We start from the raw sequence: 43880 nt of genomic DNA, 5'->3' as shown, positions 1-43880 counted from the left end.
TTATGCAGAGACTAAAACAAGGGGAAGTTTAAACGGGCTTTCTACGAAAGAAAGCCCTTGCTAAGCCAGAAACGGCAAAGCAAGGGCCAAATTGTATAGTGTCTCAAATGGAGGTTTCTTTAATGTAAGATTCCGTCTGTGTTATTTTGACATGAGTGGTACTCTGCTTGACTATAAAGATTACTACAAGACTGATATCGACATAGCTCCTTCAATGACCAAGCAAGTGGATATACCCGCTTTTGAGGCACGTAGAAATTACAGCTATTATAAATCCAACAGTCTATATGAAGACCGTCGCTTTAATATTTCGTTTAAGCTGCTGGGATACAATGAAAGTTACATTGACCAAAAAACCGAAAAGGGGCTAAACGATTCAATCTATGAAGATGTTGAGCAGATGCCTTCATTCCCCGGTGGTCAGTGGGCACTGATGCAGTATCTGGCCAACAACATCAAGTACCCTGTTGTAGCACAGGAGAATGGTATTGAGGGTCATGTGGTCGTATCCTTCGTCGTAGAGCGTGACGGTAGCATCACAGATGTGCAGGTTGTCCGTTCCGTTGACCCATCACTTGACCGTGAGGCACTGCGTGTGGTAAGAAGCATGCCTAAGTGGATTCCCGGTAAGCAGAAAGGTCAGGCCGTACGTGTGAAATACAACATGCCTGTATCATTCCGACTCTAGACATAGTGTGTTGCGTAGAGGATTACAAGTTTAAATATGTGCCACTGTTGTCAGCAAAGTGTAAATATTTTAAGCATTGCTGACAATGATGGCATGATTTGTCACCAATTGTTTATAGGCACGGATATTGCATTGATGGTTAGTGAAGTTCGGCCGTCGGACGAGGGCAACGAAAGGAACCTGAGGACGATGGATGAACCGAGGATAAATAAAGAATTAATTGATAATTAGGAGGTTTTGACTATGTTGTATCCAGTTTTAAGAGACATGAACAATTGGCTTGACAATGATTTCGACGATATGTTGAACACAAGTTGGATGCCGCGCATGAACGTCACAGCACCTGCTATCAATGTCAAGGAAAATGACAAGGAATACGAAGTAGAGCTTGCTGCTCCAGGCACCACGAAGGATGACTTCAAGGTGAACGTCGACAAGGATGGCAACCTGACCATCAAGATGGAGCACAAGGACGAAAAGAAAGATGAGAACAAGAAGGAGCATTATCTGCGCCGTGAGTTCTCATACAGCAATTACGAGCAGGCTCTGACGCTGCCTGATGATGTCGAGAAGGACAAGATTGAGGCAAAGGTTAATAACGGTGTGCTTCATATCACCCTTCCTCGCACTCAGAAGGCTGAGAAGGAGACAAAACGCATTGAGGTCGCATAACCCCGGCGTTGCTGCTCAGTGGTATTACAGGGACTGTTCTCTTCATAGGGAGCAGTCCCTTTTTTGTTTTACAACATAATCTCCTATATGCCGGTATTCTCCGGCGGGGCGACTTCTTGAATAAGGGAGTCGCCTTTTTCGTGTCTTTCCGAAGTTCCTCTACGTTCATCATTTCCTCAATTCTTCTTTTAAAAAATCTTTACACCATTCTAATACATACCATTTCGCCTTCCCAAACGGTCCGTTTCAGCGTGCGAAACAGACCGTTTTGCGTCCTAAAACGGACCGTTTTAGAACGCGAAATGGCATGTATTAGTAACCCATTGAAAATCAATGTTGTACAGAGGTGGTGCAATAGACGGAATAATATGAATTATTTTAACAACTTGTTATCGCTGTTCCTCTCCGCTACCCCGCAGCAGCTATGGTGGGGATAAACCCCGTCCTACCAACAGCGGACAAGATACAAAACAAATGCCCCGCAGCAGAGATGGTGGGGATAAACCCCACCCCTACACTGGGTAAATGTACAATCGATGCATGGATATGTACGTTAAACAAACGAGTCGCATGATTTCCCCGAGCTGCAGTGGGTAAATGCGATCAATGTATGGATATGTACGCTAAACAAACGAGTCGCATGATTCCCCCGAGTGGCAGTGGGTATACGTCACCCTATATAACCTAAATATCCTTGCAAGTGCTTGATTATCAATGGTGCTATTTTGTCTCAACAAAAAGTGACGAAGTCGGGTCATTGCAATTCGTATCTCCTGCAATTTGAAAATGTTGATTTTGCTGCGTGGCAAATGATCTTTCGCTACGTAGAAAAATATCATTCGCTACGTAGCAAACGATCTTTTTCTATAGCATTACAACATTGGAAACATAGCTTCGAGCCCACAATAATATAGCTTCGAGCCCACAATAATATAGCTTCGAGCCCGCAATAACATAGCTTCGAGCCCACAATAACATAGCTTTGTCGCACAAGAACATATTTTAGTCCCCACAGCATAATACAGGCCAAAATGATTTCGACGAATAGTTACAGTGATATTCAGGCATGGTAATTGATATTAACAAAAAGATAACGAAGTCAGAAGGTATATATATAAACTGGGGGTCCAATGCCGGAAACGCAAGTCAAACGTTTGCACGATCTTTCTGTAAAAATAATAAATAATTTGTTTGCAGTTTTAACCCAAGTTTGACGCTCTAATGTTTTTTTTCAGAATTTTTTCCAGTGTTTATAGGGGTTTGCGTGGTCAAACTGCTCAAAATCGCAATGTAGAACACAGCAATGTCGTAGGGATTGCTTATCTTTGCGGCATGAATTTTACGTCCCAAATACGTTACAACCCACAGACGTGTAAAGACGAGAAGTATTACCGTCTGAAGGAGTCCTATCGCGATGCCAGCGGTAGGGTATGTACTTTGATATTGCTCAATGTCGGGTTTATACATGACCTATCCCCAGAGCAGATAAGAGATGTTGCGCGTGGACTGACGTATCTGTACAATTACCAGAAGGATGTCCAACTTTGGGATGAGAAACTGCAAGGTTACTCGGAAGTGGTTCGTGACAGAGTGCATGCGTACTGGGCCAGACTTGTCGAGGAGGAAAAACTTGATATTGTGGGCAACGCCTACGAGAGAAGCAAGTCCAAGGCCAGGAAACGGATAGATGTTGACACTATGAGGCATACAGACGCAAGGGAAGTCGGCTGCGAATGGCTATGCCTGCAAACGATTCGTAAACTTGGTCTGGATACATTTCTCCGTTCTTTGGGATGGTCTGAGGACAAGGTGAAGGTCACTTTGGCCCATCTTATTACGAGGGCGGCCTATACTCCGTCCGAATTAAAGTCAATATCCATTATAAAAGAGAACTCTGCAGTGTGCGAACTCCTTGACCTTCCTATGGCCAAAATAACTCCAAGGAGGATATATCGAGTTGCCGATGACCTTTATTCCATAAAGGATAAGCTTGAGAAGTATCTTTGCCACAAGACCGATGACCTCTTCAAACCGACCAACCGCATTATGCTCTTCGATCTCACCAACTTTTATTTTGAGGGACGCAAGACCGGCAGCAAGAAGGCTGCCTTTGGCCGTTCAAAGGAGAAACGCAGCGACTGCAAGCTGCTTGTCCTCGCGCTATGCATCAATACTGACGGCTTCATACGTTACAGTGCGGTACTGGAAGGCAATACCGCCGATCCAAAGTCACTTCCCAACATGGTGGACGAGCTTATTGCTGAGAATCCGGCCAAATGTCCCGATAACGAGGGAGTGCTTGTAGTCATTGACGCAGGTATCTCAACTGAAGATAACCTCAAGACTATAAGGGACAAAGGATACAACTATCTTTGTGTATCCCGCAAAGCTCTTACCGAATACACCACCCCCGAGAATGCTCCCAAAGTCACAGTTTGCGATTGCTTGAAGCGCGAGATAACGCTTCAACGCGTAACAACGGCCAAGAATGACGACTGTTACCTCAAAATAGACTCTCCTGCAAAAGCGTTGAAGGAAGAATCCATGAACCGCAAATTCCGTGAGCGTTTTGAGGAAGGGTTGAAAAAAATCAGAAAGAGTACCCAATCAAAACACGGGATAAAAAACTACGGCAAGGTACAAAACAGGATCGGTGCCCTGCAAGGAAAATATCCCTCTATAAGCCGATATTACAATATAAAAGTTGAGGATGACGGACACGACAAAGTCGCTTCTATGACATGGGAGGTCAACATCCCGGACAAGGTGGAATACGGAACATACTTCCTCAGAACCAATGTGAAGAAATTAGATGAGGAAACGACCTGGAACTACTATAATCTTATACGTGAAATAGAATGCTCCAACCGGCAGCTCAAAACCGACCTCAGCCTCAGGCCCATATACCACCAGACTGACAATAGGGCAGACGCACACCTTTTCTTAGGGCTGCTGGCTTACTGGATAGTAAACACCGTGCGCCATCAGATGAAGGTTGCCCGGCGAAAGCAAGGCAAGGATGAGCATGGGCGGGAGCGTTCGACACCGTACTGGTCGGAGATCATGCGGATCATGAAGACTCAAAAAGCAGTTACTACCACAGCAGTAAATGCGCTTGGAGAGGCTGTCGAGACCAGACTGTGCAGTGTGCCTACAGATAGTGCAGCTGAAATCTACGAGTTGTTGAAAATCAGTAAAGTGCCATTTAAAAAAATAAAAATCTGTAGAACACAGTAGGACTTTTTAAAAACACTAAATTGCTGATACAGAACAACTAAGCAAAATACGATGTCAAAGTTGGGTTAATAATATTGTTTACCTTTGTGCACATAAACAGCCTATCGATATGTGCTTGCTACCTGAAGCCTATAAACATAATAGTATTTTAGCTGACATACTCTTTAAAAATAATATATTAGTATCTTGCATATGATATACAAACGTTTACGACCACGTATCGTCATCTTATTCTTGCTGCTGAGTGTCGTGCAAATGGCAATGGCAGAGATTAATGATGTCGCGTCAGTGCAGGTGGAACCGGCTGACCAGACTAATGCAGATGAAAAGACAGCTGAAGCTGTCAGCAATGTCGGATGGCCTGCCCACTACGGTGGTGTCATGCTGCAAGGCTTCTATTGGGGCTCCTTCGATGAGTCCTCATGGGAGAAGCTTGGCAGTGCGGATACCGTAGCACAGTATTCCAAGTACTTCGACCTGATTTGGGTTCCGCAGAGTGGCGGCATGCCGTACCAGGGCAGCCGTACCATGGGCTATATGCCTTACTATTACTTCGACCACAACTCCTGCTTCGGCTCCTAGGACAAACTGAAGGCGATGATTGCCGCCTACAAGGCTAAGGGTACCGGAATAATAGAGGATGTGGTCATCAACCACCGTTCATCCATCAATCAGACCGATTTGCTCTCGTTCCCGACCGAGACTTACAAGGGAAAAGACTACCACTTTACATCATCCGACGTGCTCAATGACGATGATGGTGGAGCTACCAGGGCTTATCTCGACTATCTGAACTCATTGACTGATACCAAGCTGTCGCTTTCGGCATACGGCGAGGAGACATGTTCGTCAGTAGACCGGCAAACCTGTGAGTCGTTTGATGGTGCACGCGACCTGGACCATCGCAGCTCCAACGTTCAGAAAACTATAAAGGCCTATGAGAACTTCCTCCTTGATGGCACGGACGGACTGGGCTATTCCGGCTTCCGTTATGATATGGCAAGGGGATTCCTTCCAACACACCTTGTAGACTACAACAAGTCGGCAAAGCCGCGCTTCTCGGTCGGTGAGGTCTTCGACGGCAATTTCAATGAAGTGAAATGGTGGCTCAACCACTGGACCGACACCACGACGGTGGACGGGAAGCAGAAAATCACCCGATACAATGCCGCCTTCGACTTCCCAATGCATTTCTCTGTGATGACACAAGGCTTCAAGAACAGCGACTTCAGCCAGCGGACGGGAGCCTTCACGCTCGACGCCTCCGGTAAGAGAACCAACACCCCGCTTATCTCCGACCGCGCGCTCTCACGATATGCCGTAACCTTTGTCGACAACCATGATACTTATTATCCGCGTTATGACCTGTCGATGAAAAATGCCGACAATATGGTAACCTCGAATATCCTGGCTGCCAACGCATATATCCTTGGCATGCCCGGTACCCCGTGCATATACTTCAAGCACTGGCTGGACCCTGCCATGCGCCCGGTACTGGAAAAACTCATTATGGCGCGCAAGGCGGTTGGAATTGATAATATGAGCCGGATAACACAGAATGGCTATGACCCGGATGACGGCGACGGCTATTTCGCGGAGGTGTCGGGAAATGGCAGCTCAAAGGTCTTTATGACCTTCGGACAAATCGACGACAAGGCTCTCAACGAAACTCTTTCCGATGAGACAAAATGGAAGAAGGTTGCCGAAGGTGAAAACTTCAATTTCTATATCAGTGCCGATGCTGCCGACACATATAATAAATATGTGAATGGCACAGAGGCTCCTGCACGCTGGACCGACAATAGCCAGGACGAGACGGTTACCGAAGCTGACAATGTCGCCAACAGCACTACATCGACCATTCAGCTCAACGGAAGGCGAGTGTGCATCTATACTACCAGTCCGAAGCTGTATGCCTACATCTGTCAGGGCAACGGCTGGACGCAGCTCACTGGTTCCTTCCCCGGTGTGAACATGATGCAGAACTCCGACGAGAACCATGTAACGACCCAGACAATAACGGGCCAGGACGGCAAGTCGCGGCAGTATCATATCATTGAGGTTTATTCTACCGACTATCTGAACATCGTGCTCTCCACCGGCGACCTGAACGCACAGGGCCAGGGCATCAACCAGACTAATGATATTACAGGACTTACTGACAATGACGTCTACCTGACCTTCACCCCGGGCGATGAGAGCGTCAGCAACGGAAAGATTGCAACGTATGCGAACATCACCGAGGAGGTTACGGGCAATGTGAAGAACGACTCTGTCTATGCGGGATATGATATCGGTACACATTCCGTATATTTCGAAAACACCATTGGATGGTACAATCCGAAAATCACAGTGTGGAATGAGGGTACCAATGGCGCAAAGACATATTTCACATCCGGAGGCGCAGACAACAGCCAGGCTCTGACCACTGTCGTTATGGGCAATAAACCATACTATGTGTGGAACTACACCGGCGATGAGACGTCCAAGCCCACATCCGTCATGTTCAGCAGTGGATCGCCGGCACCACAGAGCGTTAGCATCCCCTTTGAGGACAACAGCGTCTACGAGCTGTCGGTTACGAGCAAGGATGCGTCCGGGCAGTATGACCTGGAGCGCACCACCTCTGCAGATAAATGGGGACGGGCAGCCGACAACTCCGTACCGGCAAAGGCGTTTGCTGCCACGGCAAAGGCAAGGACCGTCATGCGGCGAGCTGAAGGGGCAGAGACGAAGAGGACATTGACGGTGTACTTCCTCAACAGCGTCAATATAGATAATGTGCACGCCTATGCATGGTACAACCATGAATACATTGACGACGACAATAATAAGACAAAGGTCTCGTGGCCTAACTTCGGAGGCGCATGGCCGGGTGCTGTCATGTATCTTCGCCCCGAGAAGCAGGGCGAATATAATATCTATTCCTGCACATTCACGGAGGATGTCAATGGACTGCTGCCCGACAAGATTATCTTCAACTCCGGCGGTACGGGCTATGGCGACGACAAGAAGCACGGCTTTCAGAGTGAGAATATCGCCAGTCCGACAGATGGATATATCTATGAGCTTACGACCACAGATGGTTATGTCAATGGCGACGGCAATATGGTTTATAAGCAGAAGGATGAGGCCGTAAAGTACAACAAGCCTTACAGCATATACTTCAAGAACAATGGAATGACAGACCCAGGCATCTGGTGGTGCGGTAACAATACGAATGCCGCTTCAGACCTGAAGGGTTCTTCCACGACAGATGTTGGCTACGACAACCGTCCGTCAATGACGAAGATGACCATCAAGGGCTATGAGCTTTACGGCTATTCCTTCCCGTCGACCATGACCAGTGCTCCATCGAATATTAAGATTGAGGACAAGCAGGGCAAGGGTACGACCATTGACGGTGCGGATTTCCACGACGAGTATGTCTACACCGACAAGGCTACCTTCGTGCCGCTGTCGGAATATAAGGAGACCTCGGCGGAAAAGACCTATACGGTCTATTTCCGCAACAAGCAGAACTGGAGTAAGGTAAACATCTATACGGATAATCCAAAACTGGCAGGAGATTGGCCGGGTACTGAGATTACAACCGTTGACAAGAACCACGACGGCATACCGCTCTATAAGTGGACGTACACTACTGACGACCCTGCCTTCACATTGCCGACAAAGCTTATATTCAACAACGGCACCGGAGGCACTCCCTCCACCCTGAGCACTGACCTGGACTTTGTGGACAATCAGGTCTACGTGCTCACGGCAAAGACAGAACCGGGCAAATACGAACTCGATGAAGTCAACTCCAAGCCATACAGCGACTACAAAGAGAATATCAAGTTCACCATCTACTTCCACAACTCCGTGGGATGGAACGAGCCGCATCTGTGGGCATGGAACAACTCCGGCAATTTCACCGGCGGCGAATGGAACAATAAACCGGCCATGACGAAGACCAAACTCAATGGAAAGGATGTCTGGGCGTGGACTTACGACCCTGACAATCTGCCTGCCGGCTACACACCTGTCAACGGACTGCCGACAATGGTCATCTTCGCCGCTGCCGACCAGCCACAGAGCGACCAGCTCGATTACAAGGAAGGGGGCGTATACAAGCTTTCCGTAACCGACAAGACCAATGGCGACAATACCGGCAGCAAGCATAAGCTTGCCGAAGGCAGTGGACAGGAGGACAAGGAGATGCAGTTCCTCAACCGTCTCTATACACGCTATGTCCGTGAGGGCGTGATCTCTACGCTCTGCCTGCCGTTCGACCTTACTTCTGCTGAGCTCTCTGCCATGAAGCTCAGGGTCTACGACCTCGCTTCTGCCGATGCTGTCGTCGACAAGAACAGTACGGCGACCGACGGACTGCTGTCTTTCCATAGGGTACGAAACGTCGAGGCTTTCCACCCCTACATATTTATAAATAATAGCAGTACTTCGGGACGCATCTTCAACAGTAAGATTATATCCCGCAAGGAATGGCAGTGGCCAAGTCCGGAGAAGACCCTCGACGCCTTGCAGAAGACCGTCGGCGACTGGACATTGCAGGGTAATCTCGTACCCGATGTGGTGAAGACCGATTCCACCGGAGACGGGAAGACTACTTATTTCGGCTATGCCGAGAGCACGCAGTCGTTCATACAGATGAAGAAGGGCAAGGCATTCGTACCGGCTTCCGTCTGCTACTTCACCCTGCCTACGGAAAAGGTGAAGAAAGCAGGCTACCGCTTCGAGGGCGGAAAAGTGTCTGATACAGACAATGCCCAGACCACTGGTGCCAAGCACTTTGTCGTTACTCTCGATGATGACAGCTCCACAGCCGATGTCTACGTCTACGGCGACGGAACGTCAGTGGCAACCGACATCAACGGGATAACCGCTGGTCCGGCTCCCGTTGAGGACGCGCCAATGTTCAACCTTGCCGGACAGAGAGTCAACAAGGACTACAGAGGCGTTGTCATTCAGAATGGCCATAAGTTCATTTTAAAATAAATAAGATAACTAACCATGCATAAAAACATTATAATTACTGTTATTGCCGCTTTTACCCTGCTGGCTGCTGCACCTGCCAGTGCTGATGGGACACACCTGTCGGTGAAGGGCAGTGATGGTGGAAGAATACTCAACTGCTTCGGGTGGCGTTACAATACGATCAAGGCTAAGCTCAGTGAGATAAAGGCTGCCAATTTCTCTGCCGTGCAGGTAACGACGGTTCAGCCGTTGCCAGCATCAGAGGACTTTGACGGAAAGTTCCACTTCTCCGACCAGCTTGCAACGCCCATCTCCGACTGGTATCGTATCTATGCTCCTTTGGCTCTGAGGATGATCAACAATTCGGATGACTCGAAGAATACACCGCTCGGCACTAGGGCAGATTTCGACGCACTGGTCAGCGAGGCACATCAGCAGGGACTTGCGGTCGTCGTCGGCGTTGAGGCTAACCAGCTCTTCAAGGGCAGTGCCGCCAAAGCCGCTGTGTCGGTGACATCATACGACAAAAACTACACATTCAATTTCAAGGACCCTACCAGAAAGAGCATTACCGCACACGCCATCAACGAGGCTGTGGAGGATATCGTCTATGTGAATGGAGCATCCGACACCAAAGGCACTAAAAATATTGCGAAAGCCGTAGCCTTCGTCAAGGATCTCTATGCCGCCGGTGCTGACGGCATCTGCTGGTACCATGCCAAATATATTCCCCTGCTCTATGGACAGGGATATTTCAGTATCCAGGACGCTAAAAGCGAGCAGAACAGCGGATATACGATGCTGCCTAACTCCAACTATGTGACGATGTACGCTAACGGTTATTTTTATGTTTCCGACAGTCATCTGGAGGGCTCCAACTTCTGGCCTGAGGTTACGAAGGCGATGAATTATTTGGACGACGGGACTACGAAGCGGGATATCCCGATGTTCTCCTATGCCAACCTGAACCTCGACCCAAACTGCAAGGGCGAACTGATGCGCAACAACTCCAACACGGGATTCACCATCGACCACGACCCTTCTTACTTTGCCAATGGCATCAAGGACGATGGCTATTGGAACCGGCCGATGCGAGAGTACACCAAGTACATGCGAGTGGTCGACGCGTGGTATGCCAAGTCGGCGGTCATGCAGGACGGCGTGAGCTATGCCGACGGCTATTGGACGGACCGGCAGGCGAACTTCAAATATGAAATGGGATTCCAGAGCTCTGAGATTACCGGTGTCTATGCTGCCGAGCCTACAGATATGGTGTACATTGCCGAGGACGAGAATACGTTCATGAACAATCCCGAGGTGATGTTTGAGCCTATGTCGAAGGCCAATGCTTATCATGAGAACCGGCCTACAGACCAGATAGCGGGTGCTGTCGTCGACCGCGCGTATGCTGACATGGCTGCGCACAATGCCGCAACAACCGTCTACTTCGCACGTCCTTACAGCCAGAGCGGCAGCTTCAAACTCGGCGAGGACCTTGCCGACCTCACATCCTCGCCATACGCTTATTTCGAGGATGGCAACAACTGGGCTGCCGGAGACCCGAAGAAGGTCGGCGTCGTGCTCGATGGAACCAAGACCTCTGGGGATGTCATCAACCTCGTGGGCAAGCACAACGGCCATAACGTCTTTCTGTGGAGCAGCAAGCAAGAGGGTATCAATGCTCCTAAGAAGATAAAGTTCACAGTGGGAGACTTCAGCACCGGGGAATACGACTATGAGGTGGGTGCCACCTATGACGCTGCAGCAAGGGTCGTGGCGATGAGCAATCTGCCGGATGCCTCCTCGAGCGATGCAACGACAGCTGACTCTCTTACCGTTTATATCCGTGACGACATCGGTAGCTCTGAACGCGATTTCTATGTCTATGCCACAAAGGACGGAGCAGGTGCCTTCGACAATGAGAACTGGCCGGGCTATAAGGCGGACAAGACGGTGACGGATGCCAGCGGCGCCAAGTGGCACTATGCCCGCGTGCCGAAAAATATATGGGAGCGAGTGTTGTATAACGACAATATCATTATCTCTGCCTACAGCAAGGGCACTACATCGTTTGATGACAGCCCTAACAAGATTGGTCAGACGGCAACGATAGGCACTATAGTGTCCGACCAGTGGTTTGTCATCACTGATGACAAGCAGGGCGACGGCGCCATTCAGTACCGCGACGTGAAGCATGTATCAGTGCCAGATGTCGCCAACGAGCCGATACGCTTCAAGGGTGCTGCCATTGCGGCAGTGAACAAGTACCATAACCTTCTTACGGGCGAGAAAGAATACAAGGATGCGGCTTACAATCCTGACGGAACGCGTATCGACGTGGCTTCTCTCTGCCGTCAGCATGGTGCGGTACTGGTTATCCGCGATCCTTATGGGCATCCGGGCTCGCACAATGTGGACAACGTCAACCACAATCTGGCTAAAGGAGAATATACAGACCAGGTGTCGGGCAATAAATTTACAGTTACCCGCGACAAGATTAGCGGTGAGCTGGACCCATCGGGAATAGCAGTCCTCTACAACAAGAATGATGTGGAAGGTGCTGCCTACGCTGTGTCGCCTGTCTCGGGACAAGCCAACCAGGACATACAGGTGAAGATTACCAATAGGGCATCCGACAAGTACACGGTTCAGTATCAGATTTCCAACAACAAGGATTTCAAAAATAGCAATTATCTCAGTTACCATGACGATGGTACCTACTTTGTAGACAAGACATTGAACTGGCAGACTATGAATGATGCTAACGCTACTGTTGATGTCTCAACCAGCGATTTCAGTGGTGTTGAATACTATTACAAACCTTATTCCATGACGCTCTATCTCAGGGTGCGCTATCGTCCCATAACATCGACAAGCGATAAAGATTGGGTTTATACATCTTCACCATATTCATATTTCTTATATACAGGCAACTCTAATGGAACATTATATAACAATCAGCTCTATTTCAACCTTCCAGAAGGCGTGGAACCCGACAGTCTGAGCATCTATGCGTGGAGCGATGAGGCAGGAACAAAATTCCCACTTGTGAAAAGCGGCGGAGATCGGTTGCAGAAATATTATAGCAGCACGGAGGAACAGCAGAAACACTGGTACTCGCCGGTGTTGAATGTCTATAACTATAAGACATATACCGTTGACTACGGATGGTGGATAGATACAGGTAATGTAATCAAAGACGATCAGCTCATCGTTATGCTCGGTACCGACGATGTAAACAATATAATGGCGGGGTACTATGACCCTGAGGCTGAAAGTCATAATGATGCTATGGCTATCAACCATAACAGGTATGTCTGCCGGTACACCATAGGATTGCCGAACCTTCATTTCGACCATGTCAAGTTCCGGCTGTCCTACAACCATCCGCAAGGCTACACCCAACAGCTTGAGACAGTTGAGCTGTCAGCAGGCGAGGACGAGTTCTACAGTATCAGTCAGGATGATGAGGGGCGTCTGTCCATAGGACATGATATAGAGATGGTAGGCGATGCCATCTACGACAACAGTACATGGGGGTACTATATGGATAAGGATGGGAATTATTATGAAGAGAATCCTAACCAGAACTGGAAGAGCGGCTTCTGGGAGGGTACCAACGATTCCGACCCCATACGCCTGTCCTACGAGCCCAACGAGAGTAATGAGCTGTCCGTCAACGGTGCCAAGGCAGAGGTGTTCACGTGGACGGGGCAGATGATCAACGGCAAGTCGCTGCGCTTCGGCGAACGGCCTGATTTCGTTACGTCGTTTGTTCCTGACGAGGCTAAAAACGAAACGGCTCCGGCTTTCAAACGCTATTTCATTGCCGTGCCTACTGCCTATAAGTACAAGGTACGTGCGGCACAATATGTGCCGACCACGAATGCAAATCAGGTGGAAGACAACTGGTTTATGTATCGCGGATTATGGTACGATAAAGACGGTATCCCTAAAGATGGAGAAACCACAACGGGGACGTACAAGGATCTTGTGTGGACATGGCCCAGCGGCTACTACAAGGTGAAGTTCTACCAGATTTTCAATGGCGAAGACAGCGTCTACTACATGACCGTCTCGCAGCCGTCGCTGACCTATGAGAATGGTGGTACCAGCTACCAGTATGTGCCCAACAATCTCTCTTCGCGCAACGAGACCGTCAGCTTTACAGGACTGAAGACCCAGGACAACGATGCTGCCTCCGGTCAGACAAAAGACCCTTACTTCTATATCGACCTGCCGCATGTGGGACGTGCAGGATACAAAGGCTCTGACATCTCCATCAGCAATAATGTCGACGGTGAGCCGTCGAAATTTGTAGTGCCGGCTTTCACCCTTGAGGGAAACGAGACAAAAAGCACGAGCTCATCGGAAACGGAGTACCCATCGTTGTATCCTGAGACCGGCGCTTACCGCATCGTCTACAGCCTCGGACATGGCAATACGCCGATAACCTTCAAGGCTAAGGATAACAAGAGTGCTGAAGAACTGAAGACCATTGTACCGCTGAACACCGATGACGCTGCAAAGGATTCTGCGCCTTCTGCAAAGTTCATGCTCGGATTCAATGTCATGAGCTATACTCAGGAGGAGCTGTTCAATTTCAGAACTCTCGACAATGGAGGCGATGGTAGCGGAGGCACTGTGCCTGCTGGCTACTGGATGACCTATTCCGACGGATTGCCCAGGATACGGCCGTCAGGAGTTACCGCTTATTATGCCAGCGGTTATGTCCGTGGCAACGACGACCCCACGCAGCCTATCAAGGCTTTGTATTTTACGAAACTCGCCGGTGATACGCTGCCGGCAAATACGGGACTGATGCTCTGTATAGACACTACAGCGATGCCGAAGGTCAATCTCGGTGGCGAGGTGCTGGGTAAGCCGGGACGCATCTATGTCTATTTTGAGCCAGCCAAGGTCGACCAGGATTATGTATGGCACCAGGCAGGCACCAACTTCCTGATGCCGTGGATTGCGGCTGACGAGGAAGCCGGAAGCTCCTCGGAAAATGCGTGGAAGCAGTACCCGGATGTGAAACGCCCTGACAGCAAGTACTTGAATTATCAGTTCAGCAAGGGCTACTGGCATCACAGGGTAACGGAAAATGGGAATGTTATCGATGAGAATCTTTACGGTGTGGGATTCTATCCTTCGTCGTATCGGTATCCCACAAGCAATTATGAGGTGCGCAAGGCGTTTGTCAGCATTCCGCGCAAGGGGAGTGCCAGCGATGATCCTGGTGATGACGACCAGACGTTTGGTGCCAAGAAAAACGTAGCGCCTAGCACAGACGCTAACTCTGATGTTGTGGCAACAGCTCCTGTCGACCTTATATGGGGCGACGATGGTGGAGCACTGTCGCAGTCGACAGGCATTGCAACAGCCCCTGACGCATGTGGCAGCTCCGACAACAGAGTCTATAACCTTCAGGGACAGCGTGTAGTCAATCCAAGACGTGGTGTGTATATTCGTGGCGGAAAGAAAATCTTGATAAAATAGTCATGAAGAAGAAACAATATGTGAAGCCCCAAACGGAGAAAATAATTTCGTTTGAGTTCCCGTGCTTGTTGACAGAAAGCTGGGAGGGACATGGATTTGAGCCTGCAGCCAAAAAGAATTACTGGGACTCTGACGATGAGGAAGACGATAGCCGGAATGGTTTCACTCGTGTCGGTGGTTCCTCAAATAAGCTGTGGGATGATTGATGAGACTTTTGAATTGTACTATAATCCCAGACAGAACTGTCGTGTCAGGCTGAAACCATACAGGTTCTGTCTGGGTAACACCTGATTAACATTAATGCCCGCCGGCGCTGTCATACAGCTGCCGGCGGGCATTTTCAGGTTGGAACGATATATGTCTGTCCTTTTTCTGACTTCGTCAATGCGTCACCCTATATCACCCAAATATCCTTGCAATCGCCTGATTATCAATGGTGATATTTTGTCTCAAGAAAAAAGTGGCGAAGTCGGGCCGGGCTTGTGTATTTGTCCCAAGAAAAAGGTGGCGAAGTCGTGCCAGTGTAGGGGAGGGCTTCCTGACTTTAGCGCAAAAAATATTTACATTTTTAACTACTTGATAATGAAGTGGTTATAAAATTACCCTTGAATTTAGGGTGACGCAAACTCGATTTTGATTACCTTTGCGTCATGTTTATACGCAAAAAGAAGAATAGGTCAGGCACCATTAGTGTGATTGTAGTGGACAAGAGCCGCGGCAAGTTCCGTGAAGTAAAGAAGTTTGGTGTGGCATCTACTGATGAGGAAGCTGACGCGCTGGTTAAGGACGCACAGTTGTGGCTCCGTCGTTATGGAGGTATGCAGTACTTGGACTTTGACGGGACGGACAACTTGTTGGCGGATGTCCAGTCGGTTTAATATTGTCTCAAAAAGTTTCTCTAAGGCGAATCGAAAACTATCCGTATGAATAATTTGCACATATAAAAAACAATCCTTATATTTGCAACTGAAAATCCTAAATTTGCAACGACATGACAAAGGAAGGCCCATACGGTATTGATATCGACACGATGGTTCGTAGCGACTTGAAGAATGTGGTCGATACAGCGGAGTTGAAAGGACTTAATAAGGGTATCGAACAAGGTGCTATCAGTGAAAGACGAAAGAATGCCAAGGCGATGAAAGACTTAGGCATGTCTTTGGAAACGATTGCTAAGGTGACGGGAATGTCGGTGGAGGATATCGCTGAGCTTTAGGCATTTAACGGCCAACCGACCTTAACCGTCCAAAGTGGATGCACGTCTTACGAAACAATCTGCTAATGAAGTAACAGCAAGAATAAATGGAAACATTCAGAGACCTCAGGGAGTTGATACGCTGGCTCGGTCGTGGCCAGACTCTGCTTGCCGACATGTTCAGCAAGCGGAAAACAGTTGCCATTCGCTATGACGATGCCGTGGAGACTCTCGACGGCAATGAGTCGACTTTGCAATTCCTTATCCGTCATGGGGTTATCGTCCAGAATGCCGACTCGTTAGAGCTCGACGATGCTTATCAGAAATTCTTCGAGAACGTCCTCGACATCAACGAGGATATCAACGTAGCATCGGTGGAGCAGTATGTCAAGACGCTGAGGCTGAACATCGACTCGTGGCTCGCCACCGACTCCGACAAGCGCAAGGCACAATTCATGCGCGAGATAAGGCACACCTTCCGCAATATCGATCTGGTAACCCGCAAGAATGTCATCGACCTCAAGCGCAATATCGACACCACCTATAAGCAGGAACCCGACTTCAAGGTTAAGAAGCTGCGGCTCAATGACTTCGATGAGAAACGCAAGCACATAGTGGACCTCATCCGTGAGACCGACAAGATTATCGACCAGCAGACGATATTCTTCAAGACGGCAATGGACGTTGACCTGATGATGACCGTCAACGAGGTGCGGATGGGGCTGCGCGAGACCACACACGGCTTAATAGCCATCGGCGGACAGATTATCGACTACCTGAACCGCATTGACTACCAGAGTCGTATCGTCCGCAAAATTCGTCAGTTGAAATACATGCGCGACCAGCAGATGCTTACCGACAGTACGGATATCCTGAAGAGGTTGGGAAATGTCAACGATGTGTGGATGGAGCCGCAGAACCGCTACCGCACGTTCGTCTCGCTCGACTTCCTGCGCAATGAGGACAGCGCTATCGACATCCTGCAGCACGTACGCCGCCGGTTGTCGAAGAAAACGATTATCCACTCGCGGCTCGCGGGCAGGATTGACGACAACTATCTGCATACCGCAACCGATGAACGCCACATTTTCAACCATCAGGAGCTCATCAACAGCTTTCTGGCACAGAGCGTTGACCTCTTCACGTTCGTGTGGAACTATCCGTTCCAGACTGAGACCACGGAGGAGGAACGGCTCGTCCTCTTCCTGCAGTTGGCATCGCAGTACGACCGCGACGAACGCTTTGAGCATCAGGAAGATACAATCGTGGTCGGTAGCCATACCATCCAATATCCTATCATCTATCCAAAATAATTTTAGACTAACTACTCTTACCTCTACAACAAAATGAAATATACCAGTGAAATATTCCAACGGCTGTCGAACGGAAAGTTCATATCGTCCAACTCCATCGACCCTATGACGCGCTCCCTCTTCCTTGATTTGGAGGAGAATCAGCAGGATTACGCCGACTATTACGCACATATAGACTTCCAGCTTTGTGCCGGCGACGGCTATTTCTACTTCGCGCGCAAGGAACCGAAAGTTACCGTCGAGAACAAACTTATAGGACTCTTGCCGTGGATTGACAACCTCGACTTTCTGAAGGCTTACGATCCGGGCTTCGATGTGGGCACACAGTTCAATCTGGCGCAGATGGAGGTGCAGCTCGGTGCAAACCTTGAGCTGAAGGACAAACTGCAAAATATCTATACCGAAAAGGTCACCAACCACGACAAGCTGGAGGCTCTCGTGACGTCCATGGTAACGATGGGTTTCGCCGAACAAGTCAACGAGATAGACGGCCTCTATCAAGTCACTTCGGCTTTCCACTATATCGAAAACATTATTGACTGCATAAACATCAGTGAGGAGGTGGGCGATGAGATACCTGAATAAAATAGTCTTTATCAATAGTGCCAACATACGCTATGCCGAGATCTGTCTCGACGGCAACGTACACTTCATCGGCACACAGGGCGTAGGAAAGTCAACCATCCTCCGCGCGATACTGTTCTTCTACAATGCCAACAAGCAGAAACTCGGCATACGCACAATGGCCGGGCAGAAGCCGTTCGACGAATTCTATCTCGGACACCCCGACTCCTACATCATCTATGAGGTCACACGCGAGAACGGCCGTTTCTTCATTATGGCCTTCCTCTCGCAGGGCCGCGCCGCGTTCCGCTTCGTCGACTGCCCGTACGACAAGCGGTTCTTCATCGACGATGCCGGCAATGTCGGTTACGAGTGGGGAAAGATAAGCCAGACAATTGGCGTGCGCACCTTCAAGAGCAATATCGTCCGCACGAGGGAGGAGTATCTGAACGTTCTCTACGGCAATCGTCAGGCGGTGAGCCGCGAACTGCGCAGATTCTCGATAATGGAGAGTGCTAAATACCAGAACGTGCCGCGCACAATACAGAATATATTCCTTAACCAAAGCCTTGAGAGTCAGGTCATTAAGGATATTATCATCGACTCCATGGACTTCACCGACACTGGCGCTATTGACCTTAACAGGATTCGCGACGAGGTGAAGGATTTCCGCATGCAGTACGACGACATCAGCAAGTGGTTTCGTAAGGAGAAAGACGGCTCCGTGATGGTGAGGCGTGAGGCCGACCGCGTACTCTCTGCCTACGCCGACTACGAGGCTTGCCGCAAGATGATTGCTGAGTTGACCGGACAGACGGTTTTTGCTCTGGAGCACAACCGTAAAGAACTGCCTGAGGTCGACAGTAAGATATCGGAGACGCAGTTGCTGCTTGCTAAGAAGCGGCGCGATGCTGCGGACGAAAGCAACAAATACAACAAGCAGCGCGACGAGCTGAACCAGCAAATGGGAGTGCTGAAGAAGGTGCTCGACGACACCGCCGCCAAGAGGAAACACTATGAGGATATCGGCATCGACGGGATAATAGAGAAGATCAGCCATGAGGGCGAGCTGAACATTCGCCGGCAGAGTCTGAGCGAGCAGATGGCACGGCTGACCGACAAAAACAAAGACGTGAAGGCCAAATACGACGCACTGCGACAGAATGAGGTAAACTCTCGCAAACAGCGCGAGCTGGATGTGCAACGGCGGCAATCGGAACTGAAAGTAGGGGAAACCTCGGAGATGGGTGCGCTGACCGACAAATACAAGGACGATTATCAGCGGTTCAGCGAGGAATTCCAGAAACGTCTGAGTGAATTGCAGGAACGGCGCACCGCCATCATGCAGGAAGTGGCTGACTTACAGGTTAATGCGGAAAGAATAAAGAACGCCAATCCTTATTCCAGTCAGATGGACGAGGAGAAGACCCGTATCGAAAAGCTGCGGACGGAAAGCTCTCAGCGGCAGAAGGACTCAGCCCGACTGCAACGTGAGATTGACATCATAACTCATGAGACGGAATTGCAGCGCAAGGATTTAGAGGCTAAGGCTGATGCTGATGTTAAGGACATCGAACATAGGATATCGTCTGTAAATGAGCAGGTTGCAAATCTACAGCAGTTGCTCGACCGACAGAAAGGATCTCTCATCGAATGGCTTGGCGAGAATAAAAGTGGGTGGGAGAGAAACATCGGAAAAATCGCTGACGAGGAAGCAGTACTCTATAACACCAGCCTGCACCCGGAGATCGTTCCGGAGGGCAAGGACAGCGTTTTCGGAGTGAAAATTGCCGTCGACAACATTGAACGGAACGTGCGCACGCCTTCCGACATTCAGAAGGAGAAGTCGGTATTGGACGCAAAGATTATCGCGTTGCGAAACGATATCGTCAAACGCAAGGAGCAACTCACGTCGGATGTTGAGTTGATGGAGAAGAAACCAAGCAACAAACTTAGACAGTTGCGAGTCGAAAAAAGCAATATCGAGGCCGAGTTGCAGAGCATTCCAATGCGTATAAAGTCGGCCGAAAACCATCTTGTACAATACAATGAGACACTGCAAAACTACCGCCGCCAGAAGTTGGACGAGAATACCCGTCAGCTCGCTGATGCCAACGAACGGCTGCATAAGTCGGAGAACGACATAAAGCGGACTGAAAACGAAAGGCAGAAAGGACTCGACGCATTGCGTAAGTCGTTCAACCACAGCCGCAAGGAGGTGCAGACACGGTATGATGCCATGCTGAAGGCTCTCGAGGACGAACTCAAGGGAATAGTCTCTGAAGCGGAGAAACGGCTGAAAGAGCTCGACGCTCTGATGGACCGTGAGTTGCACGGACTCGGTGTTGATACCAACCAATTGGTAAGTCTGCGTTCTCAGCTTAATGATATTGATTCACAATTGCAGTTCATCGACCGTAACCGTAAGGAATATATTCTGTGGCAGGAGGACAAGGCGAAGTTCCTTGACCATGAGCAGGAGAACAAGGACAAGCGTAAGGCACTGAAAATCAAGCTCGACGACCTCGACGACAAGTTTGCCGTCAGACGCCGGAAACTCGACGATGCCATCAAAATGGTTGACGAGGAATGCCGCAGTCTTATCGCAAACAAAAAAGCCATGGAGCTGTCGATACATGAGACGGAAGGCTTTATGGCATCGGAGTCGTGGCCCGCAGAGTTTGCCGACGCACCTGTGGAAACGGTTAAGCCGCTCGCCGATATCCTCTCGGAGCTGAAGAACAGGGTGATGGAGCAGAATAAGTACTGTGATTCGTTCCAGGGGGCAGTGAAAAAGTTCAAGGCCAACTTCTCACCGCAGAACGCGTTCCACTTCAGAACGGACTTCGAGACCGACCGCGACTACACCGAATTCGCCACAAATCTATATGAGTTCATCAGCAACGACAAAATCGAGACCTACCGCCAGCGGGTCAGCGAGCAGTATGCCAGTATCCTGCGTACCATCGGCCACAGCATCGGTGAGCTCATGTCAAACAAGAGTCAGGTGCAGGCTACCGTCAACGAGATTAACCGCGACTTCCGGGAGAATAACTTCGTGGGAGTGGTGAAGGACATCGAACTTCGCATCTCCGACAGTAGCGACCGCCTTGTGCAGCATCTCTTGTCGATAAAGAGTTTCAACGACGATCATGCCAATAATATTGGCGAGATGGACTTGTTTACCGACGAAACGCAGCGCATACAGAACAACCAGCGTGCCGTACAGCTCATCACGGTCCTCATGGATCAGCTTGAGGCCGACCAGAAGCGCGATGCCGTCACCCTCGCCGACATCTTCAAACTGGAGTTCCGCGTGCGGGAGAACGACAACGACACCAACTGGGTGGAGCGACTGTCGAATGTGGGAAGCGATGGTACCGACGTGCTTGTGAAGGCGATGGTTAACATCATGCTCATCAACGTGTTCAAGAAGAAGGTGAGCAAGCGGTTCGGCGATTTCCGTATCCACTGTATGATGGACGAGATTGGCAAGTTGCACCCCGACAACGTTGCGGGCATACTCGATTTCGCCAATAAGCGCAATATCTACCTTGTCAACAGCAGCCCAACGACTTACAACGCTACGGCATACAAGTACACCTACTCGCTGAGCAAGGACGCAAGCAATGTGACCGTCGTCAAAAAGCTTATGACCATCCAATGAAGATTACCAAAGGGTTGATACAAACTCCCCCACGCCTTGCCGGTGGGGAGACAGTACCATCAAGCTATCTGGAATCCTTTATAGGAATTGACGGATGCGCGCCGATGGACTGCTGAGTGTCGTTGCGCTTGGCAGTTGGAGCATCAAGCTTGAGCATTACCTTCATACCCTACGCGACAAACCGGGGGCGTTGAAGAACGCCGAGGCGCTCCGCCATGTTTCACCATCGTTTGTGTACTTGTTAAAGTCTGTGGGCGTTGAAGAACTCCGAGGCACTCCGCTAAGCACCTGATGGCATACGTAAGGTGTTCAGCGGAGCTTTCTCCGGTAATGCCTTGGTCGACAGACTTACCCATAACGCATACCTTGTCAACATGAACGGCGTGTCATACCGACTCAAGGAAACGAAGGATTTTAATCAAAAAATACAGAAAAAAGATGGGTAGTAAAATGAATTTTATACCTTTGCAAACGTGACCTGCAAGGGGGCTCTTTTAAATTAGCAAAGGGGTCACATCTCGACTCGTGCACGCACCTATCACTCATCCGATGATACTGTCATGAGAATAGATGATACGAAGATGGCTGTTATAAATCTTTTTGGATGAACAAAATCACGTCTGCAAGTGTAATTTATTAGACTTTTTCTTGCTTGTTTTCTTTATTCTTACTATCTTTGCAACAAAAGTTTAATATAGCATACTATGGATTTGGTGCAGACGATGAAATCACGACGCAAGACATTGGGAATATCCCAACAGGATTTAGCGGAAATAGCAGAGGTGAGCCTCGCTACGGTGAAAGATATTGAGCGTGGACACGGTAATCCTTCACTTAGGACTGTGCAGAAGATTCTTGATGTTCTTGGCATGGAGATTAACTATCAGGTTAGAAAGGTAGTACCATAAATGAAAAATGAACGATGAGGAAACTGGACGTATACTTTAATCAGAGAAACGGTTAAAGGCCACGCGCTCACTTTGGATGTCATCAAGAGTAGATTAAACATTAAAGCAGATTGAGTAACAAGCAAATTGAAGTGAAGATGAACAAGGATGAACTCGACAACAAGATTGTCATATATCAGACCGAAGACGGCAAAACCCAACTTGACGTGAAGTTGGAGAATGAAACGGTGTGGCTGACACAGGCACAGCTGGTACAGTTATTTGATTCCAGCAAAGCCAATGTTAGTGAGCATATCAAGCACATTTATGAGGATGGTGAATTGGCTGCCGATTCAACTGTTCGGAAATTCCGAACAGTTCAAACGGAGGGCAAGAGACAGGTCGGCCGTAATGTAGCCTATTATAACCTTGACCTCATTATCTCGCTTGGTTATCGTGTAAACACGAAGAGAGGTATTCAATTCCGTCAATGGGCCACAAGCGTATTGAGGGATTATCTCATCAAAGGCTACGCTATCAACCAGCGTATCCGTGAGGAGAACTACCAACAGATGGTACAATTGGTACGCTCGATGGCGAGGACGGTGAAGTTGCAAGACCTCAGCAAGGAGGTGCGAAACGCCCTGCTTGATGTTGTTGTGGACTACACTTTCGCTCTTGACCGTCTTGACGACTATGATTACCAGCGGCTGAGCATACCAGAAAGCTCCACAGAGGAGAAGTTTCACGCTACATACGAAGGTGCAATGAAAGTCCTTGCGGAACTGCGAGAGAAATTTGGCGGAAGCGGACTCTTCGCAAACGAGAAGGACGACAGTTTCAAGAGTAGCATAGGCCAGATATATCAGACCTTTGGAGGTCAGGATCTTTACCCGACTGTAGAGGAGAAAGCAGCCATGCTCCTGTATCTTGTCACCAAAAACCACAGTTTCAGTGATGGCAACAAGCGTATTGCCGCTACTCTCTTTCTTTGGTTTATGAACGAGAATGGCATTCTCTATGACGATATGCACAATAAGCGCATTGACGATGCAACCCTTGTTGCCCTTACTCTGCTCATTGCTGAAAGCCGTCCTGAGGAAAAGGATACTATGATAAAAGTTGTCGTGAACCTTATCGGACATGCCAAATAACTTGTTAAGACATCTGTCTGTAGTCTTCCCGTCAATACTGATGGATAACGACTTGAATCATAAGTTACTTTTATTCCGCCGTGACGCAATAGAACGAAAATGAAATCGTTATAATAATACGCTCAAAGGTGGCCAGTGGCCACCTTTAAGCCCCTTAAAGACGATCCGGATATCACCATCGGGTCGTTAAGCCAAAAGGCAGGCATAGCCACTTCAGCTGTCAAAAAGCAACTTCGCCAGATGACGGACAAAGGCTATATAGAGCGGCGTGGTGAAGGTGGCGCCTGGTATGTGTTTGCCTCACCCTCGGTGTAAAACATTATAGCCATCTTTGGAATGTAGGTTTTACTCATTACCATAAATTGTATTAGTGAAACAAAAAAGTCGGTTCTTTGCAGGGTCGGCTTCAACGATATTGTCTACAAAAATAAGCATTTACTTTTGATTTGACACTATTGCACATAGATAACTTCTTGTCTATTAGAATATTTTAGAATTTCTATGTGGTCTGTAAGTGGTCTGAGGAAAATTTATCGATTTGAGAGAGCTTTGAGACACGCAACAAAGCAAAACATCTTTTTTCTCATTGACTTCAAAAAACCTTTCTCATTATTTTGCATTTTCAATATTTCTTCATAAATTTGCCAATGTTAACCACGTCCGAAACCTTATCGGCTGATGCAGGGTGTGACCATCCGCCGAACGCAGAGTACGTCCCTTGTGGCCGTCCGCCAATGCAGAAGTCCGCAGAGGGTGGGAAGAACTGCCCATGAGGAGCGGTTTGACTGTGGGGAACATATATATGATTAAGGCGTTTACTTGACGCTTTGTTCTTGACACTTCGAAATCTGGTAAATTTCACTTACTGTCAAAGAGCATGGCAATGGTAGATGTTCATGGGTGTGTAATCACCAGCCGGAGGTATACCTTATTATATTATGTTATATATAAGGTATGCCAAAGGTGCGATATACATACAGGCGTGGGCTTCTGCGTTGCTCGTTCTGACAGTAATGGGCAATACCAGAGCCTCGAAGTGTGGAACGAGTGACAAGGGTTCCACGCTTTTTTCATGTGCCTAAAAGATAACCTATGGACACGTTGTCTAATGTGTACATCCGAGAAGGCGGCAATCTCCTTTCCGGTGCGCGGCTTACCCCTCGCACGTTCCCCAGTCAGTTCAAGAATGGGGTGTCGGTGGAGAACGCTCCACAGGAACCAAGTGACACACGACAACAGGAGCAGATAAAGCAATGGTTCGTTCTGCGTGTGGCTTACCATCACGAACAGGAAGCAAAGGACTGGCTGGAAGAGTTGGACATTGACACTTACCTTGCCATGCATGATGCTGAGAAGGAGATGAACGGCAAGAAAAAGCGGGTGCGTGAACCGCTTATCCCCAATCTGCTCTTTGCCCATGCCACCAAGAAAGAGATAGACCCTGTGCTCGCTGCACCTGGCAACGCCTACCTCAGCTACTACTACGACCACTTCCGCATAAATGCTGACGGCAAGAACCCACCGCTCATCGTCCCCGATAAGCAGATGGATAACTTCATCCGCCTGACGAGCATCGCCAACGACCACATTCTCTTCGTCGACCGTTCCCAGTGCCATTTCAAGAATGGCGACCATGTTGTCGTCACCGATGGCGACTTCCGAGGCATTGAGGGCCGTATCGCCCGTGTCTCCCGCCAGCAACGTGTCGTCGTCGAACTAGACGGAATAGGCTGCATCACCACCGCGTATATACCCAAAGCGTTTTTAAGAGTGAAAGAAGGTGGTTTGCTATCTGAATTTGATAGATAGATATAATTGCTGTATAGATATAACATCATATTTGTTAACGATTTTAACTAAAAGGTTACTGAACTATTGTAATATATATACCAATGGAATATTCTCTCATAGCCAATACTGGAATACATGTAATGACATTCCAGATAGAAGTTAATACGCAGGATCCATATAAAATGTGGTTCCATGAATGGTATGATAAGCAAAATGGGGAGTGGCGTTTGGATGCTGTGTATAAATTAGACTCTGAAGATGTATACTACAATAAGAAAGATATTTTCGAAGGTGGCTATTTTAATGTGGCTTCAGAGGAAATTTCAACAGCTATATTGAAGGAAGATGGTATTTTCCCCATCAAGGTAGATGATGAAATGTCAGATGGTATAGACGGAGAAGTTTACAAAATCAACTTTCAAGATAAGCAATGTTGTTTGTCTGACTTTGAGAATCAATGGCTTCCTGTGCCTTATTTTTTCAAAAAGACAAGCAAAAGATTGTCATTCGGTCCATTGAATTGGAGCAGAATGAAATTGCTGCCTGCAGGTGAATATAATGGCATCAAGAAATATAATGTAGTATTGGCCTTCGATACAAGGGCAGGTTACGAGGCAAATGAATATAACGAATATCCAGTGTTTCCCGACAAGTATCGCAAAGACATGAGGTTCGAAGTATGCGATAATGATTTCCAACTTATGGACTACTGCTCCTCAAATGAAGAGTGGGGATACATTAATGCCCATCTCATGAAATTATCCCACCCTGAAGTTCAAAGAATATCTCAGATAAAAGGGAAAAATGTTCAGAAAACAGCATATTCAGCAACTTACATATACTTAATTGACTATATTGTAAGGAACTCTCTGTTTCCTTCTGTAACATTATTTAAGGACGACGGCGTTGAGTATCGTAAAGTTGATATGGTTGTTGACGTCGGTAATTCAAAAACTACGGCAATCTTAATAGAGGATGGAGTGTCTTTGAAGAATGTCCAGCCTCTTGAACTTACTGATTATACAAGCCTCATTAATACAGATGGAGAGAAATCAAAAGTTTGCAAGTATAGTGATCCCTTCGATATGCGTGTTACTTTTAGAAAAGTAAAATTTGGAAGATTTGGAATTAATAATAGTCCGCAATTTGTTTATCCAAGTTTCGTTAGACTCGGAAACGAAGCAAACTCTTTAATCCGTAAATCATCATCTCTTGATGATGACACGGAGAAGTTATGTACATATTCAAGCCCTAAACGATTCCTTTGGGACAATATGCCTAGCAAAGAAGAATGGAGATTCCTGGTGATGAAGGATGAACCAGCTGATGATTGCATTCTCAATATTCCTGGTTTAAGTAATTTCTTGAGAAGTGATGGTACTATAGATGAAACTGGAAACGGTGGCAGTTCATATCACTACTCAAGACGTTCGTTAATGACTTTTGCTTTCTTGGAAATGTTGCTGCAAGCATGGGGGCAAGTAAATGAACATGATTATCGGTATTCTCATGGCAATAAATCTATGCCAAGACGAATAAGTAGGCTCATCGTTACTTGTCCTACGGCTATGTCGCATTTAGAAAGGGAAGCTATGGTAAAGTGCGCAAATGATGCGATTCGTCTTATATCTCTTTTCTATGGTAAAGAGATTGCTACAGAAGTTTATCCCAAATATTGCAAAGATGAGCAAAGTTGGTATTATGACGAAGCTACTTGTTCGCAATTGGTCTATATGTATGGTGAAATAAGTCAAAAATACAAAGGCTGTTGTAAGGAATTCTTTGACTTGTATGGGAAAGGAAATGCCACTTTGACTATCGGATCACTTGATATTGGTGCAGGTACCACAGACCTTATGATTAACGAGTACAAATACGAAGAGGATAATGTGACAGAGGTAAAACCAATACCTAAATTTTACGACAGTTTTTATTATGCAGGGGATGATATGTTGAAAGCCCTTGTGAAGAATGTCATGCTTATTGACGAAGGCAATAATAGCAGCGCATTTAGGGCAGCTTTAAGTAATTTAGGGCAACGAGAGTACCGTCAACTCATGAAAAATTTCTTTGGTGCAGATTACAATGGTCAAACAGTTGTAGAAAAAAAGCTGAGGCGTGATTTCAATGTGCAATATTCTGTTCCTCTTATGAATTACTTCTTAGGTTTGCTCAGTAGTCAAAGCAGGGATTGTACAATTGAGTACAAAGATGTATTCACTGATTGCGAACCTAATCAATATGTGTTAGACGGCTTTAAAAACAAAACGGGGATAGACGTAACAAAGTTGGTGTGGAACTTCAACTATGATTATGCCTCTTCAATAGTTAAGCGTGAATTTGAACCATTATTGCGGAAAATATCTGCAATATTGTATGCTTGTTCTTGTGATATTGTTATTCTCTCTGGTAGACCATCTTCTCTACCAGCCATAAGAGAACTGTTCTTGAAATACTATCCAGTCGCCCCAAACAAGTTAATTGTTTTAAACAACTATTATGTAGGAGACTGGTATCCATTTAGTAACAATACGGGATATATAAAGAATCCAAAAACTATAGTAGCAATAGGAGGAGCCATTGCATACTATTCGATTAAACTTTCAAGCATGAATGATTTTGTGCTTGATCTTAGTTCTTTGAAAGCACTTAAGTCAACGGTAAACTACATAGAACCTGCACGAGAAGGAAGAAGAAATGACTACATTATAACTCCCCAAAAATCAAATGGAAAAATTGTAGTCAATGAGTTGCCTTCTTATTTAAGGATTAGGCAATTAGGATTAGACTCATACCCATCTCGCATTCTATATGCCATAGACTTTAATTCCTGTAAGCTTAGAGAAAATATAAGAGAAAAGGCAAGGGCTAAGGGGGAAAACATGACAGATGGTGAAGTTCTTGCAGCTCTAAATGAGAAGATAGATACATTTAAGTCAAAAATGCCATTTACAATTTCTTTGGAAAGAGATAGTGAAGACATTGAAAAGTTAAGTGTTGAATCAGTAGAAGATTCCAATGGTAATGAATTTTCAAGAGATTATTTTGAAGTGGATATTCAAAGCCTTGGTATTAATTACAACTATTGGTTAGACACTGGCTCTTTCGATTTTTAAGAGTTTTGCTATGATACAGAATGACATTAATAAAGATATAAACATAATAAATAAAGCCTTAGATTGGGCTAAAAGATACGGAGTAGAATCTTTTCCATTTGAGGCTCTTAAAGATGACAGAAGATACTTGCGAAGAGTGGGTAATGCTCTGTCAGTCAATTGTGCCGTTGCAGCTTATGGAGAGAGTCAGGTAGGTAAATCTTATCTGATAAATAGCTTGTTGTCTACATCTGATGCTCCATTCGTAATTTCTAATAATGGAAAAGAATATAGTTTTATAGATGACCTCAATTCCGCAACCCTACTAATAGTCTCAGGCCATTGCGGTCAAAACCGCCCAGAATGCAATTTCTCTTGTTCAAACTGGCTTTTTGCCATATCCTAACTGATATGAGCGTACAAAGCCCCCTTACCCCCATTAGGGATATTACATTGTTAACCTCCAAAACGTTTGGCTCATCCGTAGCTGGCGTTGAAAATGGTCCAGTAGTGCAACCATCTGTTCTTAGTGTAGATATTCAGAGTCCATTGCCTGGCGACACGGACCCATTTAGCCGGAACAACAATGAAGGCAAAGACAAAGCGCTTAAGGCGACTTTTCATGTCTATACCGGGAAAGATTGCGCTGACCTTTGACAACAAGTACTGATAGAAATTCTTCAGCATGGCGGTAAAGAGAAGGAACACCGTGTTGTCCTCCATGGTTGAGAACGGGAGATGAGCCCAACCGAAGTCGTTATTCTGAACGTCGAAATTTTTCTCGCAGGCGCCTCGCTGATTGTACTTGTCAATGACTTGTTCTTCAGTGCTGTTATGGTCGCTGGTCAGTATGGCGCGGTACATATATTCCATGCCGGGCAGGAACCGCTCTCCCTGTTCTGCGTCCATCTTGGTGCGCTGCACTACAAGCCGTAAATGCCAGTCGGAAAGGAATTCGGTGAATTCAAATGATGCGACGTCCATATCCTGGCCATTTACCGACGTGTGACGCCAATCCTTGCACTGTTCATACATCTGCCTGCGGTCAGCACAGCTGCTGGCACGGAGGTAAAACGTCTCTGTCCGAAGAAAGAGCTCCTCAACAAGTTCCTTGATGAACGAGCCGCAATCGGCACGGAACATGCGCACATAAAGTCCGTGAGCCTCGATATTGTCCAGCATGCGTGTCAGCTCTTCCACTTGCTCAAACTTGACATTCGAGTTGCCCTGCCTGTTTTCAATGCCGATTATCAGCGGACCGGATGTCATCACGCCCGGGAAGTAGCCGCGCTGTTTTTTATAGGAATACAGCGCGTCGCTTTTCTCAGCGGGGATGAACTCGTTGTCAAAGTCGACATCAATGCCCTGACCCTTTTTCATAAGGCCAAGCAGCAATGCCATGTCAAGCATCAAGGAATTTAGTTTCATGGCAGGATCATGCGCATATACGTTGCCAGCTTTACTCGTATAGGCTATACTCATGGCACTCAGCTCCTTCAGCCCACGGGCGATGGTGTCAGAACTTGGTATCCTCGCATCTGGGGCAGTGCTCAGATACTTGTTCAATATGGTTGTAATATCCTCTATGTGGTCACCGCCACAGAGATATATGCAGAATAGCGCAAGCATGATATCGCTGTACTGATAGCCATAGTTCGCACAGCGGAGATTAAGCCGCCCGTCTACCAGTTTGTCCAGTCCTGCGCGTTTAAATTCGTTCATAGCATAAAAAATTCCGCCGTAGGGGACTATGTTATCATATTTTATTGCTACTTTTGCCATGTCATTTAGAATTGAACTATTTTTGTTTTGACACCATAAAGTTAGTGAAAATTCTGCAAATGGCAAAACTCTGGGGAACTTATTGTTCCTCAGAGACTTATAAAAAATATTAATAAAGAATTACGCAATTAGTTGCGGAATTAAGGAGATGAGATTAATCCCAGTGGAGGCAAAAACACAAAGGTAGAATCAACTGGTATCGTAACAAGGTTTACCATAAAAAACGATATCAACGAGAAAATGAATGATTATATCAAGGTTAATAATCTCTCCGTTGTTGATATTATTTTACTATTGGCCGATTCCTACTATAATGATGTAAAAATAAATTTTGAGACATCGCTTAGTACAGAGGAAATAAGAAAAAAACTCTTAAACTTAAAGAGTACTTTCTCTTCCAATGATATTAAACAGAATATTATTACTGAAGACGATATAAAAGATATTGAGGATTATCTTCGTGATATAATTGGAAGCAATTCCAAACCAGTGTTGGATTCTGGCTTTGCAAAAATCACGTCTACTTTTATTCAGAATGTTCCGTATACAAACTGGGTAGATGTATTCGGCTTGCTGTGGAATAATAATGTCGATCTAAACCGACTCTTCTCTACATTAATTAATGAATATAAGAAGCTGGGGTTCCAGACATCTGTGTATATTCCATTTTACACAGTATTGGCTTCACAAGGAACGATTCTGAAGATAGACTGGCTTGATACTGTTTGCGGTATGGACATTGATTATGGCAAAGACGAGGCTTTTACAGATGTTTTTGACCAGGATGGTAATCTTATTACTAGTCAGTTTGGAAAAGGATATTTGTCAGCTTTGATAGCAGAGTTGACATTTGTACTTCCTCAAAGCATTGCCAACGAGAGAAAATTCCTTGAGAAGATAGACCTGCTTGATTTCCCTGGTGCTCGTTCAAGAGAGAAATACAAAGAAGAGCAGATAAAATCTGTATTACCAAAGATACTAAGAAGAGGTAAAGTGGCATACTTGTTCAACAAATATTCACGCTCTCTTCAGATCAGTGCTGTCCTCTTCTGTCATCATAATGACCAAAAAGCAGAGCCTACAATAGGAGAGACGATAAATTCTTGGTTAAATCAAGCGATAGGTAAGACACCCGAAGAAAGAACAAATTTTTTAAAGACTACCAATGGAATATCTCCGCTATTTTTCATTGCAACTAAGTTTAACTTAGACATGCAAAAGGAGAAGATGGATAATCCTGCTACATCCAGTGATTTATCCTCGCACTGGAAACGTTTTGATACAGTTATTCCTGAAATCATCAAGCCCGAAAGTTGGATGGAGGATTGGGTTATTCCTGGAGGTATGTTTAAATCAAAATATTTCCAGAACATTTTTTTACTGCGCGACTTTTACTGGTCGGGTAAGAATTTGCTATTTGATGGTTATAGTGATCGAGTAATTAAAAGTCCGGAAACAGGCATCCATACTTTCCCAGAATATCCTGACTATTGGGAAGACCTTAAGCAAAGCTTTCTACACCATCCTTTTGTTCAACGTCATTTCGAAAATCCCGAAAAAGCATGGAAAGATGTTGCATCTCTTAATAATGACGGTTCCAAAGCTATCATTAAACAGCTCAATGGCATAGCTTCTTATCTTGATGGCGCAAGACTTGCAAGATATACACATAAATTAAAGGATATTAACGACGATATTCGTAGAAGACTTGAGGCCTATCATGAGTCAGGAGACAAAGAGGAAAACAATAGAAAGGTAAAACAAATCGCCAGTGATCTAAAGCTTTCTTTAGAATTGTCAGTAGGGAACAAAGCAGAGTCTTTTGGTAAAATCATTGATAGCTTAATGATTCCGTCAGACCCGATCAGAGATATTGCATACAATATCCTCAATCTTCATACTGAGATTCCAAAGGATTTCTCTGCAGTGAACTTTATTAGAGTTCAAGCCGGAATAGATCTTGATGATGACAGAGAGAAAAACATAAGGCGTCTATGCGACCATTTTACCTGTGATGAAACAAGACTAAAGGAAGTTCTTGCAAAACAAGGTCTCTCAATTGATGATGTCGTTCTGAAACCATCAGAAGATCTTGGATCTGAAGCTGCAATTCTTTCAAAGCGTATTCTTCAATATTGGAATGATTTCCTAAATAAACAAGTAGAAAAACTTGGAACCTTATTGCCTCATTCAAGTGAGTTGGTACTCACATTTCAAAGATTAGGGAAGGCGTTAAATGTGCGTAAATACATCTCTGATAAAGTGAATGTATACATTAAGATGTTCGATGAGGAGAACCTACCGAATGCGGTGGCAGACTATACTTCTCTTTTATTGAACAGGTTCATCAGTAATGTAGGCAGAGACATGATGACTGATGCAGAACTTCATAATATTGAAGCAAAAGCACGTCATTGTGGCTTAGAGGTAGATTTTAGCGCAAAAGCTTCCACCACGTCCTATAACACAAGACCTATCGAAGAAGTCCTTTCCGTTTTGGACGAATCTGCTGGTATGCTGAAGGAAAGTAATGTAGACAAATCGGCTCTCGAAAAACTTCCTTTGTGGAGTAATTTCATGAAATGGGAAAATTGCGTAATGATCGGATTATTATATGCAAGTGACATCTCTGATATAAATCCTGTTGCTAATAATGAAATGGGACAAATGCTTGAAGCATGCGATAAACTATATAACGATTAACAGACAATAATATGAAGGGAAATGCTATCTTTCCAGGAAAGCAAGAAATTTGCTGTACAGAATTGTCATTCTTTACTGATTTTGCAGGTATTGGTAATGATCCTCTGTACAAGCGATATGACAGTGTCTATAGCGTAGTAAGAAGCACTGTACCTGAAAAGTACCTGTCATTTCTTGCTCAACCATACTATTCTGAAGATGAGGATAAGATACATTGGTATGTAGAAAAATGGCACGAAACTCCAAGACCAATAGATAAGCTTCAAGGTGAAGAACAAGATCATTATGAGGCTATTAAGAATGACACAATAGATGCTTATAAGGAAGCCCTGCGTCATTCAAGCGGTGATGCTAATATCATTCTCACGCAAATTCTAAAGTACATTAAGGATGAATACATATATTGCTATGATGAAAAAGTAGTCCTCACTGTATGGGGCATGAGTGTGGATACCAGGCTTCATGAAACAAAAGGTAGTGTTGTATATGTTTCACCAGAAGATAAGAAAAGGTTTACTGTTACTTTTGATGTAGGAGTAAATGGTGATCTTTATAACAGGCTTGATGCAAAACTTTCTCGTGAAGACGGAAAGATCATAGCAAAGGAAGATCTGCCTAAGGTCAATGCTCATACCGGTTACGAATTTAAAGAGTGGCAGCCGTCACCCTTTGGATATGTCGTTCATTCAGATGTAACCTTTAAAGCTATTTACATCAAAGTAGAAAATCCCGTTGATGACAATGTTGACCGAGCAGAAAGTCAGCAAATCCCAACGGCAGTTTCTCCTGTTTTACCAAAGAATGACAGAAAATTTGTTTTCCTTCCAGGTGACTATGGAACTTTAGATGGCAATACTGAGTTCGTTAAAGAAGACGGATATACCCTGCAAGCCTCTGATTTCCCTCAGGTCAGGCCTAATAAAGGGTATGAATTCAATAAGTGGTCCTTTGAGAGCAGACCAAATGAAAGTAGATACACAGCAACCTATACAAGGCTTCCTTGGTATAAAAGATTTTGGTTGTGGATTACAGAATTAGATTGGCGTGGCTGTCTGAAATGGCTACTCCTGCTTGTACTATTATTCATTTTATTATTCTTGCTTTTACGTGCTTGTAATAGCTGTACTCATCATGCAGAAGAAAATGGGGTTGTGCCCATTGATTCTATAAAGGACAGAAATGGAAAGATTGTCGACGACAATGGACATTCCCATAATATTATTGGAGATGATGGTAAACTCCCTGAAGGCACTGTAGTTGCACCTATTACTGACGAGGATGGAAACATGCCACCTATTGGCAAGTCTCCTGATGGGGAAAATATTGTCGCAAACAGACTCAATATCTATTTTGAGAACGACAATGCAAATCTGAATCAATTTGCACAAGACTTTAAAAAAGCATACCCACAGGACGAATACACTATCATTGGTTGTGACCGTAATGTAAAGATGGTTCAAATTCAAGTACCTACAGATCAGCGTGACAGAGTGAGAGACGAAATGGTTTCAAAGTTGCCTCGGCAAAAGTTCTTTGTTGTTGATGAGGCCATTTTTCAACTTAATGGTTATATCAATAATAACGGGACAGATGCTGGATGGCATCTTAGAGCAGTGAATGTAACAGGCGGTTGGAAATATACAAAAGGCTCAGCGAATGTTACGGTTGCTGTCGTAGATGATGGAATCGATTATAGTCACCCCATGTTTACTGGCAGAATAGTTTCGCCATACAATGTGTTTACACAATCAAACACATTAAGTCGTGGTGAAGGACATGGAACGCATGTTGCTGGTCTTGCTGTAGGCTCTACTCAATTTTACAGCCAAGGAGCTTCCGGAATGGCACCAAATTGTAAATTAATGCCTGTACAGGTCTTTGATAACAATTATTCAACATTTTCATCCGTTACAAGTGGAATTATGTACGCTGTTCATAAAGGAGCGGATGTTATTAATGTTTCTATTGGTCCAAATCTTGAAGGACTAAACTCATTGTCAGAGGGCCAGCAGGCGCTGCTTGCCCAAACGCGTTTTAAAAATGAGGAAAGGGTTTGGAAGAAGATAATCGCTGTAGCCAATAAGAAAAACAGCATTATTGTCTTTGCCGCAGGTAATAATGATATTTTGACAAAAATACTTCCAGAGTGTAGAACAAATCAGACTATCAATGTCTCTGCCGTTAACAGGTCATTAGCAGCCACACAATTTACGAATTATGGAAGTGGTTCCAATATTTCGGCTCCAGGTGAAGATATATACAGTTCATTCCCTGTTAAGTCCTTCAGGTTTTGCGACGGGACGAGTATGGCTGCACCAATAGTGTCAGGCACAATAGCTCTTATGAAAAGTCTTAAGAAAAACATTACTGTAACACAGGCTTTAGGAGTACTCCAGGCATCGGGCAGGTCAATCCAAGGGAATGTTCCGCCAATGCTCCAAGTAGATAAGGCTCTTGTATTTGTAAGAAGTGGAAGATTTCCAAATCCAATAAGAGAGAAAGGGTTGGGAGATCAGCCTGTCATAGGTGATGGAGACTATGAAAGTGGCGGAACTGGCAATGGTAGTGATGAAAATATGTCTAATGGAGCGAATCCACGAGCTCCAGATCGAAATACAAATTATGATGAGGTTCGTAAACTTATAAGAATATATAAAGAAAAAATCAGGGAATTGGAGAAACAATTACCCAATGGAAAATAATAAGAACAAAGTAAAATATGAATAAGAAACTAAAATTCTCATGGGGTCACATAGTGGCTTTCCTTGTCCTAATATTCATCGGCTACATTACCTTTATGGGTGTAACCTATGAATCTGATGGTAATTTCAGCAAGGCGGGAATAGGGACTACAATTATTTTAATTGTACTTATGCTCTTCTTTATCGGTGCACAATATATGAAAGGCGTTGACGAGAAGTTTAGGAAGAGTATAGTTTGGGAACGTATATTCATGTATGCTTCTCCTATAGTCTTTATTATCTGCATGATTCCTTACTCTCATTTTTGGACCGTATTTAAGGATGGTGATGAGATAACTAAACAGTTTGACAGTGCTATTGAGCTATCAAAGAATATGTTCACAGACTATGATGAATATGCTCACAAACGTATTGATAACTATGAGTCAATGCTCAACCGGGTTGTAAGCAATAAGAATCTTAGACCACAAGAGTATAGAGACTTAGGGCTTACAGGAAGAAACGACAATGAGCAGAAAAGACTGATGGTCAAAGAACTTGAACTTCAATTGTTATCAAGCAACTATGACAGCCTGAAAACGACCGCAACAGACTGGATAGACAATGTCAAAGGAGCAAGCGTATGGAACGTTTTTATCATCGGCAACATAAAGCAAATCAAGACTTCAATGGGAAGTTGGAATAAAGACTTGGCTTCATTTGCTGCCAAAAAGATAAACAATGAAGAGTACAAAGGCTATAATACTGTTCAAATCTATTCTGATCATGGAAAAGAAATTTCCAAGGTAGAGACAGCGTTGGATAATTTGAAAGGTTTGTATACTGAATCGTCATCTCCAACTCCGACAGCTATAATAACGGGCATTCTTTGTTATATTCTCTTATTGTTCCCTTACTTCATACAGAGACGTAATACAAAGAATATTTATAGGCTATTCGGTCAAGAAGGTGTACACAGAACTATAAGGGATTCTGACGAATATCTTGTTGGGTTTCAAAAAGAAACTAACAGATTTGAGCATAGGAGACAAGTTAGAGACGCTCAGGTCCAGGAACAAGATACTCAAGAAAAGGCACAAGTCAATCAGCCTCGTCAAAGAGGAGGACTTCATGGAAGAATAAGAATGGAATAAACAACATATAATATAATGCTAACAAAAGAAGACATATTAGACAATGTAGAAAGCTACACTTCAGAAGAGCTAGCCGACTATATTAAATCTAACCTCGTCACTTTGGACGAACTAAAAATGACAGGATCGCTATCTCCTGCAAGACGTAGGGAGATAGAAGGTTTTGTAAAAAATTCCGAGGACGATGATTGGAAAAAGACTCAACAGATAAATACTATTGAAGCCTATCAGCAGTATTTAGACACCTATCAAAGTGGAAAATATCGCAATGAGGCAAGGAATAAAAAATCCGAATTGCAATCTGAAGCACAAGTTGCTGACGCTGAGAGTGAGTGGGAGTTGGTAAACAAGGATAGACTGCATGATTTAAAGCTGTATAGAGACTCTCATCCCTCTGATGATCCGCATATGTCAGAATGCAAGAAGCTTATTTTTAATCTTCAAGCATCTTCTTATGCTGGACCCGGTATTATTGTCCTTTCCAACAAGATTACTGAAATTGATACGTCTACAAAGGTTCTTGATAAGCCGGCGGTTAAGGCACAAGCCATTAAAGAAGCATTGAATAGCGGAAGAGCATCTAAAAAAGATATACTGAACAGAATTCAGAAAGATCACAACTGGCTTGATCATACAACGCTGTACAAGTTGATGGTTGACGATCAACTTATAGACTTCGATGACTTAAACAGTATTGGCATTGATAGTCGTTTCTTCTCTTGTCTTGGTTCTGCAGATAACAACATCCTAACATTTAATGCGAAAGCATTGACAGAGATAGATCTTCCTTGTACAGAAGTCTATTTTTGGGGTATTCCATCTTCTGGTAAGACCTGTGCATTAGGTGGCATTCTAAGTGTTGCCAATAGTGGTCATGTAGCAAGAACTATGGCAATGGATAAGAATTGTCAAGGATATGCCTATATGAACAGGCTTGCAGATCTCTTTAAGAGCGATAAGGCTACGAACTTACCACCAAGTACAGGCTTCACACAGACCTATGCTATGAGTTTTGACTTGGTAGATCAAAGAGGAAAAACTCATCCTATAACCTTAATAGATTTAGCAGGTGAGTTGTTCAAGGCAATGTACTGGCATGATGCTGACCCATCGAAATTGACTGACGAACAGTCTAAGCATCTTGAGACGGTTACTAATATTTTAAAGAACAACCGTTCCGATAACCGAAAGATTCATTTTTTCGTTATTGAATATGGTGCTGAGAATCGTCTTTACGATGGATTCCCTCAAAACGTATATCTAAACGGAGCTCTTCAGTATATAGACGGAACTGGCATTTTAGACAATGATACCGATGGAATCTATGTATTACTTTCAAAATCAGATAAGGCAGAAAGAGACGGTCTCAATAGCCTTGAAGACATAAAAGAGTACATTGGTAAAGGCTATGCGAACTTTTATAATGGTTTGGTAAACCTCTGCCAGAAGTACGAAATCAATGGCGGCCATGTTGACATCATTCCATTCACTTTGGGAGAGGTCTGCTTTAAAGACTTCTGCCTATTCGATGACTACGACTCTTCCGAAGTCGTGAACCTTATTCTTGAGCGTTCTTATACTCTTGATACAGGCAAGATTGGTAAACTTAAAAACATATTCAGATCATGAATACGATAACAATATATATTCACATAATAGTGGGAGGTGATCGTGGAGCAATGCAATATGGTGTTGCTTCCGAGATCAAGAACTATGTGCGTGACTTTCGAGGAAAACTTCCTTACAACAGTCAAACATCTTCTTTATTAGCTTTATCTTTGATTAACACTGGTACGACAAGAGGCGCCCTATATACAATAATCAAAGCTGCTAATGGTGGAAGACCTCAAGATTATATCAGCTGCGACATTTTTGTTCCAGCAGAAGTAAAAATTAGCAAGGATGAGGTTGTTGACCTTTTGAAAAAGGCCGAAAACATAATCTCTAACGATGAGCTTAAGGACGAGGCCATAAACTCCTTGGTTTCTAAGACTTATGCAACGAAGAAAGCTCTTCCTCAATTTACTTCCTCACGGAATGATTCTTCTTACGCTGTTAGGTACTATGGTAAAGGCACTGACTATTCTCTTGAAGATATAGTAGAGAGTCCTTTCCAGAATTACTACGCCAACTACGGATATATTATTCTTTCAAATAAAGGAGAAGGTATATCCTTTTCATCAGCTCAAGCTGATTTAACCAACAAGCCAATTGTATCTCTTGTAGAAATTGAGCCCGCGCAAAATCGAAGAGGATTTATCCTCTCTATAGATGGGATAAAATTAGACCATACCATCAGTATACAAGAAGGAACTACGCATAAACTTACTTGGAGTAAGGAAGGGTATGCCGAATTAGAAGCCCAAATTACTATAAAGAAAGGTATGACAATACCAGCTCTTCGTGATAGTGACATAATCATGCGTATACCACTGACACATTTCCATGTTGTTGATGGAAGAACGAATAAGGGCATTCCATATCATTACGATGCTGATTTCATGCAGAAATCGTCTAAATTTGGAAAATATATAGACATAAAAGAACAGGATCTTTCAAAGGCAGCTATTAGATTCTCTGCTGATGGATATAAGTTACGTACTCTTCCTCTAAAGGATGCTATGAGTGTTCAACTTATTACTCTTGAAGAATGTAGATTTGTCTACAACATAGAGTTGATTATTAACTCTGTTTCATATACAGGGCAAAAAGTAGCCAATCATGAATTAGATTGGAATGATCTTCTTCTACCTGATGGTTTCAAGCACTCTAATAAGCATCTCGCTTATGGAGAAGATCAAATAAACAGAGCCACCTGGACTTATAACCAGCCTCAGAGAGATCAAGCATATGATTACGTCTCTGAAAGAAGACTCAATGAGAGAACTGGATATGATAGAAACCATAGACATAAGAAGCATTCTTTAGCAAAAAGGGCTCTTATTGGGGGTGGTTTGCTACTTTTTGTAGTATTATTCACAGGTCTTATTTGGCCTGGATGGTTTCATAATGATAAGCACATAGCTCCAGAGGATCAAAGTCAAGAAGCACTGATTGACTCTGCACACGTAAATCAGCTTGTCAAATATCTTGACAATTCTAATCAGTGGAGCAAAGATAGTCTAAACAAGTATCAGCTTCAGAATCTATACGATGCCATGAACAATTATAAGTTTGATGACATCATTGGACTTGGAAGTAATGACAGTTTGATGCAATCTTCAAAGTTCTCTCAATTACTTGCTGCTATCAACGAAATTAAGAATAAGGGAATAACAGTTCCGTCAAAAGTAAAGCCATACAGCAACGATGGAAAAATAACATTATCCAAGTACATTGAATATATAAAAGATCCATCACATTTCAAGGGAGAAGGCTCTGGTGATATGGAAGATTCATTTGGCTGGGCAGGAAGTGGTGAATCCGATAAAATGGGGCCTTCTCAAGATGAAACTACAACAAGCCCTTCTTCAAGTGAGCCAAAAGGAACTAGGGTAACTCAGAGTGGATCCTCTTCGGCAGAAAAAACCGTGCACAAGGTAACAAAAGGTAAAGGAAACAAGCCTACTAATAATGGTATAAACCAAATCGGTCAATAATATGACAGACAGTAAAAGAACAGGAACAAAAGTTCTAATCCTTGTATTAGGAGTAGTCCTTTGCGTAGGTGGAATCTTGGTCTTTTATAAGACTAAGGTCTCACCGCCTACGAATTTGAAGTATGGAAACCAGCATTTTAACTTTCTCGAAAATGAAATAAGTTCTTTGAAGAAAAGTAATGAGCAGAATGATACTGCATTATACAATATCATGGATGAGCTGAGCTGGTATTATCGTGATGATTTTATCAGCCTTCAGGAGTATGGCATCTTAACTGACAGCCTTGCTAAAGCATACGTACCGCCCTTTATTTCAGCTTCAAAAGCAGAATTCAAAAAGGAGGTATGGGACAATGCAAAGCTTAACAACATCCTGTCTCATATCTATTTGCTTAGAGGTTGGACAACCAATAATGGTGATCCCGTCATTTGCGGTAATCTTGCCCAAGGCTTAAATGATATAGAAACAACTATAGGTCAGTATCGTAAGGCGTGGTCTGTAGCTCATTCTACGAGTTTCCATGGTATGGCTGCTGCCAAATCTGTTATAGCAAATGCACACTATTACAGTAACTTGCCTAATTTACAATCTTGTACATCACTTATGGAAGCTCTTTCCAATGTTACTCCGGCATTGGAGAGACAGCATTTTAGGATTATTACGTCAAAGGTTCAATCGCTTAATAGAGGCTGGATCTATACAAGTCAAGAACATTATGAAGCTCGTATTAACTCTGCAAACAATGCTGTAAGGGAATATAGCAATGGCGCAAAAAGTACTTATGGCAGCTATGCCTCAAGTACATCATCGCTCAGTGCAAGTATCAAAACTTATAAGAACCAAGCAGACGCTTATTACCTTGAAAAAGCAAAGGAGGAGTTTGAGCGTCAACAATCAGAACAGCTAACTACATCACCATGGTAAACGACATGCATAAAATATTGTTGTTGTTGACAATGATCTTCCTTTCAGTGCTAAATTCTAATGCAGTCGCACCGAAAGATGGGGATAGCATAGAGGATTCGTTGCTTAAAGTGAGATGGGATTCTCTGAACACCATTAAAGCCAGATTGACTAATGAAAGAAATACTCTTATTAGCTTCAACAAAACCATCAAAGGTAAACTATCAGAACTTAGCAATGCTAAAGTAGAGGCTCAAGAGGGCTTGGCATCGTTAAACAAAGACTCTGTGGCCATTTTGCTATTGCAGGATAGCCTGACTGATTTGCGAAAGCAACTTGATACTTATACGTTATACATAAAATATGCGGAACGATGTGCAATCAAATATGCAAATAATAAGCTCTATTATCCATATGATAGCAGTGTTGAGACAGCATTGGATGTACTCTCTCGGGTCAAAAATAATCCTTATCCGCAACTACTTGATATCTTACAGAGCTATCATTCATATTACAGTGACTTTGTTGCTACCTTAGATAGAGTTCAACACGATAAAGGAGCCAGGGCTGTTAGTGCTAAGACTAGCATCCGTTCTGATATGATGGCAAAAATTCGGAATGACTTTGCTAAGGATTATTTTTCTGCGGTTTCACACACTTCATATTGCTTAAGCCCCTATTATAAGACATCAAACAGAATTCACTATATGGATGTGTTAGTAAGGGAAGTTTATAACGCCATTGCAAAATATAAAGCAGGGCAAAGAGACCTAATCTTTAGTGATTATATCGAGTTTGGACGGTTATTTAGTATTGACAGATGAAAAAAATATTTTTTATAGCGTTCTTGTTGATTGTCTTCTTCTGCGACATTAAAGTGTCGCTTGCTCAGTCTGAAAGCTCCAATAAGACTTGGGCTGGCTTGTCCATTAAAGAAAAGCGAAATGCTATAACCAAGTTGGAGGGAGACATAGCCGTACTTCAAAGTGCAATCAAAAAGCAAAAGTTGGACTCAATCAAGTCTCAACTTACTTATTGTCAGTTTGATAGTGAGATGACTGCAAACAAAACTCACTTTGACGCTATTCAAAAGAAATGTACGTGGTCTATAAATAAAAAGAATTCACTAAAACAGAACATAGAGTCAATAAATTCTGAACTTTCTAAAATCGCAATTTACGACCAATACATCATCGACTATGCAAGTGATAAACTTTTCTATCCTTGGAATAGTTCTGTAAATAGTGCTGTTACTGCATTGGATAGTATCAAGAGCCCTTCGCTTAAAAGCAAATCTTTACAACTAAAATCGCTCTTGCAAAAATATGAGAGTATGTATAATGAGATTATAAATGTAATAAAAGTTGCTCAGAATGATAAGTTCCGAACAGATACAGACAATACAGTTCTGTTTAAAAATAAGGTGAGTTTAATGATGACCCATACTGTTTATATGTCTGGTTATAAGAGCAGAATCCCTTTCTTAGATCGATTGATAAATCTGTTCTATCGACAGCTAAATCTTCACTCAAAAGGGCATATTGCAGATTTTGAATTCTTGCTTCACTATGACAGTATAGAAAAAATGTAGAATTGCCTTTCTTTGTCGATCCTTTCAGTCTTTCTAATATAAATTGCGTCTAATCCAAAAACCATGCAAGTCAAGAATTCTATCCATCTGATACTGTTAGCGTTAGTGATGCTGACAGTATGTAACGGAAAAGCTCAGACCCTTTCCGAGATATCAGCTCGACTCAATAAGTCTTGTCCGATAGACAAAGGTATGGTGTCGATAAACAAGACTTCTTTCTCTGGTAATACCTTTTCTTTGTATATAGCATATGCGGATGGACAGGTTAGCTTTGACTCATTGCGGGTGAAACCTAAAACTGGCGAAGAATTGGCTGCATTCTTTGTGGGCTTAATGTATAAGTCTTATCCTTATATGTTCACACGTATGCTAAGTAAAAATGTGCCATTTCGCCTACTGGTTAGTGAAAAATATGGCGATGATCATTTCTCCGTCACTCTTTCTCCAAACAAGATCAAAGCGGCTATTAGAAAGTATGCCGACCTGTCAATTGACATGATTATACTCGAAAAGGAATTAATTTATGGACAATGCATGAAAGATGTTCTGAAAGTAATCTTTCATCCGGACTGCTTAGAATATCAGTTTGCTTTTGATTAAAGAAACCTCCATTTGAGACACTATACACCAAGCATAGCAACTAGCTCTTCTATATATTTAAGCATGGTTGCCGTACCCCATTTACCACCATCTTTGGTTCTCACCTTCTTGTATTTTGAAAGGT

Annotated in this window: 26 protein-coding genes and 2 pseudogenes; 27 read left to right on the top strand and 1 reads right to left on the bottom strand. The window is 44.4% G+C overall.

The genetic code is table 11. The features are described 5' to 3' along the window. Window positions 1-388: 388 nt before the first annotated feature. The 18 genes and pseudogenes from LDN30_RS15395 to LDN30_RS15310 all read left to right on the top strand — a co-directional run. Window positions 389-688 (top strand): annotated as a pseudogene (locus LDN30_RS15395) (energy transducer TonB); the annotation flags it as partial. Between the two features lie 243 nt (window positions 689-931). Further along, window positions 932-1360 carry an Hsp20/alpha crystallin family protein gene (locus LDN30_RS15390; RefSeq protein WP_223930175.1) on the top strand — a complete coding sequence of 143 codons (429 nt, stop codon included), beginning with the start codon at window positions 932-934 and terminating at the stop codon, window positions 1358-1360. A 1332-nt stretch (window positions 1361-2692) separates the two neighbouring features. Next, window positions 2693-4597, top strand: coding sequence for an IS1634 family transposase (locus tag LDN30_RS15385; protein WP_223930173.1), 1905 nt, complete (start codon window positions 2693-2695; stop codon window positions 4595-4597). A 261-nt stretch (window positions 4598-4858) separates the two neighbouring features. Continuing rightward, the gene (locus LDN30_RS15380) at window positions 4859-5179 is read left to right on the top strand and encodes an alpha-amylase family protein (protein WP_223930171.1); all 321 of its coding nucleotides are present in this window, start codon (window positions 4859-4861) and stop codon (window positions 5177-5179) included. 15 nt (window positions 5180-5194) lie between these two features. Continuing rightward, a complete protein-coding gene (locus LDN30_RS15375; RefSeq protein ID WP_223930169.1) occupies window positions 5195-9595 on the top strand; it encodes a starch-binding protein in 4401 nt (1466 codons plus the stop codon). Between the two features lie 15 nt (window positions 9596-9610). Beyond that, window positions 9611-15076 carry an alpha-amylase family protein gene (locus LDN30_RS15370; protein WP_223930167.1) on the top strand — a complete coding sequence of 1822 codons (5466 nt, stop codon included), beginning with the start codon at window positions 9611-9613 and terminating at the stop codon, window positions 15074-15076. Between the two features lie 2 nt (window positions 15077-15078). Continuing rightward, window positions 15079-15282 carry a hypothetical protein gene (locus LDN30_RS15365; protein ID WP_223930165.1) on the top strand — a complete coding sequence of 68 codons (204 nt, stop codon included), beginning with the start codon at window positions 15079-15081 and terminating at the stop codon, window positions 15280-15282. Window positions 15283-15726: 444 nt separating this feature from the next. Beyond that, a pseudogene (locus LDN30_RS15360) lies at window positions 15727-15942 on the top strand (IS1634 family transposase); the annotation flags it as partial. A 125-nt stretch (window positions 15943-16067) separates the two neighbouring features. Next, a complete protein-coding gene (locus LDN30_RS15355) occupies window positions 16068-16292 on the top strand; it encodes a hypothetical protein (protein ID WP_223927098.1) in 225 nt (74 codons plus the stop codon). 86 nt (window positions 16293-16378) lie between these two features. Beyond that, window positions 16379-17584: a hypothetical protein gene (locus LDN30_RS15350; protein WP_223930161.1), complete on the top strand. Its 1206-nt coding sequence runs from the start codon at window positions 16379-16381 to the stop codon at window positions 17582-17584. Between the two features lie 33 nt (window positions 17585-17617). Then, on the top strand, window positions 17618-18169 hold the full coding sequence (locus LDN30_RS15345; RefSeq protein WP_223927096.1) for a condensin complex protein MksE: 552 nt from the start codon (window positions 17618-17620) through the stop codon (window positions 18167-18169). Further along, window positions 18153-21815: an ATP-binding protein gene (locus LDN30_RS15340; protein ID WP_223930159.1), complete on the top strand. Its 3663-nt coding sequence runs from the start codon at window positions 18153-18155 to the stop codon at window positions 21813-21815. Before LDN30_RS15345 ends, LDN30_RS15340 begins: the two co-directional genes overlap by 17 nt. A 704-nt stretch (window positions 21816-22519) precedes the next feature. After that, window positions 22520-22723, top strand: coding sequence for a helix-turn-helix transcriptional regulator (locus LDN30_RS15335; RefSeq protein ID WP_223927093.1), 204 nt, complete (start codon window positions 22520-22522; stop codon window positions 22721-22723). A gap of 137 nt (window positions 22724-22860) precedes the next feature. Further along, window positions 22861-23856: a virulence RhuM family protein/type II toxin-antitoxin system death-on-curing family toxin gene (locus LDN30_RS15330; protein ID WP_223928301.1), complete on the top strand. Its 996-nt coding sequence runs from the start codon at window positions 22861-22863 to the stop codon at window positions 23854-23856. 135 nt (window positions 23857-23991) lie between these two features. Beyond that, on the top strand, window positions 23992-24171 hold the full coding sequence (locus LDN30_RS16445) for a winged helix-turn-helix transcriptional regulator (protein ID WP_223927092.1): 180 nt from the start codon (window positions 23992-23994) through the stop codon (window positions 24169-24171). Between the two features lie 777 nt (window positions 24172-24948). After that, window positions 24949-25665, top strand: a complete 717-nt coding sequence (locus tag LDN30_RS15320; protein ID WP_223930157.1) for a UpxY family transcription antiterminator — start codon at window positions 24949-24951, stop codon at window positions 25663-25665. A gap of 83 nt (window positions 25666-25748) precedes the next feature. Next, a complete protein-coding gene (locus LDN30_RS15315) occupies window positions 25749-28763 on the top strand; it encodes a virulence factor SrfB (protein ID WP_223930155.1) in 3015 nt (1004 codons plus the stop codon). Between the two features lie 10 nt (window positions 28764-28773). Beyond that, complete coding sequence (locus LDN30_RS15310) at window positions 28774-29148, top strand: virulence factor SrfC family protein (RefSeq protein ID WP_223930153.1); 375 nt, start codon at window positions 28774-28776, stop codon at window positions 29146-29148. 71 nt (window positions 29149-29219) lie between these two features. Here LDN30_RS15310 and LDN30_RS15305 read toward each other — a convergent pair whose 3' ends face one another. Continuing rightward, on the bottom strand, window positions 29220-30524 hold the full coding sequence (locus LDN30_RS15305) for an IS1380 family transposase (RefSeq protein ID WP_223928390.1): 1305 nt from the start codon (window positions 30522-30524) through the stop codon (window positions 29220-29222). A 153-nt stretch (window positions 30525-30677) separates the two neighbouring features. Here LDN30_RS15305 and LDN30_RS15300 point away from each other — a divergent pair, with 153 nt between their 5' ends. From LDN30_RS15300 to LDN30_RS15260, 9 genes are all read left to right on the top strand, one after another. Then, complete coding sequence (locus tag LDN30_RS15300; RefSeq protein WP_223930185.1) at window positions 30678-33227, top strand: virulence factor SrfC family protein; 2550 nt, start codon at window positions 30678-30680, stop codon at window positions 33225-33227. A gap of 11 nt (window positions 33228-33238) precedes the next feature. Next, on the top strand, window positions 33239-35929 hold the full coding sequence (locus LDN30_RS15295; protein WP_223930151.1) for a S8 family peptidase: 2691 nt from the start codon (window positions 33239-33241) through the stop codon (window positions 35927-35929). 17 nt (window positions 35930-35946) lie between these two features. Continuing rightward, window positions 35947-37062, top strand: coding sequence for a hypothetical protein (locus LDN30_RS15290; RefSeq protein WP_223930149.1), 1116 nt, complete (start codon window positions 35947-35949; stop codon window positions 37060-37062). Window positions 37063-37077: 15 nt separating this feature from the next. Continuing rightward, window positions 37078-38691, top strand: coding sequence for a hypothetical protein (locus LDN30_RS15285; RefSeq protein ID WP_223930147.1), 1614 nt, complete (start codon window positions 37078-37080; stop codon window positions 38689-38691). Further along, complete coding sequence (locus LDN30_RS15280; RefSeq protein WP_223930145.1) at window positions 38688-40661, top strand: peptidase associated/transthyretin-like domain-containing protein; 1974 nt, start codon at window positions 38688-38690, stop codon at window positions 40659-40661. The genes LDN30_RS15285 and LDN30_RS15280 overlap by 4 nt, the downstream gene beginning before the upstream one ends. Window position 40662: 1 nt before the next feature. Beyond that, the gene (locus tag LDN30_RS15275; protein WP_223930143.1) at window positions 40663-41586 is read left to right on the top strand and encodes a hypothetical protein; all 924 of its coding nucleotides are present in this window, start codon (window positions 40663-40665) and stop codon (window positions 41584-41586) included. A gap of 5 nt (window positions 41587-41591) precedes the next feature. After that, on the top strand, window positions 41592-42389 hold the full coding sequence (locus LDN30_RS15270; protein WP_223930141.1) for a hypothetical protein: 798 nt from the start codon (window positions 41592-41594) through the stop codon (window positions 42387-42389). Further along, on the top strand, window positions 42386-43156 hold the full coding sequence (locus tag LDN30_RS15265) for a hypothetical protein (protein ID WP_223930139.1): 771 nt from the start codon (window positions 42386-42388) through the stop codon (window positions 43154-43156). The genes LDN30_RS15270 and LDN30_RS15265 overlap by 4 nt, the downstream gene beginning before the upstream one ends. A 63-nt stretch (window positions 43157-43219) precedes the next feature. Continuing rightward, the gene (locus tag LDN30_RS15260; protein ID WP_223930137.1) at window positions 43220-43756 is read left to right on the top strand and encodes a hypothetical protein; all 537 of its coding nucleotides are present in this window, start codon (window positions 43220-43222) and stop codon (window positions 43754-43756) included. Window positions 43757-43880 lie beyond the last annotated feature (124 nt).

The sequence above is a fragment of the Prevotella lacticifex genome (genome assembly GCF_019973375.1).
GTDB lineage: Bacteria > Bacteroidota > Bacteroidia > Bacteroidales > Bacteroidaceae > Prevotella > Prevotella lacticifex.
This window is presented reverse-complemented; position numbering and strand designations above follow the sequence as displayed.

What these genes read in the sequence shown, in the direction of transcription:
- LDN30_RS15365 (WP_223930165.1), top strand. Translation starts at nt 15,079, where the DNA reads ATGAAGAAGAAACAATATGTGAAGCCCCAAACGGAGAAAATAATTTCG.
- LDN30_RS15305 (WP_223928390.1), bottom strand. Translation starts at nt 30,524, where the DNA reads ATGGCAAAAGTAGCAATAAAATATGATAACATAGTCCCCTACGGCGGA.
- LDN30_RS15290 (WP_223930149.1), top strand. Translation starts at nt 35,947, where the DNA reads ATGAATAAGAAACTAAAATTCTCATGGGGTCACATAGTGGCTTTCCTT.
- LDN30_RS15355 (WP_223927098.1), top strand. Translation starts at nt 16,068, where the DNA reads ATGACAAAGGAAGGCCCATACGGTATTGATATCGACACGATGGTTCGT.
- LDN30_RS15320 (WP_223930157.1), top strand. Translation starts at nt 24,949, where the DNA reads ATGGACACGTTGTCTAATGTGTACATCCGAGAAGGCGGCAATCTCCTT.
- LDN30_RS15375 (WP_223930169.1), top strand. Translation starts at nt 5,195, where the DNA reads ATGATTGCCGCCTACAAGGCTAAGGGTACCGGAATAATAGAGGATGTG.
- LDN30_RS15315 (WP_223930155.1), top strand. Translation starts at nt 25,749, where the DNA reads ATGGAATATTCTCTCATAGCCAATACTGGAATACATGTAATGACATTC.
- LDN30_RS15380 (WP_223930171.1), top strand. Translation starts at nt 4,859, where the DNA reads ATGGCAGAGATTAATGATGTCGCGTCAGTGCAGGTGGAACCGGCTGAC.
- LDN30_RS15285 (WP_223930147.1), top strand. Translation starts at nt 37,078, where the DNA reads ATGCTAACAAAAGAAGACATATTAGACAATGTAGAAAGCTACACTTCA.
- LDN30_RS15335 (WP_223927093.1), top strand. Translation starts at nt 22,520, where the DNA reads ATGGATTTGGTGCAGACGATGAAATCACGACGCAAGACATTGGGAATA.
- LDN30_RS15340 (WP_223930159.1), top strand. Translation starts at nt 18,153, where the DNA reads ATGAGATACCTGAATAAAATAGTCTTTATCAATAGTGCCAACATACGC.
- LDN30_RS15270 (WP_223930141.1), top strand. Translation starts at nt 41,592, where the DNA reads ATGCATAAAATATTGTTGTTGTTGACAATGATCTTCCTTTCAGTGCTA.
- LDN30_RS15310 (WP_223930153.1), top strand. Translation starts at nt 28,774, where the DNA reads ATGATACAGAATGACATTAATAAAGATATAAACATAATAAATAAAGCC.
- LDN30_RS15345 (WP_223927096.1), top strand. Translation starts at nt 17,618, where the DNA reads ATGAAATATACCAGTGAAATATTCCAACGGCTGTCGAACGGAAAGTTC.
- LDN30_RS15330 (WP_223928301.1), top strand. Translation starts at nt 22,861, where the DNA reads ATGAACAAGGATGAACTCGACAACAAGATTGTCATATATCAGACCGAA.
- LDN30_RS15260 (WP_223930137.1), top strand. Translation starts at nt 43,220, where the DNA reads ATGCAAGTCAAGAATTCTATCCATCTGATACTGTTAGCGTTAGTGATG.
- LDN30_RS15370 (WP_223930167.1), top strand. Translation starts at nt 9,611, where the DNA reads ATGCATAAAAACATTATAATTACTGTTATTGCCGCTTTTACCCTGCTG.
- LDN30_RS15295 (WP_223930151.1), top strand. Translation starts at nt 33,239, where the DNA reads ATGAAGGGAAATGCTATCTTTCCAGGAAAGCAAGAAATTTGCTGTACA.
- LDN30_RS15350 (WP_223930161.1), top strand. Translation starts at nt 16,379, where the DNA reads ATGGAAACATTCAGAGACCTCAGGGAGTTGATACGCTGGCTCGGTCGT.
- LDN30_RS15265 (WP_223930139.1), top strand. Translation starts at nt 42,386, where the DNA reads ATGAAAAAAATATTTTTTATAGCGTTCTTGTTGATTGTCTTCTTCTGC.
- LDN30_RS15385 (WP_223930173.1), top strand. Translation starts at nt 2,693, where the DNA reads ATGAATTTTACGTCCCAAATACGTTACAACCCACAGACGTGTAAAGAC.
- LDN30_RS15390 (WP_223930175.1), top strand. Translation starts at nt 932, where the DNA reads ATGTTGTATCCAGTTTTAAGAGACATGAACAATTGGCTTGACAATGAT.
- LDN30_RS15280 (WP_223930145.1), top strand. Translation starts at nt 38,688, where the DNA reads ATGAATACGATAACAATATATATTCACATAATAGTGGGAGGTGATCGT.
- LDN30_RS15275 (WP_223930143.1), top strand. Translation starts at nt 40,663, where the DNA reads ATGACAGACAGTAAAAGAACAGGAACAAAAGTTCTAATCCTTGTATTA.